Annotated in this window: 52 protein-coding genes (2 of these 52 running past the window's edge); 36 read left to right on the forward strand and 16 right to left on the reverse strand. The window is 67.8% G+C overall.

What is annotated here, in order from left to right; genetic code table 11:
- The 3 genes in view from HWX00_RS10325 to HWX00_RS10335 are tightly spaced (at most 13 nt apart) and all read right to left on the reverse strand, a layout consistent with a single transcriptional unit that may run on beyond the window.
- On the reverse strand, nt 1–145 hold the 5' portion of the coding sequence (locus HWX00_RS10325; RefSeq protein ID WP_049034289.1) for an efflux transporter outer membrane subunit. It extends 1343 nt beyond the left edge of the window; the window shows 145 of its 1488 coding nt (coding positions 1–145); it begins with the start codon at nt 143–145; its stop codon lies off the left edge, out of view.
- Between the two features lie 13 nt (nt 146–158).
- A complete protein-coding gene (locus tag HWX00_RS10330) occupies nt 159–1745 on the reverse strand; it encodes an MDR family MFS transporter (RefSeq protein ID WP_034185762.1) in 1587 nt (528 codons plus the stop codon).
- The gene (locus tag HWX00_RS10335; RefSeq protein ID WP_175028163.1) at nt 1738–2874 is read right to left on the reverse strand and encodes an HlyD family secretion protein; all 1137 of its coding nucleotides are present in this window, start codon (nt 2872–2874) and stop codon (nt 1738–1740) included. Before HWX00_RS10335 ends, HWX00_RS10330 begins: the two co-directional genes overlap by 8 nt.
- A 91-nt stretch (nt 2875–2965) precedes the next feature.
- Between HWX00_RS10335 and HWX00_RS10340 the strand changes: the two genes are divergently transcribed.
- Nucleotides 2966–3802, forward strand: coding sequence for a CerR family C-terminal domain-containing protein (locus tag HWX00_RS10340; protein ID WP_175028162.1), 837 nt, complete (start codon nt 2966–2968; stop codon nt 3800–3802).
- A gap of 27 nt (nt 3803–3829) precedes the next feature.
- On the opposite strand, the gene HWX00_RS10345 is transcribed toward HWX00_RS10340, so the two are convergent.
- Both HWX00_RS10345 and HWX00_RS10350 read right to left on the reverse strand, forming a co-directional pair.
- Nucleotides 3830–6286 carry a mechanosensitive ion channel family protein gene (locus HWX00_RS10345; RefSeq protein WP_175028161.1) on the reverse strand — a complete coding sequence of 819 codons (2457 nt, stop codon included), beginning with the start codon at nt 6284–6286 and terminating at the stop codon, nt 3830–3832.
- Nucleotides 6287–6613: 327 nt separating this feature from the next.
- Complete coding sequence (locus HWX00_RS10350; RefSeq protein ID WP_059558377.1) at nt 6614–7573, reverse strand: LLM class oxidoreductase; 960 nt, start codon at nt 7571–7573, stop codon at nt 6614–6616.
- Nucleotides 7574–8666: 1093 nt separating this feature from the next.
- On the opposite strand from HWX00_RS10350, the gene HWX00_RS10355 reads away from it, so the two are divergent.
- From HWX00_RS10355 to HWX00_RS10370, 4 genes are all read left to right on the forward strand, one after another.
- Nucleotides 8667–9563, forward strand: coding sequence for an NAD-dependent protein deacetylase (locus HWX00_RS10355; protein ID WP_034185767.1), 897 nt, complete (start codon nt 8667–8669; stop codon nt 9561–9563).
- Nucleotides 9560–10201, forward strand: coding sequence for a DUF938 domain-containing protein (locus HWX00_RS10360; protein ID WP_034185768.1), 642 nt, complete (start codon nt 9560–9562; stop codon nt 10199–10201). The genes HWX00_RS10355 and HWX00_RS10360 overlap by 4 nt, the downstream gene beginning before the upstream one ends.
- Before the next feature lie 97 nt (nt 10202–10298).
- Nucleotides 10299–11711 carry an NADP-dependent phosphogluconate dehydrogenase gene (gene gndA, locus HWX00_RS10365; RefSeq protein WP_049031130.1) on the forward strand — a complete coding sequence of 471 codons (1413 nt, stop codon included), beginning with the start codon at nt 10299–10301 and terminating at the stop codon, nt 11709–11711.
- A gap of 200 nt (nt 11712–11911) precedes the next feature.
- Entirely contained in the window at nt 11912–12253 is a 342-nt protein-coding gene (locus tag HWX00_RS10370; protein ID WP_034185770.1) for a DUF4148 domain-containing protein, read from the forward strand.
- A 112-nt stretch (nt 12254–12365) separates the two neighbouring features.
- On the opposite strand, the gene HWX00_RS10375 is transcribed toward HWX00_RS10370, so the two are convergent.
- On the reverse strand, nt 12366–12686 hold the full coding sequence (locus tag HWX00_RS10375) for a hypothetical protein (protein WP_175028160.1): 321 nt from the start codon (nt 12684–12686) through the stop codon (nt 12366–12368).
- A gap of 445 nt (nt 12687–13131) precedes the next feature.
- Here HWX00_RS10375 and HWX00_RS10380 point away from each other — a divergent pair, with 445 nt between their 5' ends.
- Complete coding sequence (locus HWX00_RS10380) at nt 13132–13863, forward strand: peptidoglycan DD-metalloendopeptidase family protein (RefSeq protein WP_034185772.1); 732 nt, start codon at nt 13132–13134, stop codon at nt 13861–13863.
- 48 nt (nt 13864–13911) lie between these two features.
- Here the strand turns inward: HWX00_RS10380 and HWX00_RS10385 are convergent, their stop codons facing one another.
- Nucleotides 13912–14550: a Pr6Pr family membrane protein gene (locus HWX00_RS10385; RefSeq protein WP_034185978.1), complete on the reverse strand. Its 639-nt coding sequence runs from the start codon at nt 14548–14550 to the stop codon at nt 13912–13914.
- Nucleotides 14551–14766: 216 nt separating this feature from the next.
- Between HWX00_RS10385 and HWX00_RS10390 the strand changes: the two genes are divergently transcribed.
- From HWX00_RS10390 to HWX00_RS10410, 5 genes are all read left to right on the forward strand, one after another.
- Nucleotides 14767–15303, forward strand: coding sequence for a cytochrome b (locus HWX00_RS10390; protein ID WP_059558373.1), 537 nt, complete (start codon nt 14767–14769; stop codon nt 15301–15303).
- A gap of 157 nt (nt 15304–15460) precedes the next feature.
- Nucleotides 15461–15829: a DUF2946 domain-containing protein gene (locus HWX00_RS10395; RefSeq protein ID WP_049035999.1), complete on the forward strand. Its 369-nt coding sequence runs from the start codon at nt 15461–15463 to the stop codon at nt 15827–15829.
- An 83-nt stretch (nt 15830–15912) separates the two neighbouring features.
- Nucleotides 15913–18045 carry a TonB-dependent copper receptor gene (locus HWX00_RS10400; protein ID WP_175028817.1) on the forward strand — a complete coding sequence of 711 codons (2133 nt, stop codon included), beginning with the start codon at nt 15913–15915 and terminating at the stop codon, nt 18043–18045.
- A 219-nt stretch (nt 18046–18264) separates the two neighbouring features.
- Complete coding sequence (locus tag HWX00_RS10405) at nt 18265–19359, forward strand: triacylglycerol lipase (protein ID WP_175028818.1); 1095 nt, start codon at nt 18265–18267, stop codon at nt 19357–19359.
- Nucleotides 19360–19362: 3 nt separating this feature from the next.
- The gene (locus HWX00_RS10410; RefSeq protein WP_175028819.1) at nt 19363–20394 is read left to right on the forward strand and encodes a lipase secretion chaperone; all 1032 of its coding nucleotides are present in this window, start codon (nt 19363–19365) and stop codon (nt 20392–20394) included.
- Between the two features lie 37 nt (nt 20395–20431).
- On the opposite strand, the gene pdxR is transcribed toward HWX00_RS10410, so the two are convergent.
- A complete protein-coding gene (gene pdxR / locus HWX00_RS10415) occupies nt 20432–21955 on the reverse strand; it encodes a MocR-like pyridoxine biosynthesis transcription factor PdxR (RefSeq protein WP_175028820.1) in 1524 nt (507 codons plus the stop codon).
- 108 nt (nt 21956–22063) lie between these two features.
- On the opposite strand from pdxR, the gene HWX00_RS10420 reads away from it, so the two are divergent.
- The 5 genes from HWX00_RS10420 (at nt 22064) to HWX00_RS10440 (ending at nt 28208) form a co-directional block, all read left to right on the forward strand.
- Complete coding sequence (locus HWX00_RS10420; protein ID WP_034185779.1) at nt 22064–23161, forward strand: ABC transporter ATP-binding protein; 1098 nt, start codon at nt 22064–22066, stop codon at nt 23159–23161.
- 76 nt (nt 23162–23237) lie between these two features.
- Nucleotides 23238–24284: an ABC transporter substrate-binding protein gene (locus tag HWX00_RS10425; RefSeq protein ID WP_034185780.1), complete on the forward strand. Its 1047-nt coding sequence runs from the start codon at nt 23238–23240 to the stop codon at nt 24282–24284.
- Between the two features lie 111 nt (nt 24285–24395).
- Entirely contained in the window at nt 24396–25652 is a 1257-nt protein-coding gene (locus HWX00_RS10430; RefSeq protein WP_034185979.1) for an ABC transporter permease, read from the forward strand.
- Nucleotides 25653–25689: 37 nt separating this feature from the next.
- Nucleotides 25690–26526, forward strand: coding sequence for an ABC transporter permease (locus tag HWX00_RS10435; protein ID WP_049032914.1), 837 nt, complete (start codon nt 25690–25692; stop codon nt 26524–26526).
- A gap of 248 nt (nt 26527–26774) precedes the next feature.
- Nucleotides 26775–28208 carry an MFS transporter gene (locus tag HWX00_RS10440; protein ID WP_175028821.1) on the forward strand — a complete coding sequence of 478 codons (1434 nt, stop codon included), beginning with the start codon at nt 26775–26777 and terminating at the stop codon, nt 28206–28208.
- A gap of 49 nt (nt 28209–28257) precedes the next feature.
- Here HWX00_RS10440 and HWX00_RS10445 read toward each other — a convergent pair whose 3' ends face one another.
- Nucleotides 28258–29991 (reverse strand): S53 family peptidase, encoded by a 1734-nt coding sequence (locus HWX00_RS10445; protein ID WP_175028822.1) that lies wholly within the window; start codon nt 29989–29991, stop codon nt 28258–28260.
- Nucleotides 29992–30162: 171 nt separating this feature from the next.
- On the opposite strand from HWX00_RS10445, the gene HWX00_RS10450 reads away from it, so the two are divergent.
- The 4 genes from HWX00_RS10450 to HWX00_RS10465 are packed head-to-tail and all read left to right on the forward strand — an operon-like array spanning nt 30163 to nt 31822.
- Entirely contained in the window at nt 30163–30612 is a 450-nt protein-coding gene (locus HWX00_RS10450) for a hypothetical protein (protein ID WP_175028823.1), read from the forward strand.
- A gap of 27 nt (nt 30613–30639) precedes the next feature.
- Nucleotides 30640–30963, forward strand: coding sequence for an ArsR/SmtB family transcription factor (locus HWX00_RS10455; RefSeq protein WP_034185784.1), 324 nt, complete (start codon nt 30640–30642; stop codon nt 30961–30963).
- On the forward strand, nt 30963–31394 hold the full coding sequence (locus HWX00_RS10460; protein WP_175028824.1) for an SRPBCC family protein: 432 nt from the start codon (nt 30963–30965) through the stop codon (nt 31392–31394). Before HWX00_RS10455 ends, HWX00_RS10460 begins: the two co-directional genes overlap by 1 nt.
- Nucleotides 31391–31822, forward strand: coding sequence for a DUF1801 domain-containing protein (locus HWX00_RS10465; RefSeq protein ID WP_049028709.1), 432 nt, complete (start codon nt 31391–31393; stop codon nt 31820–31822). Before HWX00_RS10460 ends, HWX00_RS10465 begins: the two co-directional genes overlap by 4 nt.
- A gap of 102 nt (nt 31823–31924) precedes the next feature.
- On the opposite strand, the gene acnA is transcribed toward HWX00_RS10465, so the two are convergent.
- From acnA to HWX00_RS10490, 5 genes are all read right to left on the reverse strand, one after another.
- Entirely contained in the window at nt 31925–34642 is a 2718-nt protein-coding gene (acnA, locus tag HWX00_RS10470) for an aconitate hydratase AcnA (RefSeq protein ID WP_034185788.1), read from the reverse strand.
- Between the two features lie 52 nt (nt 34643–34694).
- Entirely contained in the window at nt 34695–36146 is a 1452-nt protein-coding gene (locus HWX00_RS10475; RefSeq protein WP_069705028.1) for a bifunctional 2-methylcitrate dehydratase/aconitate hydratase, read from the reverse strand.
- 22 nt (nt 36147–36168) lie between these two features.
- Entirely contained in the window at nt 36169–36684 is a 516-nt protein-coding gene (locus HWX00_RS10480; RefSeq protein ID WP_034185790.1) for a hypothetical protein, read from the reverse strand.
- 230 nt (nt 36685–36914) lie between these two features.
- Entirely contained in the window at nt 36915–37922 is a 1008-nt protein-coding gene (locus HWX00_RS10485) for an HpcH/HpaI aldolase/citrate lyase family protein (RefSeq protein ID WP_059558362.1), read from the reverse strand.
- 185 nt (nt 37923–38107) lie between these two features.
- Nucleotides 38108–39094: a malate dehydrogenase gene (locus tag HWX00_RS10490; protein WP_006754984.1), complete on the reverse strand. Its 987-nt coding sequence runs from the start codon at nt 39092–39094 to the stop codon at nt 38108–38110.
- A gap of 288 nt (nt 39095–39382) precedes the next feature.
- Between HWX00_RS10490 and HWX00_RS10495 the strand changes: the two genes are divergently transcribed.
- From HWX00_RS10495 to gltA, 7 genes are all read left to right on the forward strand, one after another.
- A complete protein-coding gene (locus tag HWX00_RS10495) occupies nt 39383–40207 on the forward strand; it encodes a GntR family transcriptional regulator (protein WP_080287700.1) in 825 nt (274 codons plus the stop codon).
- A 169-nt stretch (nt 40208–40376) separates the two neighbouring features.
- Nucleotides 40377–40793: a succinate dehydrogenase, cytochrome b556 subunit gene (sdhC, locus tag HWX00_RS10500; protein WP_034185792.1), complete on the forward strand. Its 417-nt coding sequence runs from the start codon at nt 40377–40379 to the stop codon at nt 40791–40793.
- Nucleotides 40794–40797: 4 nt separating this feature from the next.
- A complete protein-coding gene (gene sdhD, locus HWX00_RS10505) occupies nt 40798–41166 on the forward strand; it encodes a succinate dehydrogenase, hydrophobic membrane anchor protein (protein ID WP_011355745.1) in 369 nt (122 codons plus the stop codon).
- Between the two features lie 3 nt (nt 41167–41169).
- Nucleotides 41170–42945 (forward strand): succinate dehydrogenase flavoprotein subunit, encoded by a 1776-nt coding sequence (sdhA, locus tag HWX00_RS10510; RefSeq protein ID WP_034185793.1) that lies wholly within the window; start codon nt 41170–41172, stop codon nt 42943–42945.
- 21 nt (nt 42946–42966) lie between these two features.
- Nucleotides 42967–43668, forward strand: coding sequence for a succinate dehydrogenase iron-sulfur subunit (locus HWX00_RS10515; protein WP_011658352.1), 702 nt, complete (start codon nt 42967–42969; stop codon nt 43666–43668).
- A gap of 12 nt (nt 43669–43680) precedes the next feature.
- On the forward strand, nt 43681–43953 hold the full coding sequence (locus tag HWX00_RS10520) for an FAD assembly factor SdhE (protein ID WP_011548107.1): 273 nt from the start codon (nt 43681–43683) through the stop codon (nt 43951–43953).
- Nucleotides 43954–44019: 66 nt separating this feature from the next.
- The gene (gltA, locus tag HWX00_RS10525; RefSeq protein ID WP_034185794.1) at nt 44020–45321 is read left to right on the forward strand and encodes a citrate synthase; all 1302 of its coding nucleotides are present in this window, start codon (nt 44020–44022) and stop codon (nt 45319–45321) included.
- 90 nt (nt 45322–45411) lie between these two features.
- Here the strand turns inward: gltA and HWX00_RS10530 are convergent, their stop codons facing one another.
- Complete coding sequence (locus HWX00_RS10530; RefSeq protein ID WP_124609434.1) at nt 45412–46377, reverse strand: helix-turn-helix domain-containing protein; 966 nt, start codon at nt 46375–46377, stop codon at nt 45412–45414.
- A gap of 73 nt (nt 46378–46450) precedes the next feature.
- On the opposite strand from HWX00_RS10530, the gene HWX00_RS10535 reads away from it, so the two are divergent.
- The 6 genes from HWX00_RS10535 (at nt 46451) to iaaH (ending at nt 52917) form a co-directional block, all read left to right on the forward strand.
- Nucleotides 46451–46840, forward strand: a complete 390-nt coding sequence (locus tag HWX00_RS10535) for a VOC family protein (protein ID WP_034185795.1) — start codon at nt 46451–46453, stop codon at nt 46838–46840.
- A gap of 110 nt (nt 46841–46950) precedes the next feature.
- On the forward strand, nt 46951–48201 hold the full coding sequence (locus HWX00_RS10540; protein ID WP_175028825.1) for a DUF1479 domain-containing protein: 1251 nt from the start codon (nt 46951–46953) through the stop codon (nt 48199–48201).
- 166 nt (nt 48202–48367) lie between these two features.
- A complete protein-coding gene (locus tag HWX00_RS10545) occupies nt 48368–49126 on the forward strand; it encodes a dimethylarginine dimethylaminohydrolase family protein (protein WP_034185982.1) in 759 nt (252 codons plus the stop codon).
- Nucleotides 49127–49222: 96 nt separating this feature from the next.
- The gene (locus tag HWX00_RS10550; RefSeq protein ID WP_034185797.1) at nt 49223–49687 is read left to right on the forward strand and encodes an Lrp/AsnC family transcriptional regulator; all 465 of its coding nucleotides are present in this window, start codon (nt 49223–49225) and stop codon (nt 49685–49687) included.
- A 110-nt stretch (nt 49688–49797) separates the two neighbouring features.
- Nucleotides 49798–51372 carry an amino acid permease gene (locus HWX00_RS10555; protein ID WP_175028826.1) on the forward strand — a complete coding sequence of 525 codons (1575 nt, stop codon included), beginning with the start codon at nt 49798–49800 and terminating at the stop codon, nt 51370–51372.
- Between the two features lie 123 nt (nt 51373–51495).
- Nucleotides 51496–52917, forward strand: a complete 1422-nt coding sequence (iaaH, locus tag HWX00_RS10560) for an indoleacetamide hydrolase (RefSeq protein ID WP_175028827.1) — start codon at nt 51496–51498, stop codon at nt 52915–52917.
- A 13-nt stretch (nt 52918–52930) separates the two neighbouring features.
- Here the strand turns inward: iaaH and HWX00_RS10565 are convergent, their stop codons facing one another.
- A complete protein-coding gene (locus HWX00_RS10565) occupies nt 52931–53836 on the reverse strand; it encodes a LysR family transcriptional regulator (RefSeq protein WP_034185800.1) in 906 nt (301 codons plus the stop codon).
- A 137-nt stretch (nt 53837–53973) separates the two neighbouring features.
- Here HWX00_RS10565 and HWX00_RS10570 point away from each other — a divergent pair, with 137 nt between their 5' ends.
- The 3 genes from HWX00_RS10570 to HWX00_RS10580 all read left to right on the forward strand — a co-directional run.
- On the forward strand, nt 53974–55368 hold the full coding sequence (locus tag HWX00_RS10570; protein WP_175028828.1) for an MFS transporter: 1395 nt from the start codon (nt 53974–53976) through the stop codon (nt 55366–55368).
- Complete coding sequence (locus HWX00_RS10575; protein WP_034185802.1) at nt 55365–55763, forward strand: hypothetical protein; 399 nt, start codon at nt 55365–55367, stop codon at nt 55761–55763. The genes HWX00_RS10570 and HWX00_RS10575 overlap by 4 nt, the downstream gene beginning before the upstream one ends.
- A 156-nt stretch (nt 55764–55919) precedes the next feature.
- Nucleotides 55920–55935: the 5' portion of an aromatic ring-hydroxylating dioxygenase subunit alpha gene (locus HWX00_RS10580; protein ID WP_034185803.1), read on the forward strand. 1331 nt of this gene lie beyond the right edge of the window; 16 of the gene's 1347 nt are visible here — the first part of the coding sequence; the start codon lies at nt 55920–55922; its stop codon lies off the right edge, out of view.

The following is a 55935-nucleotide window of genomic DNA, read 5'->3' on the forward strand; positions in this document are numbered from 1 at the left end:
CGGTGGCGGGCGCACGCACGAACGTCGGCGCATCGGGGGCGGCGGGTGCGCCGCGATAGTCGGGGCCGACCGTGCAGCCGGCGAGCAGGCACGCGGCCGCGCACAGCGTGAGTGCGGGGCGGCGGGGCGGGAAGAAGGGTTTCATCGCGTAAGACGGTTCAATGGCCGGACGACATCGGTTGCGGCCCGCGCGGCGTTCTCAGCAGCAGCGCGAGCGGCACGCAGGCGAGCAGCGCGAGGCCCAGCAGATAAAAGGTTTCGGAGTAGGTCATCACGACGGCCTGGATCTGGATCTGCTGCGCCAGTTGTCCGAGCGCGCGCAGGTTCGAATACGCGAGGTCGCCGGTGTGCGAGAACCAGTTGGCCGCATAGGCGGACAGCCGGTCCTGTCCGATCAGCGAGTTGGCGGTCACCGATTCGCGGAGCATGGCTGTATGGTAGGTCGTGCGCCGGTCGATCACGGTGCCGATGATCGCGAGGCCGATCGAACCGCCGAGGTTGCGCGCCATGTTGTAGAGCCCGGCCGCGTCGCCCGAGTCCTCGCGCGCGACGGCCGCCATCGATGCCTGGTTGAGCGGCATCATCGCGAGCATCTGCGCGACGCCGCGGATCAGTTGCGACCACACGAAGTCGTGGCCGACGCTCTGCGCGGTCAGGCTGATGTCGAGCATGCAGCTCAGGCAGAACAGCAGCAGCCCCGAGATCACGAGGATGCGGAAATCGACCTTGCCGAGCAGGCGCGGCAGGATCGGCATCACGAGAAAGGCCGGCAGCCCCGACAGCAGCATGATCGCGCCGGCCTGTTCCGCGTTGTAGCCGGCGACGATCGCGAGGAACTGCGGCAGCAGGTAGGACACCCCGTACAGCCCGGCGCCGACCGCGGACACGATCACGATCACGCTTGCGTAGCGCGGGTTGCGCATCAGCGACAGCCGCACGATCGGCCGTGTCGCGAAGCGTTGCGACAGCGCGATCAGGATCATCCCGGCCAACGACACGATGCTCAGCGTGACGATCATCTGCGATTCGAACCAGCGTTCGCGCTGGCCTTCCTCGAGCACGACGGTGAGCGAGCTCAGGCCGATCGCGAGGCCGAAGATGCCGAGCCAGTCCGCGTTGAAGAACGCGCTCCAGTGCGGGCGGTCCGACGGCAGTCCGAACACCAGCAGCGCCATCAGCAGCAGGCACACGGGCAGGTTCAGGAAGAAGCACCAGCTCCAGCTCACGTTTTCCGCGAGCCAGCCGCCGAGCACCGGGCCGAACAACGGCCCGAGCAGCACGATCAGGCCGAACAGCGTCATCCCGACCGGCAGTTGCGAGAGCGGCAGCCGCGTGCGGATGATCGTCTGCGCGGTCGGGATCAGCGCGCCGCCCGTGAAGCCCTGGCCGATCCGGCCGGCGATCATCATCGGCAGCGAGTGCGACCAGCCGCACATCATCGAGAACGCGATGAACAGCGCGGAGTTCGTCAGCAGGAAATTGCGCAGCCCGAACACGCGCGTGAGCCACGCGGCGAGCGGGATCATCACGATCTCCGACATCAGGTAGCCGGTCGAGATCCAGGTGCCTTCGGTGCCGGTCGCGCCGATTTCGCCCTGGATCTGCGGCAACGCGGAGTTCGTGATCGAAATGTCGAGCGTGGCCATCAGCGCGCCGAGCGCGCCGGCCGCGACCGCGATCCAGTCGGTGACGCTTGCGCGGCCTTCGTGCGGCGGCGCGGGCATCGTGGCGGACGTATCAGCCATGGCGCTGCTCGTCGCGGGCCGAACGCGTGTCGACGTCGACCGTGACCGACAGCCCCGGCAGCAGCATGCGCTGCGCGCGGGCGTTCGAGTCCAGGCGGATGCGCACCGGCACGCGCTGGACGATCTTCGTGAAGTTGCCGGTCGCGTTTTCCGGCGGCAGCAGCGCGAACTGCGCGCCGGTGCCGGGCGCGAAGCTGTCGACGACGCCGGACAACGTGCCGTCCGGCAGTGCGTCGACATGCAGCGACACGGGCTGGCCGATGCGCATGTTGCCGATCTGCGTTTCCTTGAAGTTCGCGACGAGATAGATCGAGTCGACCGGCACGACGGTCAGCAGCCGCGTGCCGGGCTGCACGTACTGGCCGACGCGTACCGTGCGATCGCCGACGCGGCCGGCGAGCGTGCTGCGCACGATCGTGTTGTCGAGATCGAGCTGCGATTGCGCGGCGCTGGCCTGCGCGGCCTCGAGCTGCGCGTGCGCCTGCTGGAGTTGCGCGGTGAACGACGCGATCTGCGTGCGCGCGGCAGCGATCGACGCGGTGTTCGCGGCCAGCGTCGCGGCGGCCTGGTCGCGTGTGCTCTTCAGGTCGGCGACGCGTTCGTGCGTTTCGGCGCCGGTTGCCGCGAGTGGCGCATAGCGCGTGTATTCGTCGCTGGCGTGCTGAGCATTGATGCGGGACACCTTCGCCTGCGCGTCGGCCTGCTCGAGATTCGCACGCTGCTGGCTGATGTCGGCTTCGGCGCGCGCGATGTCCGCACGGCGGGCGTCGACGGTGGCCAGCGCCTGCGCGAGCGCGACCTGGTACTGGCGGACATCGAGCCGCACGAGCGGATCTCCGGCCTTCACGGCCTGGTTGTCGCGCACATAGACGTCGGTCACGTAGCCCGCGACTTTCGGCGCGGCGGTCATGCTGTCCGCCTGCAGGTACGCATCGTTGGTGCTTTCGATGAAGCGGCCGACCGTCCACCAGCGGCCGAGCCAGACGGCGCCGCCGATGGCGGCGAGCACGGCGACGGCGAGCAGGATGCGCCGCTTCGATCCGCCGTTTCCGTTGCGCGGCGTTGTTCCGTTTTCCTGACGATCTGCTTTCTGTGGCGGGTGCTGGGGCGGGTCTTGCGGCGTCGACATGCGGGATCCAATTTATTCCAAGTGGAAGAATTATTCCAGTTGATAAAATTGTGTCAAGTAGAATATCGATCGATCGAACGACGAGGAAGGCATGAACGAAGCGAAGAAGCTGCGCCGCACGTCGGCAGGCGGCTACGCGCGCGGGGACGAAACGCGGCAGCGGATCATCGAGGCGGCAATCGAACTGTTCGGCGAACGCGGGTTCGCGGGCGCGTCGACGCGCGAGATCGCCGCGATGGCGGGCGTGAACGCGCCGGCGCTGCAGTACTACTTCGAGAACAAGGAAGGCGTGTACCGCGCGTGCGTGGAGACGATCGCGGAGACCGGCTGGCAGGTGTTCGCGCCCGCGGTCGGCCATGCATGGGCGATGCTCGATGCGCACGCGGAGATCGACGTGCTGATCGATGCGTTCATCGGGTTGCTGCGCGCCCTGTCGGACCGGATGTTCACAGCGCCGAAGACGATGAATCAGCGCATGTTCTTTGCGCGCGAGCAGGGCGGCCAGGAGCCGGCGAGCGCGAGCGAAATCCTGATGTCGCGCATGCGCAAGCCGCTGAACGACGTGAGCGCCGCGCTGATCGGCCGCATTTCGGGGCGGCCGGCCGACGATCCCGTCACGCGGTTGCGCGCGCTGAGCCTGTTCGGGCAGCTCACGGTATTCCACATCGCGCAGCGTTCGGCGCTGCAGTTGCTCGAGTGGGACGCGTTCGAGGGCGAGCGTGCGGCGCTGCTGATCGAGACGATCGCCGACCAGACGCGCGTGCTGCTCGAGCAATGGCATGTGCAGCGCGACGCGCCGGCGGCCGGCCCGGAAGGCGCCGCGAAGCGCGCGCCGGGTGCCGCCGCGTCGAAACGCGCGGCGAAACCGGGAACGGCACGCCCTGCGGCGAAAAAGACGGTGCGCGTGAAGAAACCCGCCGCGCGTTGAGCGCGGCGCGTCACACGCGTTGAGCGATCAACCCGGCTTGCGCCCCCCGTTGCCGGGCGACGGCGGCCGGGGCGGCGTGTCGGGCGCGGTGATGTCGTCGGTGGCGTGGTCGCCTTCATCGTTGCCGGCAGGCCGCGTTCCGTCCGCATAGGCAACCAGGCTGCGCTGCGGATTGGCGATCTGGATCCCGCGCTCGCGGAAGGTCTCCGCGATCCGTCGGTTGAATTCGCGCTGCACGCTCCAGCGCGCCGAGTCCGTGCACTGCATCTGTCCGGCCAGCGCGAGCGCCGCACCGTCGACCTGGTCGATACCCCAGTAGCTGAAGTCCGACAGGATGCCGTCGCGATACGTCGGATCGTCGCGCAACGCGGCGCCGATTTCCTTCAGCGTCGCGATCGCGCGATCGATGTCCTCGCCGTACGCGATGCTGACCTTGACGGCCGCGTTGCCGAGCCCGCGATTCGTATTGTTGACGGTCGTCACGGAGCTGAACGGGATCGTATACAGCGACCCGTCGCCCGCGCGCAGCCGCACGGTGCGGATCGACAGGTATTCGACCGTGCCCGACACGCCGGCGAGCGTGACCCAGTCGCCGACCTGCATCGCGTTTTCCATCAGCAGGAAGATCCCGGTGATGAAATCCTGCACGAGCTTTTGCGAACCGAAGCCGAGCGCGACGCCGAAGATGCTCGCCCCGGCCAGCAGCGGGCCGATGTTCACGCCGAGTTCGCTGAGGCCCGTCAGCACGACGACGAGCGCGATCATCACGAACAGCAGCGAGCGCAGCATCGGCAGCAGCGTGCGCAGCCGTGCCGCCCGCACCAGGTTGCCTTCGCGCGTCCAGCGCTGCAGGCGGCGCTCGATCGCGATGTTCGCGGCTTCCCAGACGACGAGCGCGACGATCGCCGCGATCGCGATCGTCACCAGCGCCGACGCGAGGCGGTGGCCGATGGTGCCCGTTCCGAACGCGCGGAAGACCGGCACGCCCCAGATCTGCAGCAACAGCACGAGGGTCACGACGCCGATCGCGCCCGATACGATCTGGCGCAGCAGCGGGTAATAGCGGTACGCGTGCAGATGGACGAGCGTGCGGTCCTCGTCGCGGCGCTGGAACAGCCGCGCGAGCGCGCCGAACACGACGATCGACACCATCCGCATGCCGATCATCACGGCGATCGAGCGGCCGCCGAGCGTGATCAGCACGCGGTAGCCGTTGTGGACGTCGAGCGCCCACACGAACCACAGCGCCATCACGACGAAGACCGACACGGGGGCCCAGGCGTCCGCGAGCGCATTGGCGACCACGGCGAAGGTCGGGCGGTCGGCGCCGGCCGTGCGGATCCTTGCTGCGACCGGCCGGCGGCACTGCAGGATCAGCACCGAGATCATCACGTGCCCGGCGAGCGCGACGGCTTTCAGCAGCGCGACGTGGCCGGCTTCGCTGAGGCCGAAGCTTGCGGCGATCTCGACCGCGGCCGTGCAGGTGCCGACCACGATCACGATCCGCGCGATCGAGCGCTGCGCGAAATCGGCCCATGCGTCGCTGATATGCAGCAGCCGCAGCTGTCGCGCGTCGGGCTGGAAGAACAGCCGGCTGACGATCGTGACGAGCCGGCAGATCACGTAGGTGTCGATCAGCGCTTCGAGCGCGGATTCGATCGGCGCGCCCGTATCGCCGAGCAGCGACATCGCCAGGCTCGCGACGCCGACGAACACGAGCAGCGGCACCGCGCGCAGCCCCAGGCTGACGAGCGCGCGCGGCATCCGGTGCAGCAGCGTGGTGTGACGCCGCGCATCGCCTTGACCGTGGGATGAAGGCGGCGCGGCTTCGGCAGCGTCGGTGGCATCGGGTGGGTCGGATGAGTCCGGCGGTGCGTCGTCGTCGGGCGGGACGGAATCGGGCGCGGCGGTACGCGATGGGCCGGCGCGCCGCGCCGCGACCGCGGACAGCGCACGCCGCAGCAACCGCCTCGCGAGCCATTCGACGAAGAGCGCGGGCACGAGCACGGCGAGGATGGTCCAGGCCGCGTGCGTGAGCTCGGCGCGCGCGTCGGCGCGCACCAGCCTGTCATGCCACCAGTTGCCGACCGAGCCGACATCGAGCAGCGAGTGCAACGATTCCTTCAGCGCGCCGCCGATTTCGGTGGTCCAGTGCGCCCCCTGGCGAACGAGCATCGACGCGAGCCCGTTCGACGTGAGCGCGGTCGGGACCGCGGCGGCCGATGCGCTGCTCGCCGCGGCCGCATTGCTGGCGGCGGCCGCGGGCGTACTCAGTACGCCGACGGCTGCGATCGCGCGCAGCGTCGTTTCGACCTGCGCGCGATCGCGGGGTTTTTCGAGCACATTGAGTGCCTGCTGGGCCTGTTGCGGCGTCAGCGCGGGCGCGGTGCCGGAAGCGGCCGAAGCGGCGGCCGGAGCGGGGGCGGCCGCATGGGCGGCCGACACGACGGCGGCAAGCAGCCAGCCGAGGAGGAAATGTCGCATGGAGTGGGCATGCGGGTGCGCATCGGGGCGCGGCCCGCCGGGCTGAACGATGGACGGAAGTTAACATGATCGCGGCCGGACGCGAATAGTTCCGTCGACGACGATTCGAATCGGGCATCCCCAAGGCGGCGCGGGCGTTTGCAGTGCGCTCGCGCAGGCAAATCTCCGGTGCCGGCTCCAGATGGTCCGGCAATCGGGCGGGCACGGCTTGCCGACTCGCAAGATGCCTGTCACGCCCGTTTGCCGTCGGGCACGGGCAATCCCCTGCCACGTGCGCATTCGCCCGATCATGTGCGACGCATCGGATAAATTCGGTTTCCTGATGAATCAGGCATGTTCGTCGTGAAAGACCGGCAGCACGTGTTCGGCGATTTCCTCGATGACCTCGCGCACGGGTCGGTCCGATCCCGGGTTCAGCGTGACATGATGCGTGCCCGCCGCACGCATGTCCTGCAGGATGTCGACCAGCGCACGGCGCCCGGTTGCGTAGCCGAGCGACAGCGCGGTGGCCGGCGCATCGGGGTCCGCGGCGAGGTCGAGCCGCATCGACACGCCGAACGCGCGAAATTCCGGCGCGGGAAGCCGGTCGACCGCCGCGCGCCACATCGAATGGCGGGCGCGCTGCGTGTCCGGATCGCGGTGGTACGTCATCCAGCCGATCGCGTGTCGCGCGATCCAGTCGACGCTTTGTCCGCCCGAGCCGACCGCGAGCATCGGCACCGCATCGTCGCCGCGCGGCAGCAGCGTGAATTCGGGGGCGTCGGGCGGCGCCTGGTCGGGCAGCACGCGTGACGGTATGCCCAGCGCGGCCGCGACGACCTCCCAGTGCGCGCGATAGCGGTCGCGACGCGTTTCCGCGTCGATGCCGAACGCCGCGTATTCGGGCGGCCGGTCGCCGGAGCCGAGCCCGAGGATGAAACGTCCGCCCGACAGCGTCGCGACCGACAGCGCGCCTTTCGCGATGTGCAGCGGATGTCGCAGCGGCAGTACGATCGCGCCGCTTGCCAGTGCGATCCGCCGCGTGCGCGATGCCAGTGCACCGAGCAGCACCCACGGGTCGAGATGGCCGACCGGGTCCGGGTAGTCGGCGCTGTTCAATGGCACGTCGCGAATCCACAGCGCGCGAAAGCCGAGTGTATCGGCCAGCTCGGCGAGTTCGAGCTGCTCGTTGAAGTCGGCGACGATACGGCCGCTGCGGAGCAGCGGCAGCGTGAGGCCGATCGATAACCGTCCGTCCGAAAAGACGCGACGAGCGACGTCGGGGCGGGCAGGGGCGGGCGTGGTCATGGCGGATCCTCGAGGGCGATGCAAAAGCGGACGCGCGGCGTTCCGTGTCCGAATGCTAGCGTGTTTGCGCAACGCGCGAGCCGTGCGACATGCGCCGTCCCCGGCGCTACGCGATTCGCAGCGTCACGCCGCGCCGAGCGAGGCCGGGGCGCGACGATGGTAGGACGATTGTCCGCGGCGCGCGGACGCAACGCGCCGGTCCCCGCCCGGGTGCCCGCTGCAGCGCGACCACGCGCAAGGCCGGCCATCGCCCCGTGCCGGCGGGCGTTTCAGTTTCGAAACGTTCGCGCTTCCTGACGGTGCGCGATCCTTTCCGACCGCCCTGCAGGTGCCCGCGCGGCCTTGCCGCGCGAAGCATGGTGCGCTCCTTGCATATCTGTAGGGGCCGTGAGTGTGATCGCGGGGGCGTAGTCGGCCCGGCGATCGCTTCAGTAGGTCGGACGCATCGGAGACGGGGACAAGAGAATGAAAAGAGACCGAATCGCAACGTGGCGTGTTGCAAACATGAATCGCCGACCTGCCAGGGTATTCGCTTCGCCGTTACGTGCGGCGACGTGAGCGCGCGGCTTTCCGTTCCATCCGAGCAATCGGGTTCGTTCTGAACGACGACGTGCACGCGGGATGCACGAGGCCGACCGGCGACGGTCGGCCGTCGGGGATGAGCCCCGAATGCATGCGGATGGCCCCCGGCCTGGATCCCGGACCGTCATGCCGTCGCGCAACGCAAGTCGTCGCGTGGCGGATGCGTTCGCGCGCCGCGCGTTGCGGCGTGGCGGACCTGACCCGGACCGCACGGAAGCGCCGGTGGCGCGACGCGGCGCAGCATCGTGGAACACGCGTAGTCCAGGGGAAGCGTTCGCCGGTGGCTGCATGGCGGACGTCGCAACTTTGTGCTGTCAGTTGATCCACTACCCCGATGGATCAATTGTTGAAGCGCCCATCGCCGAGCGGCGAATGGGCGTCTTTTTTTGTGCGCCGGTTTTGCCCCCGGGGCCGCCGGCCGGATCGGGCGGCGTTATGTATCATGTGTTGGCGCGCGGGCCGCTCGTGCGGTCGCACGGCCGGCCCGCGCGCCCGATCACGCGTTGCCAACATGAACGACACAGCCTTGCACGACTCCTCAACCGCCGGCGTCGACCCGGCCGCGCTCGATGCGCTGCACGCGTTCGTCGAGCGGCATCCGCGCCTGCTCGTGCTGACCGGCGCGGGCATCAGCACCGATTCCGGCATTCCCGGCTATCGCGACCGCAATGGCCAGTGGATGCGCTCGCCGCCGATCCAGCTTCACGAATTCCTCGGTTCCGATGCCGCGCGGCGGCGTTACTGGGCGCGCAGCATGATCGGCTGGCCCGTCGTCGGTCGCGCGCAACCGAACGGGTCGCACGCCGCGCTGGCGCGGCTCGGCGGCGCGGGCCGGATCGAGCGCCTCGTCACGCAGAACGTCGACGGCCTGCATCAGCGCGCGGGCAGCGACGACGTGATCGAACTGCACGGCGGGATCCACGGCGTGACCTGTCTCGAATGCGGCGCACACCATGCGCGTGCGACGATCCAGACGGTGCTCGAGGCCGACAATCCCGACCTGCTGGGCGCGCAGGCCGAGCCGGCCGCGGACGGCGACGCGCACCTCGAATGGGCCGCGCTCGACACGTTCCGGGTGCCGGCCTGTCCCGCATGCGGCGGCTTGCTGAAGCCGGCGGTCGTATTCTTCGGCGAGAACGTGCCGCGCGAACGCGTGGCGCTGGCGTCGCAGGCGCTCGACGCGGCCGATGCGCTGCTCGTCGTCGGTTCGTCGCTGATGGTGTATTCCGGCTACCGCTTCTGCGTGTGGGCGCAGGCGCGGCACAAGCCGGTCGCCGCGCTCAATCTCGGCCATACGCGCGCCGATCCGATCCTGACGCTGAAGGTCGAGGCGCGTTGCGCGCCGGCGCTCGACGCACTGACGGCCCGTCTGGGGCTTGGCGGCAACCCCGTGGAGCATGCATCGTGACCGGCGCCCCGTCTTCGCCCGATCCCGCCGCGCGGTTGCTGGCGCCCGCGGCCGAACGCAACCGCGGGCCGATCCTCGACGTATTGCGCCGCGTGCTGCCGGCGAGCGGCAGCGTGCTCGAAATCGCGAGCGGCACCGGCCAGCATGTCGTCCACTTCGCACAGGCGTTGCCGGGCCTGCGCTGGCAGCCGAGCGACCCCGACGAACAGGCGCGGCACTCGATCGCCGCGTGGATCGCGCATGCGGGCCTCGCGAACGTCGCCGGGCCGCTGGCGTTCGACGTGCGCGAGGCATCGTGGCCGGTCGCGATGCTCGACGCGATCGTCTGCATCAACATGATTCACATTTCTCCGTGGGCCTGCACGGAAGCGCTGTTCGCGGGCGCGGCGCGGCTGCTGCGGCCGGGCGGCGTGCTGTTCCTGTACGGTCCGTACCGCCGCGAAGGCCGGCACACGGCGCCGTCGAACGAGGCATTCGACCTGCAGCTGCGCAGCCGCGACCCGTCGTGGGGCGTGCGCGATCTCGAGACCGTCGTCGCGCTCGGCCTCGATCGCGGGCTCGACTGTATCGAGGTCGTCGAGATGCCGGCGAACAACCTGAGCGTCGTGTTCCGCCGGTTGCCGCACGCGGAGCAATGACACGCCGGCGCGCATCGACGCCGGGTTTCCACTATCCTTTCGCCTGTGCGCGCGGCCCGGTTCGGGTCGCGCCCCGTTTTTTCCGGAGAATTGACTAATGGGCAAACAAGCAATCGGTGTGATCGGACTTGCGGTGATGGGCCGCAATCTCGCACTCAATATCGAGAGCCGCGGTTACGCGGTGTCGGTGTACAACCGCAGCCGCGAGAAAACCGACGAACTGATCGCCGAATTCCCCGGCCGCAACCTGGTGCCGACCTATACGCTCGAAGAATTCGTCGCGTCGCTGGAAACGCCGCGCCGGATCCTGATGATGGTGAAAGCCGGCGAGGCGACCGATGCGACGATCGCGTCGCTCAAGCCGCTGCTCGAGAAGGGCGACGTGCTGATCGACGGCGGCAATACGCACTTCACCGACACGATCCGCCGCAACCAGGAACTCGCGCAGTCGGGCCTGCACTTCATCGGCACCGGCGTGTCGGGCGGCGAGGAGGGCGCGCTGCGCGGCCCGTCGATCATGCCAGGCGGCCAGCGCGACGCGTACGACCTCGTCGAGCCGATCCTCAAGCAGATCGCCGCGAAGGCGCCGTCGGACGGCGAGCCGTGCGTCGCGTACATGGGCCCGGACGGTGCGGGCCACTACGTGAAGATGGTCCACAACGGTATCGAATACGGCGACATGCAGCTGATCGCCGAAAGCTACTCGGTGCTGAAGGACGTCGCGGGCCTGACCAACGACGAACTCGGCGCGGTGTACACCGAATGGAACCAGGGCGAACTCGACAGCTACCTGATCGAGATCACGTCGAAGATCTTCGGCAAGAAGGACGAGGAGACCGGCAAGCACCTCGTCGACGTGATCCTCGATCGCGCCGCGCAGAAGGGCACCGGCAAGTGGACGAGCCAGAACGCGCTGGATCTCGGCGTGCCGCTGCCGCTCATCACCGAGTCGGTGTTCGCGCGCGTGCTGTCGTCGCTGAAGACCGAGCGCGTCGCGGCCAGCAAGATCCTGTCGGGCCCGGCCGCCGCGCCGTTCGACGGCGATCGCGCCGCGTTCGTCGAAGCGGTGCGCCGCGCGCTGTACCTGAGCAAGGTGATCTCGTACGCGCAGGGCTTCGCGCAACTGCGCACGGCGTCGGAAGAGTACGGCTGGAACCTCGATCTCGGGACGATCGCGAAGATTTTCCGCGCGGGCTGCATCATCCGCGCGCGCTTCCTGCAGAAGATCACCGACGCCTACGCGAAGGATCCGGCGCTCGCGAACCTGCTGCTCGACCCGTACTTCAAGGACATCGCCGCGAACTACCAGACGGCGCTGCGCGACGTCGTGGTCGCCGCGGTCAAGGCCGGCGTGCCGGTCCCGGCGTTCGCGTCGGCGGTCGCGTACTTCGACAGCTACCGTTCCGAGCGGCTGCCGGCGAACCTCGTGCAGGCGCAGCGCGACTTCTTCGGCGCGCATACGTTCGAGCGTACCGACCAGCCGGGCAGCTTCCACGCGAACTGGTCGTAACCGGCGCGTGGGGGCGGCATTGTTGCGAAAATCTATTCTTTGAATAGGGTTTTTCTATCCCGGATGCCGACATTGTTGGCTCCGGGGAAACAGTGTTTTCGTTCTTTCATGGTTTTCCCTAGGTGCTGCCGGGACTAAACTCTGTTCCATCGCTGCAGACATGGTGTGTGCGGCGGAGCAAAAAAATCCCGGAGGTAATCATGAAATCGCTGATCGCAACGTTCGCCGCAGCTGCTGTCCTCGCCGTTCCCGCCGTCTCGTTTGCCCAAAACGCGCCCGTCACCCGTGCACAGGTGAAGGCCGATCTCGTCGCCGTCCAGCAGGCCGGCTACAAGCTGGGCAGCGACCGCACGAACTACCCGGAAGGCATCCAGGCTGCCGAAGCACGTCTGAACCCGCAACAAAACGTTGCCGCTGCCGACACGACCGGCTACGGCGCGCAACCGGCCGCCGCGCAAGAATCGGGCGCTCCGGCTGCTGCAAAGACCGGCTGGCAAGTCAAGCGTATCGCTGACGGCGCACCGGTCTACAAGGGTCGTTAATGGTGCGGCCGCCCCGGCGGCCGGATCCGACCCTCTGTAGTACAAACAGCCCGTCGTTCCGTCATGCGGAACGGCGGGCTGTTTTCATTGGCGGCGCGTGACGCGCCGGCGCTCAATGCAGCGGGCGGCGGCCGCGCCCGATATCGCGGAACAGCGCTTCGGCCGGTTCCAGCACCTGCAGCCACGTTTCGTCGTAGCCGCTCAGCGTGTCGAGTGCGTCGCGCAGCCGTTCGATCGCGAGGATCGGCAGCTCGACGCTGTGGCGCGTGGCGCCCGTCATGTGCGCGACGCTCGCCAGCTGGACGAGCGCATCGGCCGCTTCGGCGACATCGGTCGCGAACAGCAGGTGCCGGTTGAGCAATTCGACCAGGCCGCTGGAGCTGGCGAAATCGTCGGCGTCGAGCTGCACGGAAAGAAACGTCGCGTTGTTCATTGTCATGCTCCTCGTTGTCATTGGATCGCGCTGCATCACCGAGTATAGGCGGCGATCGAAGCGGGGAATGTGACGGCGGCGGGATGGGCTGCGCATGCGGCGGCGCGGGTGGAAAACCCGCCCGAAGCCCGCTTGAAGCCCGCCGGACGGCCCGCCCGGCGCGGCTCGCAGGCCGCCGCCACGCCCGTGCGGCGCTGCAAGATTGTTGCCGGAACCGGCAGCCGACGCGGTCCCGACCGCGACAAATGGTATCTTTGCCGGTCGGGACGACACTGGAAAGTGCGAAAAAGGGGCCGGTGAGCCCCTTCGCGCGGACGTTCCGCTGTGGAAACTGACGGCCGCGCGAGCGGTCGGATACTGATTGGTCCGGCCGTCCGGCCGGACATCGTGCGTCGCGCACCGGGGGGGCGGTGGGCGGCGTCGCGACGCAAATCCGGGAGGACCCTTGAGAGAAACTATTCCCATCCACGATGCGCTGACGCGCTGGTTGCCGCAGGCGGCGCTCGTCGCTGCCGCCGTCGCGCTGTCGGGCTGTACGCTGACGCCGTGGACCGACAACTGGCAACCGGCGCGCCAGTCGACCCCGATGTCGGCAGCGACGCCGGGCGTGATCGCTGGCTATTACCGCGTAAACCCGGGCGATACGCTCGCGGGCATCGCGAGTGCCTACGGGCAACGCGTGCAGGACGTGGCCGGCTGGAATCACATGGCGCCGACCGACGCCGTGTCGCCCGGCCAGGTGCTGCGCGTGGCGCCGCCGTCCGCCGCGCCGTCGCCCGGGCAGCCGCCCGCCGCGGCCGCGCCGGGCTCGCTCGCCTGGCCGGCAACCGGCGTCGTCGCGACGCCGTTCGCGGCCGGCAAGACACGCGGCGTCGTGATCGCCGCGTCCGGGCCCGACCACTCGGTGCGGGCCGCGGCGAACGGGCGCGTGGTCTACGCCGGGTCCGGCGTCAAGGCATACGGCCCGCTCGTGATCCTGAAGCACGACAACGGCCTCATCACGGCCTACGGGCACAACGGCAAGCTGCTCGTCAACGAAGGCGACGCGGTCCGCCAGGGCCAGCCGGTCGCCGAGATGGGCACCGATGCGAGCGGTCGATCGACGTTCGAGTTCGAAGTCCGCCAGAACGGCAAGGTCGTCGATCCGATGAACTTCCTGCCGCGCAACGGCGGCTGACGGCCTGCATGACCCCGTGTGCGCCGGGCGGCGCACACGCTCCCGCCTTCATCCTTCCCCGAGCGTCGCGGTACCGGACTGTCTAGCGTGGTTGCCGAGCCAGCGGATACCCAGCGCGAGCGCCGCCGCGCCAAGCGCGATCAGCGAACACTGGATCGCGACCGGCAGGTAGCCGTGCGGCCGCGGATCGACGAACGGGTAGGGATACCAGTTCTCGAACGCGCCACGCACGAGCGTATAGCCGAGATAGACGACCGGAAAACCGAGCCACGCGAACGCGCTGCTTCGCGCGATCGGCCGGCGCGGTTCCACGTACAGCCAGTCGCACAGCATCACGAGCGGCACGATCCGGTGCAGCACCCAGTTGTTGAACGCCGGCGTGACATGGCGCAGCGCATCGAGCCGCGCCAGCAGGAGTTCGTAGACGATCGCGGTGATCAGCACGTACAGCACGGCGGCGCCGCGCATCGATTCGTAGCGGGCCGAGCCGGGGCGGGCGATGCGCCAGAGGCCCGCGGCCAGCATCGCGGCCGCGTAGAGGCTGCTCAGTTGCGTGAAGTAGCTGAGATAGTTGCCGAGATGGAAGTCCGGCAGGCGCCAGTAGTCGGCGACGCTGTGCAGCGTGGTGGATACCGCGAGCAACGCGGCGGTCAGCCGATAGGCCGCAACGAAGAACGCCTTGCTCATGATGCCCGCGCGCCGTCGCACCAAAGCTTCATCGTGCCACAGCCGTTTGCGTGCGCGATGCGGACTTTCCATATGAGGGGCGCGCCGGCGATTCGTCGGATATTTGACCGCGCCGCGTAAAACCGGACGCCCGTGCGGCTACAATCGCGAAAGCTTTGTCGGGCGCGGGGCCGCTTGCCGCCCGCGCGCCTCCCCGCATACAACACGAGACGACGCATGAGAAACATCCTCGCGAAACAGACGCGCTACAGCTCGCCCGCGATCTTCTTCCACTGGGCCATCTTCGTGCTGGTGGCGCTGGCCTACCTGGCCATCGAGATCCGCGGCCCGAAGGGCAGCGACAGCCGCGCGTTCTGGATGAACGTGCACCTCACCGCCGGTACGTTCGTGCTCGTGCTGTCGGTGTTGCGCGTGCTGTGGCGTGTCGTCAGCCGCGTGCCGGAAGCGATTCCGCAGGCGGCGCTGCTGCGCTGGCTGTCGAAGCTCGCGCATGTCGCGCTCTACGTGTTCATCCTCGCGCAGCCGCTGCTCGGCATCATGATGATCAACCTGGGCGGCAAGCCGGTGTCGCTCGACTGGCTCGGCGTGTCGTTCACGCTGGTCGGCCCCGACAAGGCGCTGCGGCCGACGATCAAGGAAGCGCACGAACTGATCGGCAACGCGTTCTACTTCGTGATCGGCCTGCATGCGCTGGCCGCGCTGTACCACCACTTCATCCGGCGCGACGACGTGCTGCGGCGCATGGCGCCCTGATCGCCTCATGCGTGGCACGTCTCGCAGGCGGGGGGCGCATGGTTGTGTCGACAACCATGCGCCCCCGCTCCGTTTACCGGCATGGGTGACTGGCCATCGCGGTGAACATTCTGTAACATCTCGGCTGCTTTTACATTCCGCTTACTCGCCGCCGCGCATGCTGCATCGACATCGTCACCTGACCGCCTGGCTCGGCGTGCTCGCGATCTGGATCGCGATCGCGGCGCCGCTGGTGTCGCAGTGGCGCATCGCGCAGGCGGCCACGCCGGACGCAATCGTCTGCAGTACGGAGCATGGCGCGCATCGGCCGGCCGATGCGCGCGGCATGCACGATCATGCGCTGCATCTCGACGCGTGCGGCTACTGCGGTTTCTTCGCTCATAGCCCCGCGCTCGGCGCGCCGGCTGCCGCGTCGTTCGCTTCCGTTCCCGCCGTTTCCGTTTCCGCCGCCGCGCCGCCTGTCGTCGCGGCGCGCGCCGACCGCTATCCGCGCGCGTATCCACGCGCACCGCCCGAGCGCGCCTGACGCGCTGTTCTCCGTTCCTACTCCCGCCGATATCCGTGCGGCCCGTCGCGGCCGCGTGGAGGGCGTCACTCGGGCTTTCGATCATGACCCATTTCCAGTTGCGTGCGCCGCGGGCGCCACGCAATACCCGTGCGCGGCGCGTGCCGCGAATGTTGAAACTTGCCGTGCCCGCGCTGGCCGTCGGCGCGCTGGCCGCGACTGCCGCGGCAGCCGAAACGGCGCGTGCGGACGTCGCGCCCGTGAACGAGTCGGCCGCGCCGCTGCCGCCCGTCGAGGTCGTCGCGTCGCCGCTGTCGACGCCACTCGTCGTCGTCACGGATCCGAAGGCGCCGCGCCAGCCGCTGCCCGCCAGCGACGGCGCGGATTACCTGAAGACGATTCCCGGCTTCACGTCGATCCGCAGCGGCGGCACGAACGGCGACCCCGTGCTGCGCGGGATGTTCGGTTCGCGGCTGAACATCCTGGCGAACGGCATGCCGACGCTCGGCGCATGCCCGAACCGGATGGATGCGCCGACGTCGTACATCGCGCCGGAAAGCTACGACAAGGTCACCGTCGTGAAGGGGCCGCAGACCGTGCTGTACGGTCCCGGCGCATCGGCCGGCACCGTGCTGTTCGAGCGCGTGACGCCGCGTTTCGAGCGGCCGGGCATGCGCTTCGACGGCAGCCTGGTCGGCGGATCGTTCGGCCGCAACGACCAGAACCTCGATCTGACGGCCGGCACGCCGGACGTCTACGGCCGCGTCAGCGCGAACCACGCGCATTCGCAGGACTACAAGGACGGCAACGGCAACACGGTGCCGTCGCAGTGGGACAAGTGGAACGCCGACGCGGCGCTCGGCTGGACCCCCGACGACCACACGCGTGTCGAGCTGACCGCCGGCACCGGCGACGGCTATGCGCGTTACGCGGGCCGTGGAATGGACGGCGCGCATTTCCGCCGCGACACATTCGGGCTGTCGTTCGACAAGCGCCACCTCGGCGACGTGCTCGACCGGATCGAGGCGCGCGTGTACTACAACGAAGCCGATCACGTGATGGACAACTACACGTTGCGGCAGCCCGACCCGTCGAGCAGCATGCCGATGCGGATGGCGGCCGACGTGCGGCGCCGTACGGTCGGGGCACGCGCGGCCGCGACGTTCCGTTTCGGCGACGACTTCAAGCTCGTGACGGGTGTCGACGCGCAATCGAACCGGCTCGACTCGCGCTCGTCGATGGGGCAGCAGAACTACCGCGACCAGCCGTGGGACGCGCAGGCGACGATGTGGAACGCGGGCGCGTTCGGCGAGCTGACGTGGTATGCGAGCGAAGTGTCGCGCGTGATCGGCGGCGCGCGCATCGACTACGCCGGCGCTCGCGACAAGCGCGCGATGAAGAGCGGGATGATGATGAGCAAGCCGAACCCGACCTTCGACGACGATCGCTCGCGCGTGTTGCCGAGCGGCTTCGTGCGCTACGAGCGCGATCTCGCGTCGCTGCCCGTCACGTGGTACGCGGGGATCGGTCATGCCGAGCGTTATCCCGACTACTGGGAACTGTTCTCCGCGACGCGCGGGCCGGCCGGTTCGGTCAACGCGTTCTCGGCGGTGCAGCCGGAGAAGACCACGCAGGTCGACATCGGCGCGCAGTACAAGAGCGACCGGTTCGACGCGTGGGTGTCGGCGTACGCGGGCTACGTGCAGGACTTCATCCTGTTCAACTACGCGGCCGGCATGATGGGCGCGACCACGCAGGCGACCAACGTCAACGCGCAGATCATGGGCGGGGAAGCGGGCGTGTCGTGGCGGCCGGTGGCGCCCTTGCGCGTCGAGACGTCGCTCGCGTATGCGTGGGGGCGCAACGTGGCGAGCGGCGATCCGCTGCCGCAGATGCCGCCGCTCGAGGCGCGCATCGGGCTCGAATACACGCGCGGCGCATGGTCGGCCGGCGGCCTGTGGCGGATCGTTGCGCCGCAGCATCGTTATGCGTTGAACGAGGGCAACGTGGTCGGCAAGGACTTCGGCCCGAGCGCCGGATTCGGCGTGCTGTCGCTGCACACGCAATACAACGTCAGCAAGACCGTGCAGGTCTCGGTCGGCGTCGACAACGTGCTGAACAAGGCCTACACCGAACATCTGAACCTTGCCGGCAACGCGGGCTTCGGCTATCCGGCGAACGCGCCGGTGATGGAACCGGGCCGGACCGCGTGGGTGCGCGTGAGCGCGAAGCTGTAGCGCGCGGCGCGTGTGCATTGCAGCATGCCTGCGCGTGAACGCGGCCCCGCCCGAACGGGCGGGGCGCGTCAACCGATTAGAGAACCGTATCTAGTCAGGGCGCAAACGTTCGCGACTCGTGATTCACTCCCGCATTCGACGCACACGATGCGCGCGATGCGGCGTGCGTGTCGATCCGGTGTCATTCGCACCGGCAGCACAATAATCAGGAGAACATGCATGGCCAGATCGATGCGTTCCAGGGTAATGGCAGGGGCAGTGGCATGCGCGATGAGCGTCGCACCGTTCGCGGCGACGACCGCGCTGACGACACTCGCGACGACGCGCTCGGCGATGGCGGCGACCGCGCCCGCCGACAACTACGCGGCGACGCGTTATCCGATCATCCTCGTGCACGGGCTCACGGGCACCGACAAGTACGCCGGCGTGCTCGAGTACTGGTACGGCATCCAGGAGGATCTGCAGCAGCACGGCGCGACCGTCTACGTCGCGAACCTGTCCGGCTTCCAGAGCGACGACGGCCCGAACGGCCGCGGCGAACAGCTGCTCGCCTACGTGAAGACGGTGCTCGCCGCGACGGGGGCGACCAAGGTCAATCTCGTCGGTCACAGCCAGGGCGGGCTGACCTCGCGCTATGTCGCGGCCGTCGCGCCCGATCTCGTCGCGTCGGTGACGACGATCGGCACGCCGCATCGCGGCTCCGAGTTCGCGGACTTCGTGCAGAGCGTGCTCGCGTACGATCCGACCGGGCTGTCGTCGACGGTGATCGCCGCGTTCGTCAATGTGTTCGGGATCCTGACGAACAGTAGTCACAACACGAACCAGGACGCGCTCGCATCGCTGAAGACGCTGACGACCGCGCAGGCGGCGACCTACAACCGGAACTATCCGAGCGCGGGCCTGGGCGCGCCGGGCAGTTGCCAGACCGGCGCACCGACGGAAACGGTGGGCGGCAACACGCATCTGCTGTATTCGTGGGCCGGTACCGCGATCCAGCCGACGCTTTCCGTGCTCGGCGTGACGGGGGCGACGGACACGAGCACCATTCCGCTCGTCGATCCCGCAAACGCGCTCGACCTGTCGACGCTCGCGCTGTTGGGCACCGGCACGGTGATGATCAACCGCGGGTCGGGCCAGAACGACGGGCTCGTGTCGAAGTGCAGCGCGCTGTACGGCAAGGTGCTGAGCACGAGCTACAAGTGGAACCACATCGACGAGATCAACCAGCTGCTCGGCGTGCGCGGCGCGTATGCGGAAGATCCGGTCGCGGTGATCCGCACGCATGCGAACCGGCTGCAGCGCGCGGGCGTGTAATCGATGACGGCACGTGAAGGGCGCGCGCCGCTGGCGCGGCGCGCAGCGGTCTACGGTGTCGTGGGGCTGGCGGCGATCGCCGGCGTCGCGATGTGGAGCGGAGCGGGCCGGCATTACGGGTCGGTCGCCGCCGGTGACGCACCGGACGCGGCGGTGGCGGGCGCGGCTGCCGCCTCGCCGCAGGCGGCCGTGCCGGCGAGCGCGGGCCTGCCGCCGTCGCTGGCCGGTTCCAGCGCGCCGCGGCTGCCGCTCGACGCCGGCGGCCATCTCGCGAAGTCGCGCACGGTGCGCGATTTCTTCGACTATTGCCTGACGGCGCAGAGCGATTTGAGCGCGACCGCGCTCGATGCGTTCGTCGCGCGTGAAATCGCCGCGCAGCTCGACGGCACGGCGGCGCAGGCCGAGGCGCTCGACGTGTGGCACCGCTATCGCGCGTATCTGGATGCGCTCGCGAAACTGCGCGATGCCGGCGCGGTCGACAAGTCCGACCTGGGCGCGCTGCAGCTCGCGCTCGATCAGCGTGCGTCGATCGCGTATCGCACGCTCGGCGACTGGAGCCAGCCGTTCTTCGGCGCGGAGCAGTGGCGGCAGCGCTACGACCTCGCACGCTTGAAGATCACTCAGGATCGCTCGCTGACCGATGCGCAGAAGGCCGAGCGGCTCGCGGCGCTGGAGCAGCAGATGCCGGCCGACGAGCGGGCGGCGCAGCAGCGGATCGACCGGCAGCGCGCCGCGATCGACCAGATCGCTCAACTGCAGAAAAGCGGTGCGACGCCCGACGCGATGCGCGCGCAGCTGGCGCAGACGCTCGGCCCCGAGGCCGCCGCGCGCGTCGCGCAGATGCAGCAGGACGACGCGTCGTGGCAGAGCCGCTACGCGGACTATGCGGCGCAGCGCGCGCAGATCGAATCGGCCGGCCTGTCGCCGCAGGACCGCGACGCGCGGATCGCCGCCCTGCGGCAACGCGTGTTCACGAAGCCCGGCGAAGCCGTGCGCGCGGCATCGCTCGATCGCGGGGCCGGCAGCATGCAATGACGCGGGCGGCCCTGGGTGGGGGCGGTCTGATGCGGTCTTATGCGGCGCGTGTGATGTCGCGCGGCAGATGTTGCTCGATGGTATCGGCGAGCGTGTCGAACGCGGGCCCGATGCTTTCGTGCGGGACGCACGCATAGCCGAGCAGCAGGCCCTGCCGCGCGGTGTCGAGGTTGCTGTAGTAGCTCGTGAGCGGCCGAACGATCACGCCCGCGTCGAACGCGCTCTGCGTGACCGCGCGATCGTCGCATGCGTCGGGCAGGCCGAGCACCAGATGCAGGCCGGCCTCGTCGCCCATCACCGGGAGCGCGTCGCCGAAGCGCGTGCGGATCGCGTCGATCATCAGTTGCCGGCGCTCGCCGTACAGGGTGCGCATTCGTCTGACGTGCGAGGTGAGGTGACCGTCCATGATGAATTCGGCGAGCACGGCCTGCTGCATCAGCTGGCCTTCGCGGTACAGCTCGGACAGCCCGGTGCGGAACGTATCGACCAGATGCTCGGGCACGACCATGTAGCCCATCCGCAGCCCCGGGAACAGCATCTTGCCGAGGCTGCCGACGTAGATCACGCGGCCGCCGTCGTCGAGCCCCTGCAGCGACGCGAGCGGCCGGCTGCCGTAGCGGAATTCGCTGTCGTAGTCGTCCTCGATGATCCAGCAGCGGTGCTGGCGCGCGTATTCGAGCAGCATCCGGCGCCGCGCGAGGCTCATCACCATGCCGAGCGGGTACTGGTGCGACGGCGTGACGAGCACGAGCCGCGGCGGATGCTGCATGTCGCTCGCGCGCGGGTCGAGCCCTTCCTGGTCGACCGGCACCGGGGCGAGCGCGAGGCCGGCCGCCTGCAGCACGCTGCGCACGCCCCAGTAGCACGGCTCCTCGACCCACGCGCGATCGCCGATGTCGGACAGCAGCCGCACCGCGAGATCGATCGACTGGTGGATGCCCGTCGTGATGATCACCTGGTCCGGCGAGCATTTGACCGAGCGCGCGACGCGCAGGTAGTCGGCAAGCGCGCGCCGCAACGGCCGGTAGCCGCCGCCCGGCGCGTACGTCAGCAGCTCGGGATTGGCTTCCTTCCACAGCCGCGCCTGCAGGCGGCTCCACGTGCGGCTCGGGAATTCCGACACGTCCGGCACGCCCGGCATGAACGCACCCCACTGGCGCCGCGATACGCCCGCGTGCGCGATCAACTGCCGGCCGCGCTTCGACAGGCTGCCCTGCGCGTCCGGCGGCGGCAGTCCGTCGGCGGCCGATGGCGGCGGCGCCGCGCCCGGTGCATGGATTGCCGCGGCGTCAGGCCGCGTGTCGGCCACATAGGTGCCGCTGCCGGTCGTCGTCAGCACGTAGCCTTCTGCCGTCAGCTGGTCGTACACGTGCAGCACGGTATTGCGCGCGATCGACAGGTCGCCCGCGAGCGTGCGCGAACTCGGCAGTTTCGTCCCTGGCCCTAATTCCCCTGTCAGGATGGCCTGCTGCATCAGCTGCAGCAACTGCCGGTACATCGGCTCCGGCGAGCTGCGGTCGAGACGGCCGGAGAGCCAGTCGGCGACGATCACGGTATCCAAAGTGGTCCTACTTGGAATATTGAAATGGTTCCCTAGTATAGAACCGTGCGCACCGTATAGTGGCTCGCATCTCAAAATCATTTGTCGCGAAGCAAGGGGACAGCCACGATGAAGTCCGATGATGTGATCGTCAGCTTTCGCGGCGTGCGGAAGACCTACGACGGGGAAACGCTGGTCGTCAAATCGCTCGACCTCGACATCCACCGGGGGGAATTCCTGACGCTGCTCGGGCCGTCGGGTTCGGGTAAGACCACCTGCCTGATGATGCTGGCCGGCTTCGAATTCCCGACCGGCGGCGAGATCCGCCTCGACGGCGAGTTGCTGAACAACGTGCCGCCGCACAAGCGCAACATCGGCATGGTGTTCCAGAACTACGCGCTGTTCCCGCACCTGACGGTCGAGCAGAACGTCGCGTATCCGCTGACCGTGCGCAAGCTGCCGGCCGGCGAGCGCGCGGAGCGCGTCGCGCACGCGCTGAAGATGGTGCAGATGGAGCGCTTCGCGAAACGCTATCCGGCGCAGTTGTCGGGCGGCCAGCAGCAGCGCATTGCGCTGGCGCGCGCGCTCGTGTTCGAGCCGAAGCTGGTGCTGATGGACGAGCCGCTCGGCGCGCTCGACAAGCAGCTGCGCGAACACATGCAGTACGAACTGAAGGCGCTGCACGAAAAGCTCGGCGTGACCTTCGTGTACGTGACGCACGACCAGGGCGAGGCGCTGACGATGTCCGACCGCGTCGCCGTGTTCGACAAGGGCATCGTGCAGCAGCTCGACACCGTGGACCGCCTGTACGAATCGCCGTGCAACGAATTCGTCGCGAACTTCATCGGCGACAGCAACCGGCTGCGCGGCACCATCGCACGCGTCGACGGCGAATTCTGCGAATTCCGGCTCGACGACGGCACGAAGCTCGTCGGCCGCCATATCGGCGAAGCCGCCGAGGGCGCGTCGGCCGTCGCGTGCATCCGCCCCGAACGCATGAGCCTCGCGGCCAGCGGCCACGCCAACGGCGCCGCCGCGAACCGCCTGAGCGGCGAAGCGCGCAGCCTCATCTATTTCGGCGATCACGTGCGCATGCGTTGTGCGCTGCCGGGCCAGGACGAATGCTTCGTGAAGGTGCCGCTGGGCACGGGCGCGCTCGACGCGTTCTCGCCCGGCGCGCCGGTCTCGCTCGCGTTCTCGCCCGAACACCTGCGCGTGTTCGCGTGATCCCGGTTTCCCTGCTTTTCCGCAGCACGTCGTCAACAACAAAGCCCATTTCCACCACGAGAGGAGAGGAACCATCATGAAACGAGCAAGCTTTACTGCACGCCGCACGGCACTCGCGCTGGCACTGATCGCGGTCGGTGCATCGGCATCGGCTGCGGAACTCACGGTCGTCAACTTCGGCGGCGCGAACGGCGACGCGCAGAAAGTCGCGTTCAACCAGCCGTTCGAGAAGGCGACCGGCAACAAGGTCACGGCCGTCGAGTACAACGGCGAGCAGGCGAAGGTGAAGGCGATGGTCGAGGCGAAGCACGTCAACTGGGACGTGGTCGAAGTCGAATCGGGCGACCTGAACCGCGGCTGCGACGAAGGCCTGTACGAGAAGCTCGACTGGTCGAAGATCGCGAAGAAATCCGACCTGATTCCGGAAGCGCCGCAGGTGTGCGGCGTCGGTTTCTTCGTGTGGTCGACCGCGCTGTCGTACAACGCGGACAAGCTGAAGTCGGCGCCGACCGGCTGGGCCGATTTCTGGAACGTGAAGAAATTCCCCGGCAAGCGCGGGATGCGCAAGGGCGCCCGCTACAACCTCGAATTCGCGCTGATGGCCGACGGCGTCGCGACGAAGGACGTGTACAAGGTGCTCGGCACGAAGGCCGGCCAGGACCGCGCGTTCAAGAAGCTCGACGAGCTGAAGCCGTACATCCAGTGGTGGGAAGCCGGCGCGCAGCCGCCGCAGTTCCTCGTCGCCGGCGACGTCGTGATGTCGACCGCGTACAACGGCCGCATCGATGCCGCGCAGAAGGAAGGCAAGAACCTGAAGGTCGTGTGGAACGGCAGCATCTACGACCTCGACTACTGGGCGATTCCGAAGGGCTCGCCGAACAAGGCGCTCGCCGAGCAGTACATCGCGTACTCGCTGACGCCGAAGCCGCAGCAGGCCTATGCGCAGCACATCGCGTACGGCCCGGCGAACGTCGCGGCGATCAAGTCGCTCGACGCGAAGACGCTCGCGAACCTGCCGAACTCGCCGGCCAACGGCAAGAACGCGGTGCTGGAAGACATCGGTTTCTGGACCGACCACAGCGACGAACTCGAGCAGCGCTTCGCGGCATGGGCGACGAAGTAACCGGTCAGGCTTCCTGAAAGGTGTCCTGATGCAACCGGCCGCGCGACGCGTCGATCGTGTCGCGCGGCATTCCGCCGGAACGTGCCCGGCCGGAGAGAACCGTTGAATACGATGACGATCGCGCCTTCCTCGCCGTCGACCGCCGCGCTCAAGCGCGAGCTGAAGGCCGCCGAGGCCCGCAAGCGCACGATGGCGCTGTTGCTGGTCGCGCCGCTCGCGATTTTCCTGCTGCTGATCTTCGTCGTGCCGATCGGCACGCTGCTCACGCGCGCGGTGCAGAACCCGGAGATCGCGACCGCGTTGCCGAATACGGTCGCCGCGCTGTCGGGCTGGGACCGCAAGGCACCGCCGGCCGACGCCGCGTATGTCGCGCTCGCGGCCGACATGACGAAGGTGGCCGACAGCGAGGCGATGGGTGCGCTCGCGCGGCGCCTGAATACCGAGATTCCCGGCTATCGCTCGCTCGTCGCGAAGACGGCGCGCGCGATGCCGCTGAAGGGCGACAACGGCGCGGCGCTGACGCCCGCGCAGACCCGCGAGAAATTCGTCGACCTCGATTCGCGCTGGGGCGACGTCGCATACTGGCAGGCGATCGCGAAGAACGGCAGCCAGGTGTCGCCGTTCTACCTGCTCGCCGCGCTCGACCACAAGCAGGACGGCTTCGGCCACGTCGTGCAGGCCGATCCCGACCAGTCGATCTATCTCGCGATCTTCGGCCGTACGTTCGTGATCGGCATCGCCGTCACGCTGTTCGCGCTGCTGCTCGGCTATCCGCTCGCGTACTGGATCTCGACGCTGTCGGAGCGGCGCGCGAACCTCGTGATGATCCTCGTGCTGATTCCGTTCTGGACCTCGGTGCTCGTGCGCGTCGCCGCGTGGATCGTGCTGCTGCAGAGCGAAGGGCTCATCAACAAGGCGCTGATCGGCAGCGGGCTGATCTCGCACCCGCTGACGCTGCTGTTCAACCGCGTCGGCGTGTACATCTCGATGACGCACATCCTGCTGCCGTTCATGATCCTGCCGCTGTACAGCGTGATGAAGTCGATCCCGCCCACTTACCAGCGCGCGGCCGTATCGCTCGGCAGCCATCCGTTCGCCGCGTTCTGGCGCGTGTACGTGCCGCAGACCTATCCCGGCGTCGGCGCGGGCGCGCTGCTCGTGTTCATCCTCGCGATCGGCTACTACATCACGCCCGCGCTGCTCGGCGGGCCGAACGACCAGATGGTCAGCTACTACGTCGCGTACTTCACGAACGTGACGATCAACTGGGGCATGGCGTGCGCGCTCGGCGGGCTGCTGCTCGCGGCGACACTCGTGCTGTACGCCGTGTACGGGCGCTTCACGCGCACGAACGTGAGCCTCGGCTGAGCGCCGCGCACTACGAAACGGGAAGGGGATTCGGACCATGAAACTCGCCAGGCCGCTGTTCGCGCCGCACATGTCGTTCGTCGAGCGCGCGTGGTACGTCGCGCTGCGCGTGCTCGTCGTGCTGACGCTGCTGTACCTGATCCTGCCGGTGCTCGCGATCGTGCCGCTGTCGTTTTCGTCGAGCACGTTCCTCGTCTATCCGATTCCGGGTTTCTCGACACGCTGGTACGAGAACCTGATCGCATCGGACGAGTGGCGGATGGCCGCGAAGAACAGCTTCATCGTTGCGCCGTCGGCCACCGTCGTCGCGACCGTGCTCGGCACGCTCGCGGCGATCGGTCTCACGAAGGCCGATTTCCGCGGCAAGGGATTGCTGATGGCCGTGCTGCTGTCGCCGATGATCGTGCCGGTGGTCGTCGTCGGCGTCGGCATGTACCTGTTCTTCGCGCCGCTCGGGCTGGCGAACACGTACACCGGCCTGATCGCCGCGCATGCGGCGCTCGGCGTGCCGTTCGTCGTGACGACGGTCGCCGCGACGCTGCAGGGCTTCAACCAGAACCTGGTGCGCGCGAGCCTGTCGCTCGGCGCGAATCCGGTGTCGACCTTCTTCCGCGTGACGCTGCCGGTGATCGCGCCGGGCGTGATGTCGGGCGCGCTGTTCGCGTTCGCGACGTCGTTCGACGAAGTGGTCGTCACGCTGTTCCTCGCCGGCGCGGACCAGACGACGCTGCCGCGCCAGATGTTCACCGGTATCCGCGAGAACATCAGCCCGACGATCGCTGCGCTCGCAACGATCCTGATCATCTTTTCGACGAGCCTGCTGCTGGCGCTCGAATGGCTGCGCGGGCGCAACGCGCGGCGCGCGGTGTCGTAACGATGCCCGCACGCAACGGCCGGCGCGCCGCCGCGCGTTGCGTGCCCGACGAGGCTCACGTAGCCGGCCTGGTGCGCCGAAGCTTTCGTTTGACTGACTGACGAAGCGGTTGCCTGCACGTTCGATGCGGCTCTGCAACAATACGGTTCGCGGTGCCGCGCGTTCCGTTTGCTGCGCACGGAGCACGCGTTGGTTGCCGCGCCGCTCAATCCGCGACGCCGTGCGTCGCTCGTCAGCCGAGCCTCATCTTGTCCGAATTCGCTTCCCCCGCCGGCGCGCATGAGCCGGCCGTCAACTGGCGCGCGATGTCCGCGGTGCTGCTGGCCGTCGCGCTCGCGACGCTCGACACCGCGATCGCGAACACCGCGCTGCCCGCGATCGCCGCCGACCTGCATGCGTCGCCGGCCGCTTCCGTATGGATCATCAACGCGTACCAGCTCGCGATGGTCGCGACGCTGCTGCCGTTCGCGTCGCTCGGCGACATCGTCGGCCACAAGCGCGTGTACATCGCCGGGCTCGCGGTGTTCACGCTCGCCTCGCTCGGCTGTTCGCTCGCGTCGACGCTGCCGATGCTGACGGCCGCGCGGATCGTGCAGGGCTTCGGCGCGAGCGCGATCATGAGCGTCAACGTCGCGCTGATCCGCGGCCTGTTTCCCGCGCACCGGCTCGGACGCGGCGTCGGCTTCAACGCGCTCGTCGTCGGCGTGTCGTTCGCGGTGGGGCCGACGATCGCGTCGCTGATCCTGTCGGTCGCCGCGTGGCCGTGGCTGTTCGCGGTGAACGTGCCGCTCGGCGTGATTGCGCTCGCCGTGGCGGTTCCGTCGCTGCCGCAGACGGCGCGCGGCAAGCATGCGTTCGATCCGGTCGCCGCATTGTTCAACGTGATCACGTTCGCGTCGCTGATCTTCGCGCTCGGCGAATTCGCGCAGCGCGGGCCGCTTTCGATCGTGTTCGCGTCGGCCGCGGTTGCGCTCGCGTTCGGCTGGCTGCTGATCCGCCGCCAGGCCGGGCACCCGGCGCCGATGCTGCCGGTCGACCTGTTTCGCCGGCCCGTGTTCACGCTGTCCGCACTGACGGCCGTGTGTGCGTTCGCCGCGCAGGGGCTGGCATTCGTGTCGCTGCCGTTCTATTTCGAAACCGTCCTGCATCGCAGCGCGGTCGAGACGGGTTTCCTGATGACACCGTGGTCGGCGATCGTCGCGTTCGCCGCGCCGATCGCGGGCCGGTTGTCGGATCGTTATCCGCCCGGCCTGCTCGGCGCGATCGGGCTCGCGTTGCTGAGCGCGGGCATGGTGTCGCTCGCCGCGCTGCCGATGTCGCCGAGCGTCGTCGACATCGGCTGGCGGATGATGCTGTGCGGCGCGGGCTTCGGCTTCTTCCAGTCGCCGAACCTGAAGGCGCTGATGTCGAGCGCGCCGCCTGAGCGCAGCGGCGGCGCGAGCGGGATCATCGCGACGGCGCGGCTGATCGGGCAGGCAACGGGCGCGGCGCTGATGGCGCTGTCGTTCGGGATCGCGGGGCGTCACGGGCCGACGCTGGCGTTGATGCTTGGCGCGGGGTTCGCCGGCGCGGCGAGTGTCGCGAGCGGGCTGCGGTTGTTTGCGCCGTCGCATCGCGCGGGGGTGCCGGCCGCGCCGGAACGCGTGCCGGCGCAGCCGGCGGAACAGCGTACGGGACAGTAACGAGCCGGCGCGCGGCAAACGCCGCCGCGCACCGGCCTTCATGCATCGCTCAGAACCCGCCCGACTTGATCAGCTGGTTGAGGTTCGCGATGTTCAGGCTGCCGAAGCCGGTGGTCAGATCCCACCCGGTGCCGGCGGTATAGCCATACCCCTGATAGCCGTTGTTGCCCGACACGACGTCATAACGCACGAGCGACGGGTGCGACGGGATGTCCGCGTAGAAGTTGCCGGCCGGGAAGCCCAGGCCCGTGCCGTTCGCCGCGAGCAGGCGCGCCCAGAAGCCCGTGAAGATCGGCGCGGCGAGGCTCGTGCCGCCGATCTGCTGCAACTGGCCGTAGTTGTAGATGTACGCGCCGGTGCTCTGCGCGGCGTCGAACGAGACGTCCGGCAGCTGGCGGTTGCTGCCCGACTGCCACGACGGTGCGGGCAGGATCGTGCTGACGCCGCCGCCCGTCGCCCACAGCTTGCCGTTGCCGTCGAGCCCTTCGTTCCACACGGTCTCGTTCGAGAACGCGCCTGCCGACGTCGTGTAGAGCGTCGTGCCGCCGATCGCGAGCACGTGCGGCGACGCAGCCGGCCACGACACCGTGTAGTTCGCGCCGTCCGGATAGCCGCGGTTGTTGCACTCGTACACGCCTTCGTCGCCCGACGATACCGAGAACGTCTGACCCTGGGCGGCTGCCGTCGTGAAGATCTGCTCTTCGGCGTCGATCGTGCCGTCCGCGTTCGCATCGGTTTCGCACCAGCCCAGCGACACGTTGATCACCTTCGCGGTGTTGTCCGATACCGCGCGGTTGAACGCCTGCGTGAGGCCCGTGTTGCCCGAGGCGTTGAGGTCCGCCATGTAGAACACGAGCTTGCCGACCTGGCCGCCGGCCGAGCCGACGATCGACTGGCTGTCGAGGTCCCATTCGCCCTGGCCGTCCTGGTCGTCGGTGTAGCTGCCGCCGGAGCCGTTGGTCTTGACGGTCTGCGTCGATACCGTGCCGTAGCCGTTGCTCGACGTGAACTGCTTCAGGTCCTGCAGCGTCTGCGACACGCCGCCGATCGTGATGATGCCGACGGTCACGCCGGCCGCGGTCGGCACGCCGGTGGCGTTGTAGAGGCCGGGGAATTCCTTCGGATAGTGGCCCGTCGCCGTGCCGGCCGCGAGCGCCTGCGGCTTCGCGACGTTGCCGATGCGCAGCATCGGCCGCGCCCGCGCGACGCTCTGCAGCCCGAGCACCGAACCGACGATGTCGCCGAGCGCCCGCGGCACTTGCGCGGTCGATGCATTGGCGAAGCCCGAGCGGCCGGCGTACTCGAAGTGCACGAGCGACGTGTTGAACGCCGTCTTCACCGTGGCGGCCGTGCCGCTGGCGGAGACCAGCAGGCGGTTCGGCGCAACCTCGACGTTCACGAAGCCGCTCTTGTGCAGATAGTCGACCACCGACTTCACCTGCGCATCGGTCGGCGCGTAGTCGGCGAGGAACTGCTCGTGCGTCAGGTACTGGCGGTAATGCGCGCTGCCGGGCCGGTTCACGTCGCGCGCCAGTTGCTTCAGCTGCGCGGCATTGCGCAGCTTCAGGCTGACGACGACGTTGGTCGTTTCACCGGCTGCCAGTTCGAGCGACGGCGCCGCACTGCGGGCCATCAACTGCGGGCCGGTCAGAAAGGCCTTGGTATGAGTATCGACCCAATCCGTCGTCGCGTGCGCCGCGGCGGCGGCGAACACGAACGGCGCCACGCACGCGAGGCGGCGGGGCGACGGAAGGGGAAGGGCAAACCAGGTGTTCCTTTTCATCGGGAGTCCTTTTTAGGAGAAGCGACGTTACTGGAACCCCCGGCCCTTGTGGGGCCGCGAGCGGTGACGAGCGTAGGGCGTCGGTGTCGTTCGGGTAGCTGCCATTTTCCGCAGCTGTCAGTTCTGACATCGGGGCGGCCGCACGCGCGCGCCGCCTCGTGCGCGCGGCCGATGGCCCGCTCGGCGAACGGAACCGGTTCGCCGCACGATGGCCTGGCAACGGGCGACCTTCGCACGCACGAGTCGTTCGTCGTCGCTTCGGAACATGCGCGATCGCGGAGTGGACGGGCGCGTGCATGCATGTCGTTTGCGTGTCCGTCGCTGCGCGCCGAGTCGCACTATGTGGTCAATGGAAGCGGCCTGTCAGGAACCGATGCGCGGATGCACACGAACGGGGCGGGCCATGCGCAAACGTTTCTCGAACTGTGGAACAGCCTGTCGGGCAGTCTTGCAGGCGCCTTTCGGATCGCGTGTCGCAATCGTGGATTAGAGGGGTTATTCGAATTTGGCGGCGGGCGCGAGCCGGTGCGGCAGGCCGCCCGCACCGGCAGGATCGAACGACACAGCTCGCGAAATCCCGCCTTGACGCGCTGCAATCAGCGGATATCCTTCAATCCATAACCAAAGGGTTATGGATTTTGGAACGACATGCAGAACGCTCACGACATGCTTTTCAGGACGCTTGCCGATCCGACGCGCCGCGCGCTTTTCGAGCGGCTGTGCGAGGAGGGCGAGCTGACGGTTGCCGCGCTGACGGCCCATGCGGGCGTCTCGCAGCCGGCCGTGTCGAAGCACCTCGGTGTACTGAAGCAGGCCGGGCTCGTGAACGACCGTCACGAAGGCCGGCAGACGCACTACAGCGCGCAGCCGCAGGCGCTGGCCCCGCTGATCGACTGGACGAGCCAGATGGCAGGTTTCTGGCAGAGCCGGTTCGACGCCCTCGAAGATCTGCTCAAAAGGATGGATCAGTAATGAACCAAGCCACTACCGAAACGCGCGCCGTCGTCGTCGACCGCGAACTGCCTCATCCGCCGGAGAAGATCTGGCGTGCGCTGACGCAACCGCACCTGATCGAGGCGTGGCTGATGAAGAGCGACTTCGAGCCCGTCGCGGGGCGCGCATTCAGCTTCCGGGCGGACTGGGGCTCGGTCGACTGCACGGTCCTGACGATCGAGCCGCCGCGCACGCTGTCCTATACGTGGGCCGCGCATGGCCTCGAAAGCGTCGTCACGTGGACGCTCACGCCGACGCTGGCCGGCACGCACCTGCGCATGGAGCAGGTCGGGTTCCGCACGGATCAGGAGCAGGCGTACCGTGGCGCGCAGCATGGCTGGGTCCGATTCTTCGCGTCGCTCGAGCAGGTGCTGGCGGGCCCCGACGAAGGCACGGAGGTCCGCGCATGAGTACCGCGGACCTCACACCGTCGGCGCGCATCGATGCGCTGATCGCCGGTATCACCGACTGGCGCGGCAAGACGTTCGCCGACCTGCGCCAGACGATCCTCGCTGCGCAAGCGGGCATCGTCGAGGAATGGAAATGGATGGGCAGCCCCGTCTGGTCATGCGACGGGATGATCGCGGTTGCGAACGCGCACAAGGGCAAGGTGAAGCTGACCTTCATGCACGGCGCGCAGCTCCCCGATCCCGACAAGCTGTTCAACGACGGCCTCGACGGCAATGCGCGACGCGCGATCGATCTGTTCGAAGGCGACCGGGTCGACAAGCGGGCGCTGAAGAACCTCGTGCGCGCGGCGATCGAATACAACCGCGCGCATCTGAAGAAGAACGCGCGGGGCGCGGCGGCGAAGGCGCGCGGCAGCAAGGCGGCGTAGGGCGGCGCAGCGCGCAGGCAAAAAAAGCCCGACACGAGGTCGGGCATCCAAATCGGCCGCAACCGCCGCGAGGCGGCTGCGGCACCTGCAAAGGCAGGGCGCTTACGCGGCGAGCAGCGAGCGCAGCACGAACGGCAGGATCCCGCCGTGCTTGTAGTAGTCGACTTCGATCGGCGTATCGATGCGCAGCAGCACCGGCACGCGCTGCGTTTCGCCGTTCTTGCGGTGGATCACGAGCGTGACGTCCTGCTGCGGCTTGAAGTCGTCGCCGAGGCCTTCGATGTCGTACGTTTCTTCACCGGTGATGCCGAGCGACTGGACGCTGTCCGCGCCCTTGAACTGCAGCGGCAGCACGCCCATGCCGACCAGGTTCGAGCGGTGGATCCGCTCGAAGCTGCGTGCGATCACGGCCTTCACGCCGAGCAGTTGCGTGCCCTTCGCGGCCCAGTCGCGCGACGAGCCCGTGCCGTACTCTTCGCCCGCGAAAACGACGGTCGGCGTGCCGGCGGCGACGTACTGCATCGCCGCGTCGTAGATCGACTGCTGTTCGCCGCTCGGCTGGTGGATCGTCAGGCCGCCTTCGACGCGCGTGCCGTCCGCCTTCGCCGGAATCATCAGGTTCTTGATCCGGACGTTCGCGAACGTGCCGCGCATCATCACGTCGTGGTTGCCGCGGCGCGAGCCGTAGCTGTTGAAGTCGGCCTTCTGCACGCCGTTTTCCTTCAGCCACTTGCCTGCCGGCGAGTCTTCCTTGATCGAGCCTGCCGGGCTGATGTGGTCGGTCGTGACCGAGTCACCGAAGATGCCCAGCGCGCGCGCGCCCTTGACCGTCGGGATCGACGCGGCCGGCTCCATCGAGAAGTCGTTGCCGAAGAACGGCGGCTCGGCGATGTACGTCGACTTCGGCCAGTCGTAGACCTGGCCCGATTCGCCCTCGATCTTGCTCCAGAGGTCGCCCTTCTTGGTCAGCTTCGAGTAGTTGTCCTCGAACTTCTTCGGGTCGAGCGCGAACTTGAGCAGCGCGTGGATTTCCTCGCTCGTCGGCCAGATGTCGCCGAGATAGATGTCGCGGCCGCCCTTGCCCTTGCCGACCGGTTCCGTCATCAGGTCGCGCGTGATGTTGCCGGCGATCGCGTACGCGACGACCAGCGGCGGCGACGCGAGGAAGTTCGCGCGGATGTTCGGGTGGATGCGCGCTTCGAAGTTACGGTTGCCCGACAGCACGGCTGCCGCGACGATGTCGTTCTTCGTGATCGCTTCGTTCAGTTCCGGCGTCAGATCACCCGCGTTGCCGATACAGGTCGTGCAGCCGTAGGCCGCGACTTCGAAGCCGAGCTTCGACAGGTAGGGCAGCAGGCCCGTCTTCGTCAGGTACTCGGTGACGATGCGCGATCCCGGCGCGAGCGAGGTCTTGATCTTCGGATCGACCGTGAGGCCGGCTTCGACGGCCTTCTTCGCGAGCAGGCCGGCGGCCAGCAGGACGCTCGGGTTCGACGTGTTCGTGCACGACGTGATCGCGGCGATCAGCACGTCGCCGTTCTTCACGTCGACGCCGTTGCTCGTCGTGTATTGCGTGCCCAGGTCGTCCGCCTTCTTCGCGAAGCCGTTTTCCGCGACCGGCTTCGAGAACAGGTCGGTGAACGTCGACTTGACGTTGCCGATCTCGATGCGGTCCTGCGGGCGCTTCGGGCCGGCCAGCGACGGGGCGACCGTCGCCAGATCCAGCGTCACGACCTTCGTGTAGTCGATGTCGCCGGCCTTCGGGATGCCGAACAGCTTCTGCGCCTTGAAGTAGTTTTCGAACGCGGCGATTTCGGCCTTCGTGCGGCCCGTGCCTTCGAAGTAGTCGATCGTCTTTTCGTCGACCGGGAAGAAGCCCATCGTCGCGCCGTATTCCGGCGCCATGTTGCCGATCGTCGCGCGGTCCGGCAGCGACAGCGACTTCGTGCCTTCGCCGAAGAACTCGACGAACTTGCCGACGACCTTCTCCTTGCGCAGCATTTCGGTGATCGTCAGCACCAGGTCGGTGGCCGTCACGCCTTCGCGCAGCCGGCCCTTCAGCTCGACGCCGACGACGTCCGGCGTCAGGAAGTACACCGGCTGGCCGAGCATGCCGGCTTCCGCCTCGATGCCGCCCACGCCCCAGCCGACCACGCCGATGCCGTTGATCATCGTCGTGTGGCTGTCGGTGCCGACGAGCGTGTCCGGGTAATACACGGTGTCGCCGCCGTCCGTCTTCTTGTGGACGCCGCGCGCGAGGTATTCGAGGTTCACCTGGTGGACGATGCCCACGCCCGGCGGCACGACCTTGAACGTGTCGAATGCCTGCATGCCCCACTTCATGAACTGGTAGCGCTCGTTGTTGCGCTGGAATTCCAGTTTCATGTTCAGGTCGAGCGCGTCCTTCTGGCGGAAGTAGTCGATCTGGACCGAGTGGTCGACGACGAGATCGACCGGGACCAGCGGCTCGATCTTCTTCGGGTTCTTGCCCGTACGCTCGGCGACGCCGCGCATGGCCGCGATGTCGGCGAGCAGCGGCACGCCCGTGAAGTCCTGCAGCACGACGCGCGACACGACGAACGGAATCTCGTCGACGCGCTTCGCGGTCGGCTTCCAGTTCGCGAGCTGCTCGATGTGCTCTTCGGTGATTTTCTTGCCGTCGTAGTTGCGCAGCACGGACTCGAGCACGATACGGATCGACACCGGCAGGCGTTCGATCTTCGTCTTCAGCTCCTTGCCGAGTTGCGGCAGCGAGTAGAACTTGCCTTTGCCGGAACCGCTGTCGAATTCCTTGAGGGTCTTGTGGAGATTGTGGGCCATGGTGATTTTCCTGGGTTTAAGGCTAGGAAACTACGTGTCCTGTAGATGACGGCTAAATCACATACAGATCGACGTACTGATCGACCGGCATCGCTTCGAGCTTTGCCTGGTCCAGCGACACGTCGAGAATCGCTTGTTGCTGCTTGGCCGGGAAACGGCGGGCGAGGTTGGTCCTGAACTTGTCGACCAGGAGCGGGATGCCGTCCGTGCGGCGCCGCCGATGGCCGAGCGGGTATTCGACCGCCACTTCGGCAAGCTTCGATCCGTCCGTGAATTCGATCGTCAGCGCATTCGCGATCGATCGCTTGTCCGGATCGTGATAATCCTTCGTGAACTGCGGATCCTCGACGCACACGGTCTTCGCGCGCAGCGCGTCGATGCGCGGGTCCGCCGCGGCCGAATCTTCATAGTCGGCGGCGGTCAGCCGGCCGAACAGCAGCGGCACGGCGACCATGTACTGGATGCAGTGGTCGCGGTCGGCCGGGTTGGCGAGCGGGCCCTGCTTGTCGATGATGCGGATCGCGGCCGCATGCGTGCGGATCGTGATCCGGCCGATGTCGTCGGTCGTGCGGCCCGCCGCGGCGAGCCGCGCATGCAACTGCAGCGCGGCCTCGGCGGCCGTCTGCGCATGGAATTCGGCGGGGAACGCGATCTTGAACAGCACGTTTTCCATCACGTACGTGCCGTACGGACGCTGGAAGCGGAACGGCCTGCCGCCGAACAGCACGTCGTAGAAGCCCCAGGTTTGCGCGGTGAGCGCCGACGGGTAGCCCATTTCACCCGTTTTCGCGATCAGCGCGAGGCGCACCGCGCGGGACGTGGCGTCGCCGGCCGCCCACGACTTGCGCGAACCGGTGTTCGGCGCGTGGCGGTAGGTACGCAGCGCGTGGCCGTCGACGAACGCGTTGGACACCGCGTTGATCAGCTCGTCGCGCGTGAGCCCGAGCAGCCGGCCGACGACGGCCGTGGACGCGACCTTCACGAGCAGCACGTGGTCGAGCCCGACCGCGTTGAACGAATTCTCGAGGGCGAGGCAGCCCTGGATCTCGTGGGCCTGGATCATCGCGACCAGCACGTCGCGCATCGGGAGCGGCTTCCGGCCGGCCGCGACGGCCGTGCGGGAAAGCCAGTCGGCCGTCGCCAGGATGCCGCCGAGGTTGTCGGACGGATGGCCCCATTCGGCGGCGAGCCAGGTGTCGTTGAAGTCCAGCCAGCGGATCATCGCGCCGATGTCGAATGCGGCCTGGACGGGATCGAGCTGGAAGGACGTGCCGGGCACCTTCGCGCCGTTCGGCACGATCGTGCCGGGCACGACGGGGCCGAGCAGCTTGGTGCAGGCAGGGTAGGACAGCGCCTCGAGTCCGCATCCGAGCGTGTCGATCAGGCAATGACGCGCCGTCTCCAGCGCGAGCGCGCTGTCGATGCCGGTGTTCAGCACGTAGTCGACGATATCGACGAGTACCGTATCCGGAGCAGGGCGGACGTTGGAGACCGGGGCGGACATCGAGGGGCCGAGGGGAACGCGCTTAGTTCGTTGCCGGCTTCAGTTCGTTCGACTGCGTCGGTGCCGGCGTGCCTTGCGCCATTTCCGGCGTCACGCACTCGTCCGCGAGGCGCTCGCCGCCGTTGGCGTCGGAGAACAGCATCGCCTTGGTCGGGATCACGACCAGCTTGAAGCCTGCTGCCGGATCGTAGAACGTGTCGGCGCCCGTCGTCGTGGCTTGACGCGGCAGCTTGTAGTTCTTCTTCGCCCAGTGAACCGTGACGACCTGGTCGCGCTTCATGTCGCCGGCGAGATCGAACGACAGGCCTTCCTTACAGGACCACTTGACCGCGCCGTCCGGTACCGGATCGACCTTGGCCGCTGCGCGCGCCTGCGCCTTCTTGCTGCGCGGGATGATGCGCTTGGCCGGTGCCGGGCGCTTGGCCGTGGCTTTTTTCGCGGTCGTGGTGGCCGTACCCTGGGCAAACGCGCTCGGAGCCGACACCAGCATCGTGGCGGACAAGGCGCCGATGGCGGTAGCGATCAGGAGTTTCTTCATGGAGTCAGAACCTTTCGATAATCAGTTGACAAGGGCCGGCAATCGAAACCGCCGGCCGGTTTGAAACTGCACGCGCCCCGAAAGCGCGCAGCGGCCGCTATTTTCACCTATTTGGCCGCGCAGATATCAGGTTTTCGGGCTCCGTTACGTTTTTTGTCGTTTCGCAAACCTCTGTCCGGCTTGCGTCCCGGCGAATGCATGAAACGCGTGGTTCGGCCGGCGGCGCGCGCTCAAGGCGCGCCGCCCGCGGCGGCCGGGCCGAACAGCGGCGCGGCCTCGGCCGGAACGGGCTGGCCGGTGGCGCGCGCCCGGCGCAGCACCGACCAGTAATAGCGATAACTCGCGCGATCGTGCAGCGTATCACCGTGGCGCGTCGGGCCCCAGTCGGCCGCCTGCGCGGCCAGCAGGATCTCGGCGGCCAGCGCGACCTCGTCGGTGCGCGGCGCGAACGCGTCGACGATCGGGCGGATCTGCGCGGGGTGGATGCTCCACATCCGCGTGAACGCGAATTCGTCGCGCGCCCGGCGCGCATCGCCGGCCACGACGCCCATGTCGCGCACCTCGGTCGTCACGTTGTGCGACGGCGTCTTGCCGTGCGCGTGGCAGGCCGCGGCGATGTCCAGCTTCGCGCGGCGCACGAGCGGATGGTCGAACTGGCCGGGCGAGCGCATCGCGGAATCGGGAATCGCGCCATGGTGCGCAGAGACGAAGTCCATCAGACCGAAGCTCAGCGTGCCGACCGTCGGCAGCGCGGCGAGCGCGGCCGCCTGCGCCAGCGCGCCGTGCGTCTCGACCAGCACGTCCACCGGGATCGGCTGCGCGATGCCGAGCTCGCGGCGCGTGCCTTCGATGAATGCGGTCATTTCCGCGGCATCGGCCGCGGCCGCGATCTTCGGGAGCGTGATGTAGGCCGGTGCACGCGCGGCGCGCAGCACGATGCGGACGTCGTCGCGCCAGTGCGGGTGGGAAAAGTCGTGGATCCGGACACCGACGCGGCCGAAGCGGTTCTCGTCGCTGCCGAGCAAGTCGGCGACGAGCGCCGCATGCGCGGCTTCCTGGCCGACGGCGGCGCCGTCCTCGCAGTCGAGCGTGATGTCGAATACGGGACCCAGTTCGGCCTGCAGCGCGAGCGACTTGCGCATCAGCTTTTCGCTGCCCGCGTAATGATCGCAGCAGGGCAGGATCGCGGGCGGGGACGCCCCGTCGTACAGCACTTGTGCAGGAGTGAGCGCGGCCATCTGTTCGACGTCAGGGGAGCGTGTCAGCGTGGAGAAAATCGGATTCGGGCAGGTTCTGGGCCGGTGCGCCGTGGGCGCGGGGCGGCAAAACGTGCGCGGATCGGATCGTTCGGCCGGGCCGGCGGCTGGCCGGCCCGGGCCGAAACCGGGTGGCCCGAGGGCCGCCCGGCACCGGCGCGTGATGCTTAGTTCTTCAGCAGGTGGGCGACGCCGTCGCGCTCTTCGAGCAGCTCGGCCAGCGTGCCGTCCATCTTCTCGCGCGAGAACGCGTCGATTTCCAGGCCTTCGACGCGCTTGTACTCGCCGTTTTCGCAGACGACCGGCACACCGTAGATGATGTCTTCGGGGATGCCGTACGAACCGTCCGACGGGATGCCCATCGTGACCCACTTGCCGTTCGTGCCGAGCACCCAGTCACGGACGTGGTCGATCGCCGCGTTGGCCGCCGACGCCGCCGACGACAGGCCGCGCGCTTCGATGATCGCCGCGCCGCGCTTGCCGACGGTCGGGATGAACGTGTCGCGGTTCCACACGTCGTCGTTGATCAGCTTCAGCAGCGATTCGCCTTCGGCGGTCGCGAAGCGGAAGTCCGGGTACATCGTCGGCGAGTGGTTGCCCCACACGGCGAGCTTCTCGATCGACGCGACCGGCTTGCCCGACTTGGCGGCGAGCTGCGACAGCGCGCGGTTGTGGTCGAGGCGCAGCATGGCCGTGAAGTTCTTCTTCGGCAGATCCGGCGCCGACTTCATCGCGATGTAGGCGTTCGTGTTCGCCGGGTTGCCGACGACCAGCACCTTCACGTCGCGGCTCGCGACTTCGTTCAGCGCGGCGCCCTGAACCGTGAAGATTTCAGCGTTCGCCGACAGCAGGTCCTTGCGCTCCATGCCCTTCGAGCGCGGACGTGCACCGACCAGCAGCGCGACGTCGGCATCCTTGAATGCGACCTTCGGATCGTCGGTGATCACGACGCCCGCGAGCAGCGGGAACGCGCAATCGTCGAGTTCCATCACGACGCCTTTGACGGCGGCTTGGGCTTGCGGGAGGTCGAGCAGTTGCAGGATGACCGGCTGGTCCTTGCCGAGCAGGTCGCCGTTCGCGATGCGGAACAGCAGGGAGTAAGCGATTTGACCTGCGGCGCCGGTGACGGCAACGCGCTTTGCGGGCTTAGCCATTGAAAATCTCCAGGACGGATGAAGCGTTGGACGCGAGCGAAAACGCCATTCTATGCGCGTTGTGCGTAGCGTTGCATTGAAGCAGGGCGGAGGACTCGCGATGGCAGACGCGGTGAACCTGGAGACGGCCGTGGCACGTAGCCGGGGACGCGCTGTTGCACCCGCGAACCCTTGCTCGACCGGGAGTGTAGGAGCCGTCACGCGCAAAGTCAAACGGTATCATATGTCTTATATAAGACAGATGTTTTGCGGAAATTGAGTGGACGAAAAAGTGCGGTTTGTGATGAAATGCGCGCCATGACATCGAACCAGGCGAATACCGCGAATCAGACCGGCGCAGGCGGCCCAGGGCAGCCGGGCGCGGGCGATCCCGCACCTTCGCCCGCGGCGTCGCCGTCGCCGACGTTCAGCCCGTTATACCAGCAGATTAAGTCATTGATCACGCAAAGTCTCGAATCCGGCGAATGGAAGCCGGGCGAGATCATTCCGAGCGAAGTGGAGCTCGCGGCCCGCTACAAGGTCAGCCAGGGCACCGTTCGCAAGGCGATCGACGAGCTGGCCGCCGAAAACCTCGTGGTCCGGCGGCAGGGCAAGGGTACTTTTGTTGCAACGCACAACGAGGATCGCGCGCAGTTCCGCTTCCTGCGTCTGCTGGCCGACGACGGCGCCGAACACCCGCACGTGAGCCGCCTGCTCGAATGCCGCCGCCTGCGTGCGCCGGCGGAGATCGCGCGGCAGCTCGACCTGAAGCCGGCCGACCCGGTCGTGCAGGTGCGCCGGCTGCTGGAGTTCGACGGCGAAGTGACGGTGCTCGACGAGATCTGGCTGCCGGGCGCGATGTTCCGCGGGCTCACGTTCGAGCGGCTGAGCGAGTACAAGGGGCCGCTCTACGCGATGTTCGAGACGGAATTCGGCACGCGGATGATCCGCGCGACGGAGAAGATCCGCGCGGTCGCGGCGGAGCCGTCGGTGGCGGACCTGCTGCATGTGCCCGCGGGTTTCCCGTTGCTGTCGGTCGAACGCGTGTCCTATACATACGGGGACCGGCCGGTGGAAGTGCGTCGCGGCTGGTATGTCACAACCGGGTACTACTATCAGAATGACTTGAGTTGAGCAGCTTCGGCTCAAGCCGAGTGCGTTCGCGATTCCCACGCTCGCGAAGCACGTTTCGGGCCGCCTTTGTTCGTGTTCGCGCAACTATCCAGAGCAGACTTTCGCTGCAGCGCGATATAAAAAGGCGCTAAAATCGCGGATTAGTGTGACAACATAGTAGGGGTCTAGCATGACTGATGCAGTAAGAAAGCCGAGGCCGGAATACCGGAACATCGGATTCGGCGATATCACGATGAAATATCGCATGCCGCTGGCGGCGATATTGTCGATTCTCCATCGAGTCAGCGGCGCGCTGCTGTTCTTGTTCCTGCCGTTCCTGCTGTTCCTCTTCGACCAGAGCCTCACGTCCGAGCTCAGCTTCGAAGTCTTCAAGGCTTTCCTCTCCAACATCATCGTCAAGCTGATCGTCCTCGCACTGTCGTGGGCCTTCTTCCACCATTTCTGCGCCGGCATTCGCCACCTGCTGATGGACGTCAACCACGACGCCGTCACGAAGGAAGGCGGCAAGCGGACGGCCGTCGTCGTCTTTGTCGTCTCGATCGCGCTGACGATCGCCATGGCACTCAAACTGTTCGGAGCATTCTAAGAAAATGGCAGCCAATAACCGAATCGGCTCGAAGCGCCTCGTCGTCGGCGCTCACTACGGCCTGCGCGACTGGCTCGCGCAGCGCATCACCGCCACCATCATGGCGGTCTACACGGTCATTCTGCTCGTCCTGTTCTTCGGCGCGCACGATTTTTCGTACGAAGGCTGGGCATCGATCTTCGCCGCGCAATGGATGAAGCTCGCGACCTTCGTGATGCTGCTTTCCCTCTTCTACCACGCATGGGTCGGCGTGCGCGACATCTGGATGGACTACGTGAAGCCCGTCGGTGTGCGCCTGCTGCTGCAATCGCTGACCATCGTCTGGCTGCTCGCATGTGCGGGCTACGCCGCGCAGATTCTCTGGAGAGTGTAAAGAATGGCTGCAATCAAAACTAACCTGCCGCGCCGCAAGTTCGACGTGGTGATCGTCGGCGCGGGCGGCTCGGGCTTGCGCGCAGCGCTGCAACTGTCGCGCGCGGGCCTGTCGGTCGGCGTGCTGTCGAAGGTGTTCCCGACGCGCTCGCACACGGTGGCCGCGCAGGGCGGTATCGGTGCGTCGCTCGGCAACATGAGCGAAGACAACTGGCACTTCCACTTCTACGACACGATCAAGGGTTCCGACTGGCTCGGCGACCAGGACGCGATCGAATTCATGTGCCGTGAAGCGCCGAACGTCGTGTACGAACTCGAGCACTTCGGCATGCCGTTCGACCGCAACGCGGACGGCACGATCTACCAGCGTCCGTTCGGCGGCCACACCGCGAACTACGGTGAGAAGCCGGTCCAGCGCGCGTGCGCGGCCGCCGACCGTACCGGTCACGCGCTGCTGCACACGCTGTACCAGCAGAACGTCGAAGCGAAGACGCAGTTCTTCGTCGAATGGATGGCGCTCGACCTGATCCGCGACGCGGAAGGCGACGTGCTCGGCGTGACGGCCCTCGAGATGGAGACGGGCGACGTCTACATCATGGAAGGCAAGACGACGTTGTTCGCGACGGGCGGCGCAGGCCGGATCTTCGCGGCGTCGACCAACGCGTTCATCAACACCGGCGACGGCCTCGGCATGGCCGCGCGTTCGGGCATCGCGCTGCAGGACATGGAGTTCTGGCAGTTCCACCCGACCGGCGTGGCCGGCGCGGGCGTGCTGATCACCGAAGGCGTGCGCGGCGAAGGCGGTATCCTGCGCAACGCGAACGGCGAGCGTTTCATGGAGCGCTACGCGCCGACGCTGAAGGATCTGGCGCCGCGTGACTTCGTGTCGCGTTCGATGGACCAGGAAATCAAGGAAGGTCGCGGCGTCGGTCCGAACAAGGATCACGTGCTGCTCGACCTGTCGCACATCGGCGCCGAGACGATCATGAAGCGTCTGCCGTCGATCCGCGAAATCGCGCTGAAGTTCGCGAACGTCGACGCGATCAAGGAACCGATCCCGGTCGTCCCGACGATCCACTACCAGATGGGCGGCATCCCGACCAACATCCACGGTCAGGTCGTCGGCACGTCGCGCGATCACAAGGAACCGGTCAACGGCTTCTACGCAGTGGGCGAATGCTCGTGCGTGTCCGTGCACGGCGCGAACCGCCTCGGCACGAACTCGCTGCTGGACCTCGTGGTGTTCGGCCGTGCGGCCGGCAACCACATCGTCGAGCACGTGAAGAACCAGAAGGAACACAAGCCGCTGCCGGCCGATGCAGGCGAATTCTCGCTGGCGCGCCTGAACAAGCTCGACAAGTCGACGTCGGGCGAATACACGCAGGACGTCGCGAACGACATCCGCGCGACGATGCAGAAGCACGCGGGCGTGTTCCGCACGTCGGCGCTGCTGAAGGAAGGCGTCGAGCAGATGGCCGGCCTGGCGGCGCGCGTGGACAACATCCACCTGAAGGACAAGTCGAAGGTGTTCAACACCGCGCGCGTCGAAGCGCTCGAGCTGGAGAACCTGATCGAAGTGGCGCGCGCCACGATGGTGTCGGCGGAAGCGCGCAAGGAAAGCCGTGGCGCGCACGCACACAGCGACTACGAACATCGCGACGACGAGAACTGGCTGCGCCACACGCTGTGGTACAGCGAAGGCGATCGCCTCGACTACAAGCCGGTTCAAATGAAGCCGCTGACGGTCGAATCCGTGCCGCCGAAGCCGCGCACGTTCTAAGCCGAGTCAAAGGAATCCGAAATGGCAAAACGCATTTTTGAAGTCTACCGCTACGATCCGGACAAGGACGCAGCGCCGCGCATGCAGACGTACGAGCTCGAGATCCAGCATGAGCGCATGCTGCTCGACGCACTGGTGAAGCTGAAGGCCGTCGACGAGACGCTGTCGTTCCGCCGTTCGTGCCGCGAAGGCGTGTGCGGTTCGGACGCGATGAACATCAACGGCAAGAACGGTCTCGCGTGCCTGACGAACCTGAACGACCTGCCGCAGAAGATCGTGCTGCGTCCGCTGCCGGGCCTGCCCGTCGTGCGCGACCTGATCGTCGACATGACGCACTTCTTCAACCAGTACCACTCGATCAAGCCGTACCTGATCAACGACGCGCCGCCGCCGGAGAAGGAACGTCTCCAGTCGCCGGAAGAACGCGACGAGCTCGACGGCGTGTACGAGTGCATTCTGTGCGCGAGCTGCTCGACGTCGTGTCCGAGCTTCTGGTGGAACCCGGACAAGTTCGTCGGCCCGGCCGGCCTGCTGCAGGCTTACCGCTTCATCGCGGACAGCCGCGACACGGCCACCGGCGAGCGTCTCGACAACCTGGAAGACCCGTACCGTCTGTTCCGTTGCCACACGATCATGAACTGCGTCGACGTTTGCCCGAAGGGCCTGAACCCGACGAAGGCGATCGGCAAGATCAAGGAACTGATGGTCCGCCGCGCGGTTTAAGGCCGGGTTGCAATGAGCGACGATTCGCATCAATCCGACCCGCACCGTCGCGCGCGCCTTCGCTGGCGCGCGCGGCGGGGTCTGCTGGAAAACGATATCGTATTCGAGCGTTTCTTCGGCAGATACGAGCATGACCTCACCGATGCAGACGTAGGCGCGTTGTCGCGCCTGCTCGATCTGAGCGACAACGACCTGATGGACTTGCTCCTCGCGCGCAAGGAACCAGAGGGCGACCTAGACAGCCCGGATATTCACCGGCTGTTGGAGATGCTGCGCAACGTGTAACGCCAAGGTGTAACGCGCTGTGCCCGTTATCGAATCCCGTTTCTTTATTTCGATTGAGGATGTGCCATGACTCCGTCTGATGTTAAAGCCACGCTATCGTTCAGCGACAACTCGCCGAGCGTCGAACTGCCGATCTACAAGGGCACGATGGGCCCGGACGTAATCGACATCCGCAAGCTGTACGGCCAGACCGGCAAGTTCACGTACGACCCGGGCTTCATGTCGACGGCGGCTTGTAATTCGGCGATCACGTACATCGACGGCGACAAGGGCGAGCTGCTGTACCGCGGCTACCCGATCGACAACCTCGCGCAGAACGCGGACTTCCTCGAAAGCTGCTACCTGCTGCTGAAGGGCGAGCTGCCGAACGCAGCGCAGAAGAAGGAATTCGTCGACACCGTCACGAAGCACACGATGGTGCACGAGCAAATGCACTTCTTCTTCCGTGGTTTCCGCCGCGACGCGCACCCGATGGCGATCCTGGTCGCCGCGGTCGGCGCGCTGTCCGCGTTCTACCACGACTCGCTCGACATCAACGACCCGCGTCACCGTGAAGTGTCGGCGATCCGCATGATCGCGAAGCTGCCGACGCTCGTCGCGATGGCGTACAAGTACAGCATCGGCCAGCCGTTCGTGTATCCGAAGAACTCGCTGTCGTACAGCGCGAACTTCATGCACATGATGTTCTCGAACCCGTGCGAGGAGTACAAGGTCAACGACGTGCTCGTCCGCGCGCTCGACCGTATCCTGATCCTGCACGCCGACCACGAGCAGAACGCGTCGACGTCGACGGTCCGCCTCGCCGGTTCGTCGGGTGCGAACCCGTTCGCGTGTATCGCTGCTGGTATCGCATGTCTGTGGGGCCCGGCGCACGGTGGTGCGAACGAAGCCGCGCTGAACATGCTCGAGCAGATCGGTTCGCCGGACAACATCCCCGAATTCATCAAGCAGGTGAAGGACAAGAATTCGGGCGTGAAGCTGATGGGCTTCGGCCACCGCGTGTACAAGAACTACGATCCGCGTGCGAAGCTGATGCGCGAAACGTGCTACGAAGTGCTGAACGAACTGGGCCTGCACGACGACCCGCTGTTCAAGCTCGCGATGCAGCTCGAGAAGATCGCGCTGGAAGACGAATACTTCGTGTCGCGCAAGCTGTACCCGAACGTCGACTTCTACTCGGGCATCGTCCAGCGCGCGCTGGGCATCCCGACGTCGATGTTCACGTGTATCTTCGCGATGGCACGTACGGTCGGCTGGATCGCACAGTGGAACGAAATGATCGCCGATCCGGAACAGAAGATCGGCCGTCCGCGCCAGCTGTTCATCGGCGACACGCCGCGCGAAGCGAAGCCGATCGACGCACGTTAAGTCGTGTGCGGCGCGAACGGCCGGCAGGCCGCTCGCGTCGGGCAATCGCAACGCCACGACACCCCGACGGGTCCGCCCGTCGGGGTGTTTTCATTTGTGCGGTGAATGGGCGCGGCGCTCCAGCGAGGGCGGGCGGGTATCGAGTGCCGGCGCGTCGTCGTCGGGGGCGTGGCCGTGCTGCTTGAAGAACTGCCGGTAAGCGCCCGGCGTCATCCCGCGCGCGGCGAGGAACTGGCGGTTGAAGTTCGCGGCGTTCGGAATGCCGCAGCGCGCGGCTACCGTCGCGATCGGCCAGTCGGTGCCGACGAGATGACGGCACGCGTGCGCGAGTCGCAGCCGTTGCAGGTAGCGGCCGACGCTTTCGCCGAGATGCCGGACGAACAGGCGCTGCAGCGTGCGCTCGGACATGTGCGCGGCGGCGGCGAGCGCGTCGATGCGCAGCGGTTCGTGAAAGCGCCGGTCGATCGCATCGAGCACGCGGTCGAGGCGTTCGGCTTCGGGCGCGGCCGCGTCGGCGGACGGTGCCGTGCCGTCCGGCCGGTCATACGCGTGCGCGGTGGCGAGCGGCGTGCCGCCGGCTTCGGCGAGATCGGCGAGCGTGTCGAGCGCCGCCGCGAGCCGTGCGCGCGGCGACGGATCGAGCAACCGCGGCAGTCGCGCCCGCATCGCGCGGGCGGCTTCCACGTCGAAACGCAGGCCGGGCGCCGCGCGACGCAGCAGCGAGCGCAGCGGCGCGTATTCGGGGCAGCAATCTGCCAGCCGCCGCACCCAGTCGCCGTCGAACCAGACGACGAGCGCGACTTCGGGCGCCGCGCGATCGATGCGCGCGTTCGACGACCACGTATGCGGCAGGTTGGGCGGCACGAGCACGAGATCGTCGTCCGCGTAGCGCGCGACGTGATCGCCGATGAAGCGCTGGCCGCGGCTGTTGAGCGTCAGCGTCAGTTCGTACTCGGGATGGCGATGCCATTCGAACGGGATGCGCGCGAGCTGGCGGTGATACACGCGGATCGAACAGCCTGGCGAGAACGTCACATGCTCGTACTGCGGTTTCATCGCGGCCTCCGGTAGGGGCGGGCAGCGCGTCGTGGCATGATCGAGAACGCAATCGTCACCACGGAGCGATGCCATGTTTTCACACGTTTGCGTTGGCGTCAGCGATACGACGCGCGCCTACGATTTCTACGCGCCGCTGTTCGCGGCACTCGGGCTGCGCCTGAAATTCCGCGAGCCGGACGGCTGGTCGGGCTGGATGCCGGCCGATGCCGACCGGCCGCTGTTCTTCTTCGGCCGGCCGCTCGACGGCCGCGCGCCCGAACCGGGCAACGGGCACACGGTCGCGTTCGTCGCGCCGGCCCGCGCGCTCGTCGATCGCTGCCATGCGCTCGCGCTGCGGCACGGCGGCACCTGCGAAGGGCCGCCGGGCCTGCGCCCGGACTATCACCGCGACTACTACGGCGCCTATTTTCGCGATCCGGACGGCAACAAGCTCTGCGTGGTCTGTCATCGTCCGGAGTAACGCGCGGTTGTCAGAATTGTATCGATAGTTGACCGGATAGCGGTGATGGCGGCCCCGTACCAGCCGTACGCTGACAGCACATCACGATACGCTTCAGCGAGGAGACCACGATGCAACTGACGATTGACGATCTGCCGGCCGCGATCCGCGCGGCGAAACGGGTGCTGCGCGCCGACCTGCCCGGTTACGCGGCGTCGTTTCGCGAACTGGAGGGCGACATCGCGCGGCAGGTCGAGGCGATCCGCCGCGCGCATGCGCACGGCCATGACGTGATCCCGGTCGTGCCGTTCGCGGATATCGCGGGCGGCACCGTCGATCCTCGCGCGATCGCCGCCATCCGCACGCACGGCGCGGTCGTGATCCGCGGCGTATTCGACGCGCATCAGGCGCGCGACTGGAACGACGAGATCGGTGCGTATCTGGATGCGAACCGCTTCGCCGAGCGGTTGAATGCGCGTGCGGAAGACCGCTATTTCGGCAATCTCGCATCGGGCAAGCCGCAGATCTACGGCGTCTACTGGTCGAAGCCGCAGGTGGCCGCGCGCCAGTCGCCGGCGCTGACGCAGGCACGCGTGTTCCTGAACCGCCTGTGGCGGCACGCGGATGCCGTGCGCATGCATTTCGATCCGGACCAGGTGCCGGCCTATGCGGACCGGATTCGCCGCCGGCCGCCCGGTTCGACGTCGCTCGGGCTGTCGCCGCACGTCGACGGCGGCTCCGTCGAGCGCTGGCTCGGGGCGAACTTCCGGCAGGTCTACCGGCACGTGCTGGCCGGTCGCTGGCGCGATTACGATCCGTTCGACGCCGCGTTCCGTCCCGACGTGGAAGAGATTCCGTCGCCGGCCGTCTGTTCGATGTTCCGCACGTTCCAGGGCTGGACCGCGCTGACGCCGCAGGGGCCCGGCGACGGCACGCTGCAGTTGATCCCGGTCGCGAACGCGATGGCCTACGTCGTGCTGCGCGCGCTGCAGCACGACGTCGCCGACGACGACCTGTGCGGCGCGCGTCCCGGCCGCGCGCTGTCGATCCGGCCCGAATGGCATGCGCTGCTGCTCGACGCGCTGGTGCCGATCCCGCACATGGCGCCGGGCGACGCGGTGTTCTGGCACGGCGACGTCGTGCATGCGGTGGAGGATGCGCACCGCGGCAGCGGCGACAGCAACGTGATGTACATCGCGGCCGCGCCGGGCTGCGCGAAGAACGACGCATACCTGCGGCGTCAGCGGTCCGCGTTCGTGCGCGGCGAGAGTCCGCCCGATTTCCCGGCCGATCATTTCGAGGTCGATTTCGACGGGCGTGGCGACGAAGGCGACCTGACGATGCTGGGCCGAGCGCAGATGGGGTTCGGGCCCGGCGCGTGACGGCCTTCTGCCGAATCCGCTGCGTGCCGCGCGCAATTCGACGCAATCGGCTGTCGGCGCTGCCGAAATCGACGCGAATTGCGCAATTTGGCTTCCGATAATGGTCCGGACACAACGCCGCGGGCCCTTGCGCCGCAAGAGTGCGGCGCAGACCATGGAGGAGTCGATGCAATTCACGCAAGCGATCGTTCGCCGTCCGGCACCGTCGTGTGGCGCGGGCCTGACCACCGCCGCACTCGGCGCACCCGACTACGACAAGACGCTCACGCAGTTTCATGCGTATTGCGACGCGCTGCGCACGCTCGGCGTCGCGCTGACCGAGCTGCCGCCGCTGGACGCGTTCCCCGATTCGCACTTCGTCGAGGACGTCGCGGTCGTGACGCCGGAATTCGCGGTGATCACGCGCCCCGGCGCCCCTGCGCGGCGCGGCGAGACGGTGCATATCGAAGCGGCACTCGCCGCGCATCGCGACCTGCTGCCGATGCAGGACGGCCGTCTCGACGGCGGCGACGTGATGCTGGTCGGCAAGTGCTTCTACATCGGCCTGACGGGCCGCACCGACGCCGAAGGCATCGCCGCGTTCGAGGCGCTGGTGTCGCGCTACGGCTACTCGGTCGTGGCGGTACCGGTCGGCGCGGGGCTGCACCTGAAGTCGGTCGTCAACGCGCTCGGCGACGACACGCTGCTCGTGACCGAAGCGCTGGCCGCGCATCCGGCGTTCGCCGGCTATCGCCGGATCACGGTCTCGGCCGCCGACGAATACGCGGGCAACACGCTGCGCGTGAACGGCACGCTGATCACGCCGGCCGGTTATCCGCGCGTTCACGATGCGATCGCGTCGCTCGGCATGCCGCTGCACGTGATCGACACGAGCGAGTTCCGCAAGATGGACGGCGGCCTGACCTGCCTGTCGCTGCGGTTCTAGCCGATTGGCGCGCGGCCGCTTCGGCCGGATAATGTGGCCCCGCGCGGACGAGGACACGTTCCGCGCACCAGCCACGACCGACCGGAGCGAACGCGGATGACCGACAAGAAGAGGCAGCTCGACAAGATCGATCTCCGGATCCTCGACATCCTGCGTACCGACGGGCGGATTTCCTACCGGAAGCTGTCGGAGCGCGTGAACCTCACGCCGCGGCCCTGCCAGGCGCGTGTGGAACGGCTCGAGGCGCTCGGCGTGATCGAAGGCTACCGCGCGGTGATCAAGGCGCCGCGCGCGACCAAGCCGATCGTCGTGATCGCGCAGATCGTGCTGGCCGACCACGGGCGTTCGCAGGCGCCGTTCGAGGACGAAATGCGGGCGAATCCGGCCGTGCTCGATTGCTGGCTCGTCAGCGGCACGTTCGATTTTCTGGTGCGGCTCGCGTGCGAGGATCTCGACGAGTACCGGCGGATCGCCAACGTGTGGCTGGAAAGCCCGCGATTCCGGATCGAGAAGATCGTGACGACGGCCGAACTGCAGGCGATCAAGCGCAGCGTCGTGTGATGCGCCCGGCCGGGCAGGACCCGGCTCGACGCGAATGACCAGGCCAATCGATTCGCATCCCGAATCAATAAAATTGGCGGAAGAAGCCGGAACCAATCAGGGTGAACACTATGGATGCTATGCAAGCGGCAGTGGAGACGGCTGCGCCGTCCGGGACGACGCTCAAGCGCCGTCTGCAGGGCCGCCACATCGCGATGATCGCGATCGGCGGCTCGATCGGCACGGGGCTGTTCGTCGCGTCGGGCGCGTCGGTTGCGCAGGCGGGGCCGGGCGGGGCGATCGCCGCCTACATCGCGATCGGGATCATGGTCTATTTCGTCGTCACCGGGCTCGGCGAGATGGCGGCGCTGATGCCGGTGTCGGGCTCGTTCGCGATCTACGGCGAGAAGTACGTCGACGAAGGCTTCGGCGTCGCGCTCGGCTGGACCTACTGGTACAGCTGGGCCGTGACGATCGCGATCGAGCTGGTCGCCGCGCAGATCGTGATGCGCTACTGGTTTCCGGCGGTGCCGGGCATAGGGTGGGGCGCGGGCTTCCTCGTGCTGATCTTCCTGCTCAATACGCTGTCGGTGCGCGGCTTCGGCGAATCGGAATACTGGTTCTCGCTGATCAAGGTCGTCACCGTGATCGCGTTCATCGCGGCGGGGCTGCTGATCGCGGCCGGCGTGCTCGGCAGCGGGCATACCGGCAGCGGGCATACCGGCAGCGGGCATACCGGCACCGGGCATACGGTCGGCTGGCGCAACTTCACGACGGGCGACGCGCCGTTCGTCGGCGGCGTGCACGCGATGATGAGCGTCGCGCTGATCGCGGGTTTCTCGTTTCTCGGCACCGAGCTGGTCGGGATCGCGGCCGGTGAATCGGAAAATCCGCGCAAGACGATCCCGCGCGCGGTGAAGCAGATCTTCTGGCGGATCATGCTGTTCTACGTGCTCGCGATCTTCGTGATCGGCCTGCTCGTGCCGTACACCGACCCGAACCTGCTGAAGAGCGACGTGACCGACATCGGCGTGAGTCCGTTCACGCTGGTGTTCAGCCATGCGGGCTTCCCGCTTGCCGCCGGCGCGATGAACCTGGTGATCCTGACGGCCGTGCTGTCGGCCGGCAATTCCGGCACCTACGCGGCGACGCGGATGCTGTACAACCTCGCCGCGGAAGGGCGCGCGCCGGCGATGTTCGCGACGCTGTCGCCGGGCGGCGTGCCGCGCAACGCGCTGTACGCGACGATGGCCGTCGGCGGGCTGTGCTTCCTCACGTCGCTGACCAACAACCAGCGCATCTATCTGTGGCTGTTGAACACGGTCGGCATCACGGGCTTCATTGCGTGGCTCGGCATCGCGGTCTGCCATTACCGGTTCCGCAAGGGTTTCCTGAAGCAGGGCTACCGGCTCGACCAGTTGCCGTACCGCGCGAAGTGGTTCCCGTTCGGGCCGCTGTTCGCGATCGCGATCTGCATCGTGATTTCGCTCGGGCAGGACTATCAGGCGTTCTTCGCGGCTCGCATCGACTGGATGGAAGTGCTGTCGATCTATGTCTGGATTCCGCTGTTCGTCGCGATCTGGTGGGCGTATCGCCGCGCACGCAAGAGCCGGCTCGTGCGCTACGAGGAGATGGAGATCGGGCCGTGGCTGGCGCGCGCGGTCGACGGGGCGGCGGATGCGCGCGAATCGTCGCGCGGCGCGTAGCGGGCGGGCCGCTCGCGTGACGGCCGGCCGCGGGCCGCGATAACATCGCGATTCGCACGGCGTGCTGCCCGGGCCGGTGGCATGCCGCGCGTTTCCCGATCGATTTCGCGTCCAGCACACAACATGACAACCCAGCCGAACCGCGTTTCCTCCCCGTCACTTGCCTCCCGCGCCAGCGTGCGCGAGATCGCCGATGCCGTGCGCGCGGCCGGACGGCGTGCCGTCGACGTCGCCGACGACGCGCTCGCGCGTCTCGCGGCGATCGCGCCGCTCAATGCGATGGTGCACGTCGATGCCGAGCTGGCCCGCCGCACGGCCGAGCGCATCGATGCCCGCGTCGCGCGGGGCGAGGCGCTGCCGCTCGCGGGCGTGCCGTTCGTGATCAAGGACAACCTCGATACCGCCGCGATGCCGACGCTCGGTGCGAGCCCGGCGCTGGGCGGCTATCGCGCAACCGGCGATGCGCAGACCGTACGGCGCCTGCTCGAAGCCGGTGCGGTGCCGCTGGGCAAGGCGAACATGCACGAGCTCGCGTTCGGCATCACGAGCGGCAACGGGCATTTCGGCGCGGTCGGCAATCCGCATGATCCGCAGCGCATCGCCGGCGGGTCGAGCGGCGGAACGGCGGCCGCGGTCGCGGCCGGCATCCCGTTCGGCCTCGGCACCGACACGGGCGGCTCGGTGCGCATTCCGGCCGCATTCTGCGGCGTGTACGGGCTGCGGCCGTCCGCGCAGCGCTATTCGCCGCATGGCGTGCTGTCGCTGTCGCCCACCCGCGATACGGTCGGGCCGATCGGCCACGGCATCGACGATTTGCTGCTGCTCGACGCCGTGCTGACGCGCGACGACAGCGTGGCCGTCGCGCCGGAATGGCCGCAGTTGCGTATCGGCGTACCGGGCGCGCCTTACTTCGACGCGCTCGACCCGGGCGTTGCGGCCCGCATCGAACACGCGCTCGCGTCGTGCGTGGCGGCCGGCGCGACGCTCGTGCCGCTGCCGGCGATGCCGCTGCACGACGCGAGCGAGGCCTGCGGCCTGCCGATCGTGGCGTTCGAGGCGAACCGGTACTGGCGCCGCTTTGCGGCCGAGCGGCTGCGCATTCCGTTCGAGACGTTCGTCGAACGGATCGCGAGCGACGACGTGCGCGGCATCTTCCGGTCACTCGTCGAAGCGCCGGTCGAGGCCGACGCCTATGCGGAAGCGATCGTGTGCCGGCAGCGTCTCGTGCACTGGTACGACGATGCGTTCGGCGCGCCGGTCGACTGCATCGCGATGCCGACGGTGCCGGGCGAGCCGCCGTCGCTCGGCGACACCGCCGCGATGACGCCCGAACAGGGCGCTGCGCTGTTCGCGCGCGTCGTGCGCCAGACGTCGCCGGCGACACTCGCCGGCGTACCGTCCGTGTCGATCCCGGCCGGGCTCTCCACGCGGACGGGGCTGCCGGTCGGGCTCATGCTGGAGGGGCCGTGGGGCAGCGACCGGCGCCTGCTCGCGATCGCCCGCCGGATCGACGCGCGGCTGCGGGATCGCGCAGCGGCCGCCTGAGCCGCGGCCGCGTTCAGGCCAGATAGGCCTTCATGAAGTCGACCCACGCGCGCACTTTTTGCGGCACGTGCGTGGTCGACGGATACAACGCGTAGACGGCCTGCGGCGGAAACCGGTAGTCGGGCAGTGCGTCGACCAGCGCGCCGCACGCGAGGTCGTCGCGCACGAGCCATTCGGGCAGCAGCGCGACGCCGCTGCCTTGGCGCGCGAGCACGCGCAGCACCGACGCGTTGTCGACGACGACGCGCGGCTTGGCGCCGGGCCGGAAGGCATGCGGGTTGCCGTCGCGGTCCGTGAGCGTCCAGGTGGCGATGCGCTCGAGCCGCGTATGACCGAGCTGCGGCAGGCGCGCGAGCACGTCGGGCGAGTCGATGCGGGACAGGCCCGCGGCGGCGAGCAGCGACGGTGCGATCACGGGCCGCACTTCGTAGGTCGCCAGGCACGCGCCGCGGTAGGGCAGGTCCTGGAACTGCTCGAGGCGCCCGAGGCGAATCGCGACGTCGACGCGCTCCCGCACCAGGTCGACCTGCGCCGCATGCGTCTCGAGCCGCACGCGCAGCGCGGGATGGCGCTGCATGAACGCATGCAGCGCGGGCGCGACCACCATCGTCCCGTACTCGACCGTCGACGTCACGCGCAGCACGCCGTGCATCCCGCCGTGCTCGCTGCGGGCGTCGTCGATCGCGCTCTCGGCTTCCTCCAGCACGCGCAGGCAGCGCGCATGGAAGCGCTCGCCCGCGTCGGTCAGCTCGACGCGCCGCGTCGTGCGCGTGAACAGCGTGACGCCGAGTTCGGCTTCGAGCTGCTTGATGTTGAAGCTGACCGCGGCCCGGGCCTGATTCAACTGGGCGGCGGCGGCCGTAAACGACCCCGCTTCCACGACGGCGCGGAAGACGGCGAAACGATCGAGACTCACCATGGCGTGTCGGCTGCTTTCCGGAAAACCGACATGTTGCCCTGATTGTCAAAATTTTTCGACCAGTCTTGCCGTCCGGACGGTCTTATCGACGCGCGCGTCGAACCTTACACTGCGGCGTTTCGTTCGTCTTCCGCCACATGACCGATCGCTCGAAAATCGCCGCCGTCTACCTGCTCGGGTTCGCGATCGACCTCGCCAACATGTTCGTCATCAACGCCGCGTATCCGACGATCCAGCGCGAGCTGCACGCATCGGTCGCGCAGCTGGCGTGGATCGGCAACATGTACGTGCTCGGGCTGACCGTCGTGATCCCGCTTGGCACCTGGCTGGCGCGGCGTTTCGGCGAGCGCCGGCTGCTGATCGCGTCGCTGGTGCTGTTCGCGCTCGGCAGCGTCGGCGTCGGCCTGTCGGCGTCGATCGGCGCGCTGCTCGCGTGGCGCCTGATCCAGGGGCTCGGCGGCGGGCTGCTGATCCCGGTCGGGCAGACGATGGCCTATCGCGCGTATCCGCCGGATGCACGTGCCCACCTGACGTCGATCGTGATGATGGTCGCGCTGCTCGTGCCCGCCTTGTCGCCGGCGCTCGGCGGCGTGATCGTCGATCGCGCGTCGTGGCGGGCGATCTTCTTCGGCATGGTGCCGCTGGCCGCCGCGACCAGCGTGCTCGCGTTCGCGTGGCTGCCGGCGGACGCAGCGGGCGAACGTCCGCCGGCGCTCGATGCCCGCGGCCTCGCGTTGAGCGCCGTGGCGCTGGTCGCGCTGCTGCTCGGCCTGACGTTCGCGGGCCAGCCGGGGGGCGGCCGCCTGGCGATCGCGCCGCTGTCGGTCGCGCTGGTCGCCGGTGGCGCGTACGTCGCGCATGCGCGGCGCGCGGCGTCCCCGCTGCTCGACCTGCGCCTCGTCGCGCAGCCGCTGCTGCGGATCGGCTTGGTCGTCTATCTGTGCGTGCCGGGCGTGTTCACCGGCGTGAACCTGGTCGCGGCGCTGTACCTGCAGAACGCGCTCGGGCTCAGCGCGACGCATACGGGCGCGCTGATGGTGCCGTGGGCGATCGCGTCGTTCGTCGCGATCGCGACGACGCGGCGCTGTTTTCCGAAGTGGGGCGCGAAGCCGCTGTTCATGAGCGGGATCGCGATCGATGCGATCGGCATCGTGCTGCTCGCGACACCGCTCGCTGGTTTCGAGGCCGGGCGCGTGCTGGCTTTCGTCGCGATGGGGCTCGGCGCCAGCATGTGCACGAGCACGTCGCAAAGCGCGGCGTTCCTCGACGTTCCCGCGGCGCGGATGGGCGACGCGAGCGCGCTGTGGAACATCAACCGGCAGTTGAGCTTCTGCCTCGGCGTCGCCGTGCTGGGCAGCGCGCTGAATTTCCTGCTGTCGACGCAGGGCGACGACGCGCGGCTGTCTTATCAGCAGTGCTTCGGCCTGGCCGCGTTGCTGACGCTGCTGCCGCTGCCGTTCGTCGCGCGCCTCGCCCTGCACCGCGCGCCTGCCGCGCGACCGGTTTCCCAACGTACGCAAGTGTCGAAATGAATCCGTCCAACCCGTTTTTCCAGGAAGTGGTCGACGCGCACGTCGACATCGAGCAATGGTTGTCCGGCCATGCGTCACGCGACGCGCTCGCGCCGCTGATCGCGCGTTTCTCGCGGCGTTTCTCGATGATTTCGCTGCAGGGGCATGCGCTGGATTTCGCGGATATCGACGTCCTGTTCTCGCGCGGCCACGGCGCGCGTCCCGGGCTGCGGATCGCGATCGACGAACTGCACGAAGTGAGCGCGTGGCAGGGCGGCGCGGTGATTGCCTATCGCGAGACGCAGGTCGACGGAGCGGGGCGGCGCACCGTGCGCCGTTCGACCGTCGTATTCGAGCGCGACGCGAACGGCCGCATCGGCTGGCTGCGCCTGCATGAAACACCGGTGACGGGCTGACCGTCGCCGCCGCGCCCGCCGCCGCGTGCCTGGCGGCGGGCGTATGGAGTCCGAGCGGCACCTACGAGCAGAAACCTGAGAGATGACGATAACAACAATCGAATCCGCGCGCCGCGACGGCGCGCGGCAACAACGCGTGCGCGGCCGGAGGTGCGCATGACGGCGCCCGGGT

Origin of the sequence: Burkholderia seminalis DSM 23518, assembly GCF_902832885.1 — a bacterium.
GTDB lineage: Bacteria > Pseudomonadota > Gammaproteobacteria > Burkholderiales > Burkholderiaceae > Burkholderia > Burkholderia seminalis.

What these genes read in the sequence shown, in the direction of transcription:
- HWX00_RS10330 (WP_034185762.1), bottom strand. Translation starts at nt 1,745, where the DNA reads ATGGCTGATACGTCCGCCACGATGCCCGCGCCGCCGCACGAAGGCCGC.
- HWX00_RS10335 (WP_175028163.1), bottom strand. Translation starts at nt 2,874, where the DNA reads ATGTCGACGCCGCAAGACCCGCCCCAGCACCCGCCACAGAAAGCAGAT.
- HWX00_RS10340 (WP_175028162.1), top strand. Translation starts at nt 2,966, where the DNA reads ATGAACGAAGCGAAGAAGCTGCGCCGCACGTCGGCAGGCGGCTACGCG.
- HWX00_RS10345 (WP_175028161.1), bottom strand. Translation starts at nt 6,286, where the DNA reads ATGCGACATTTCCTCCTCGGCTGGCTGCTTGCCGCCGTCGTGTCGGCC.
- HWX00_RS10350 (WP_059558377.1), bottom strand. Translation starts at nt 7,573, where the DNA reads ATGACCACGCCCGCCCCTGCCCGCCCCGACGTCGCTCGTCGCGTCTTT.
- HWX00_RS10355 (WP_034185767.1), top strand. Translation starts at nt 8,667, where the DNA reads ATGAACGACACAGCCTTGCACGACTCCTCAACCGCCGGCGTCGACCCG.
- gndA (WP_049031130.1), top strand. Translation starts at nt 10,299, where the DNA reads ATGGGCAAACAAGCAATCGGTGTGATCGGACTTGCGGTGATGGGCCGC.
- HWX00_RS10370 (WP_034185770.1), top strand. Translation starts at nt 11,912, where the DNA reads ATGAAATCGCTGATCGCAACGTTCGCCGCAGCTGCTGTCCTCGCCGTT.
- HWX00_RS10375 (WP_175028160.1), bottom strand. Translation starts at nt 12,686, where the DNA reads ATGAACAACGCGACGTTTCTTTCCGTGCAGCTCGACGCCGACGATTTC.
- HWX00_RS10385 (WP_034185978.1), bottom strand. Translation starts at nt 14,550, where the DNA reads ATGAGCAAGGCGTTCTTCGTTGCGGCCTATCGGCTGACCGCCGCGTTG.
- HWX00_RS10390 (WP_059558373.1), top strand. Translation starts at nt 14,767, where the DNA reads ATGAGAAACATCCTCGCGAAACAGACGCGCTACAGCTCGCCCGCGATC.
- HWX00_RS10395 (WP_049035999.1), top strand. Translation starts at nt 15,461, where the DNA reads ATGCTGCATCGACATCGTCACCTGACCGCCTGGCTCGGCGTGCTCGCG.
- HWX00_RS10400 (WP_175028817.1), top strand. Translation starts at nt 15,913, where the DNA reads ATGACCCATTTCCAGTTGCGTGCGCCGCGGGCGCCACGCAATACCCGT.
- HWX00_RS10405 (WP_175028818.1), top strand. Translation starts at nt 18,265, where the DNA reads ATGGCCAGATCGATGCGTTCCAGGGTAATGGCAGGGGCAGTGGCATGC.
- HWX00_RS10410 (WP_175028819.1), top strand. Translation starts at nt 19,363, where the DNA reads ATGACGGCACGTGAAGGGCGCGCGCCGCTGGCGCGGCGCGCAGCGGTC.
- HWX00_RS10420 (WP_034185779.1), top strand. Translation starts at nt 22,064, where the DNA reads ATGAAGTCCGATGATGTGATCGTCAGCTTTCGCGGCGTGCGGAAGACC.
- HWX00_RS10425 (WP_034185780.1), top strand. Translation starts at nt 23,238, where the DNA reads ATGAAACGAGCAAGCTTTACTGCACGCCGCACGGCACTCGCGCTGGCA.
- HWX00_RS10430 (WP_034185979.1), top strand. Translation starts at nt 24,396, where the DNA reads ATGACGATCGCGCCTTCCTCGCCGTCGACCGCCGCGCTCAAGCGCGAG.
- HWX00_RS10435 (WP_049032914.1), top strand. Translation starts at nt 25,690, where the DNA reads ATGAAACTCGCCAGGCCGCTGTTCGCGCCGCACATGTCGTTCGTCGAG.
- HWX00_RS10445 (WP_175028822.1), bottom strand. Translation starts at nt 29,991, where the DNA reads ATGAAAAGGAACACCTGGTTTGCCCTTCCCCTTCCGTCGCCCCGCCGC.
- HWX00_RS10450 (WP_175028823.1), top strand. Translation starts at nt 30,163, where the DNA reads ATGGCCCGCTCGGCGAACGGAACCGGTTCGCCGCACGATGGCCTGGCA.
- HWX00_RS10455 (WP_034185784.1), top strand. Translation starts at nt 30,640, where the DNA reads ATGCAGAACGCTCACGACATGCTTTTCAGGACGCTTGCCGATCCGACG.
- HWX00_RS10460 (WP_175028824.1), top strand. Translation starts at nt 30,963, where the DNA reads ATGAACCAAGCCACTACCGAAACGCGCGCCGTCGTCGTCGACCGCGAA.
- HWX00_RS10465 (WP_049028709.1), top strand. Translation starts at nt 31,391, where the DNA reads ATGAGTACCGCGGACCTCACACCGTCGGCGCGCATCGATGCGCTGATC.
- acnA (WP_034185788.1), bottom strand. Translation starts at nt 34,642, where the DNA reads ATGGCCCACAATCTCCACAAGACCCTCAAGGAATTCGACAGCGGTTCC.
- HWX00_RS10475 (WP_069705028.1), bottom strand. Translation starts at nt 36,146, where the DNA reads ATGTCCGCCCCGGTCTCCAACGTCCGCCCTGCTCCGGATACGGTACTC.
- HWX00_RS10480 (WP_034185790.1), bottom strand. Translation starts at nt 36,684, where the DNA reads ATGAAGAAACTCCTGATCGCTACCGCCATCGGCGCCTTGTCCGCCACG.
- HWX00_RS10485 (WP_059558362.1), bottom strand. Translation starts at nt 37,922, where the DNA reads ATGGCCGCGCTCACTCCTGCACAAGTGCTGTACGACGGGGCGTCCCCG.
- HWX00_RS10490 (WP_006754984.1), bottom strand. Translation starts at nt 39,094, where the DNA reads ATGGCTAAGCCCGCAAAGCGCGTTGCCGTCACCGGCGCCGCAGGTCAA.
- HWX00_RS10495 (WP_080287700.1), top strand. Translation starts at nt 39,383, where the DNA reads ATGCGCGCCATGACATCGAACCAGGCGAATACCGCGAATCAGACCGGC.
- sdhC (WP_034185792.1), top strand. Translation starts at nt 40,377, where the DNA reads ATGACTGATGCAGTAAGAAAGCCGAGGCCGGAATACCGGAACATCGGA.
- sdhD (WP_011355745.1), top strand. Translation starts at nt 40,798, where the DNA reads ATGGCAGCCAATAACCGAATCGGCTCGAAGCGCCTCGTCGTCGGCGCT.
- sdhA (WP_034185793.1), top strand. Translation starts at nt 41,170, where the DNA reads ATGGCTGCAATCAAAACTAACCTGCCGCGCCGCAAGTTCGACGTGGTG.
- HWX00_RS10515 (WP_011658352.1), top strand. Translation starts at nt 42,967, where the DNA reads ATGGCAAAACGCATTTTTGAAGTCTACCGCTACGATCCGGACAAGGAC.
- HWX00_RS10520 (WP_011548107.1), top strand. Translation starts at nt 43,681, where the DNA reads ATGAGCGACGATTCGCATCAATCCGACCCGCACCGTCGCGCGCGCCTT.
- gltA (WP_034185794.1), top strand. Translation starts at nt 44,020, where the DNA reads ATGACTCCGTCTGATGTTAAAGCCACGCTATCGTTCAGCGACAACTCG.
- HWX00_RS10530 (WP_124609434.1), bottom strand. Translation starts at nt 46,377, where the DNA reads ATGAAACCGCAGTACGAGCATGTGACGTTCTCGCCAGGCTGTTCGATC.
- HWX00_RS10535 (WP_034185795.1), top strand. Translation starts at nt 46,451, where the DNA reads ATGTTTTCACACGTTTGCGTTGGCGTCAGCGATACGACGCGCGCCTAC.
- HWX00_RS10540 (WP_175028825.1), top strand. Translation starts at nt 46,951, where the DNA reads ATGCAACTGACGATTGACGATCTGCCGGCCGCGATCCGCGCGGCGAAA.
- HWX00_RS10545 (WP_034185982.1), top strand. Translation starts at nt 48,368, where the DNA reads ATGCAATTCACGCAAGCGATCGTTCGCCGTCCGGCACCGTCGTGTGGC.
- HWX00_RS10550 (WP_034185797.1), top strand. Translation starts at nt 49,223, where the DNA reads ATGACCGACAAGAAGAGGCAGCTCGACAAGATCGATCTCCGGATCCTC.
- HWX00_RS10555 (WP_175028826.1), top strand. Translation starts at nt 49,798, where the DNA reads ATGGATGCTATGCAAGCGGCAGTGGAGACGGCTGCGCCGTCCGGGACG.
- iaaH (WP_175028827.1), top strand. Translation starts at nt 51,496, where the DNA reads ATGACAACCCAGCCGAACCGCGTTTCCTCCCCGTCACTTGCCTCCCGC.
- HWX00_RS10565 (WP_034185800.1), bottom strand. Translation starts at nt 53,836, where the DNA reads ATGGTGAGTCTCGATCGTTTCGCCGTCTTCCGCGCCGTCGTGGAAGCG.
- HWX00_RS10570 (WP_175028828.1), top strand. Translation starts at nt 53,974, where the DNA reads ATGACCGATCGCTCGAAAATCGCCGCCGTCTACCTGCTCGGGTTCGCG.
- HWX00_RS10575 (WP_034185802.1), top strand. Translation starts at nt 55,365, where the DNA reads ATGAATCCGTCCAACCCGTTTTTCCAGGAAGTGGTCGACGCGCACGTC.